We start from the raw sequence: 54,617 nt of genomic DNA, 5'->3' as shown, positions 1-54,617 counted from the left end.
TCAGCAGGCGATCGATCTCGTGTCGCGATGGTTGCCGGCTCCGACTCATGAAGCCCCCGCGACGCAGGTCGTCGAATCGGCCTTCTCGCCCGACGGCGGCGCCGAGGCGCTCGTGCTGAAAGCGATCGGCGCGGCGCGCAGTTCGATCCGGGTCGCCGCCTACTCGTTCACGTCGCCGCCCGTCACGCGTGCACTGCTTGCCGCCAAGCGCCGCGGCGTCAATGTCGCGGTGGTCGTCGACGACAAGGGCAACCGCGCAAAGAGCAGCAAGCAGGCACTGAACCTGCTCATCAACGCGGGCATCCCGACACGCACGATCGACACCTATGCGATCCATCACGACAAGTACCTCGTGATCGACGCCGAGCACGTCGAAACAGGCTCGTTCAACTACAGTGCGTCGGCGGCCAGCCGCAATTCCGAGAACGTCGTCGTGGTTTGGAACAATCCGCAACTCGCGTCGCGCTACCTCACGCACTGGCAAAGCCGCTTCGATCAGGGCACGCCGTACCGCTCCAGCTACTGACGCGCCGCACGCCCTTTCGCCCGGCGGCGCTCGTCCGCTCGCGTTCCCGCCACCGTGGTGCAGATGATCGGCGAGCGCGGCGCGATGTTCAATTCGGCCGAATGGCCAGTGCACCGCCGCGCGAAGTGCCCGTCACGCGCGATGCCGCCATGCTCAATGGATCTCCGGCGCCCGGCCGGTCGCGACGCCGGCATGCGCGCTCGACGCACAGCGATTCGCGTGCCCGTCCGCACCGCTTGCCGAATCCGCCGACAAGCCGTGGGCGCCCATCGGCAGCGCGCTGCGCACGCAACCGGTACTGAACGTCAGTGTGTTCTGAACCAGCGGGTAAAGGAAATACAGCGCGAACGCGAGATAGCCCGCGTACAGGATTCGAACCATGGTGCGATGGGATGAACGATTGGACTTGTCCTGTTTACGGCGCGGCGACGCGCGCCTTGAGGTTATCGCCTGTCCGATTCCGCATCGGGGCGAAACCCGGGCCGGTGACACGCGCCTTTCACGGCATCGACACCGAATCTCATGAACCCGGTCAGCGCCGTGGCGGAACATGCAGCGTGGCGATGCATCGACGAATGCGCGATACTGTTCCGCGTACGACCCATCACCGGCCCGACGGCCGGGACAAGAGGCAACGCTCATGCAAATCGCACCGAAATCGGCCGACGAGGCGGCCCGGCTCGATACGCTTCATTCGCTTTCGATCCTCGATACGCCGCCCGAAGAGCGTTTCGACCGCCTGACGCGCCTCGCGCGGCGGCTGTTCGACGTCCCGATCGCCCTCGTCAGCCTCGTCGACGAGAATCGCCAGTGGTTCAAAAGTCATCCGGGCCTCGACGCCGCGCAGACGCCGCGCGACGTGTCGTTCTGCGCACACGCACTGCTCGCGCCCGATACGATGGTGATCCAGGACGCACTGAACGACGACCGATTCCACGACAATCCGCTCGTCACCGGCGCGCCCGGCATCCGCTTCTACGCCGGCCGGCCGCTCGCCGCACCGGACGGCGCGCCCATCGGCACGTTGTGCCTGATCGACACGCGGCCCCGCTCGCTCGAACCCGACGAACTCGCGCTGCTGGGCGATCTCGCCCACATGACCGAGCGCGAGATCGCCGCGCTGCATTTCGCGACCACCGACGAACTCACGCAACTGACGAACCGGCGCGGCTTCGAGCTTCTCGCCCGCCACGTGCTGAGGCTGTGCGATCGCGTCGGCCGTCATGCCGTGCTGCTGTTCTTCGACCTGAACGATTTCAAGGCGATCAACGATCGCTTCGGCCATGCCGAAGGCGACCGCGCGCTCAAGGCGTTCGCCGAAACGTTGACGGGCGCGCTGCGCGACAGCGACGTCATCGCACGGCTCGGCGGCGACGAGTTCGTCGTGCTGTTGAGCGCCACCGATCCGGCCGACGTCGCCGAGCCCGTCGAGCGCGTCACGCAGGCGCTCGCGCAGCGCAACGCCGCCGACGCACGCGGCTACGCGATCCGGTTCAGCGTCGGGCACGTTGCCTACGATCCCGCACACCATCGCACCGTCGCCGACCTGCTGGCATCGGCCGATCGCCGGATGTACGAACACAAGCAGCACGGCAAGACGGCCGGCGCATGACCGCGAACGCGCCACGCGGGCCGCGGCGAGATCGCGCCGCCGCGCAGCGCGCTCGCCCACGGTCGTTCGACGCGGGCCGGTTCAACTGCCGCAAGGCGGCGCGCTGGCCATGGCATCCGCGATCTGCTCGGGTGTCAGATCGCGCTGATGCGTCGCCAGCGACCAGCGATGCCCGAACGGATCCTCGACCTGCCCGTAACGATCGCCCCAGAACATGTCCGCGGCCGGAATCGTGACCGTCGCGCCGGCTGCCACCGCCTTCGCGATCGCCGCATCGGTGTCCGGCACGTACAGATGCAGGCAGACGGGCGTGCCTTTCAGCGCCTTCGGCCCCAGCGCACCGTGCTCGGGCATTTCATCCACCAGCATCAGCGTCGAATCCCCGATCGCGAGGCACGCATGCGCGAGCCGGCCGTCGGGCATCGCGAGGCGGAATCGTTCGGTCGCGTCGAATGCGCGCTTGTAGAAATCGATGGCTGCGGTCGCGCCCGCACAGATCAGATGCGGGGTCAGCGTGCGCATCCCTTCCGGGATCGGCTTGACGGACGTGGGCATGGTGTCGCTCCTTCAGTCGGTTGTCGTATCGAAAATCGGGACGGACGCGCGTTGCGCACGCCTCCGATGCTACGACGGACGACTCCGGCGAAAATCGACATGGCGCCCGGGATTTTTTTGTTTGCTCGTGTGACAGGGGCGCGGGACAACGCGGCTTCGGGCGTCATCGGCCCGTTCGCTCGGCCTGCTCGTCCGGCAGGCCGAACTGACGACGGCAGGCTTCAAGCAACCCGGCCACCGCGCCGAGCGGAAAATCGGCAAACCGGGCGATCGGCAGCATCACGCCACCCGGCACCTTCGTGCGCGACGAATGCGCGGAGAACTGGTAGCCGATGTAATGATTCCCGGCGACGCTGACGATCCGGAATTCGGTGACGTCCCGCCACGGCGTGACGGGTTTTTCGCGCGCGGCGCCGATCAGCCGGAAGCCCGTCTCGTCGATCTGCAGCGCGAGCTTGCGCCGCGACGACACGAACAACGCCGCACTAGCCAGCCCAAGCAACGCGGCCAGCGCCGCCACCGGCCAGAGCGCCGGCGCGGCCACGTAACCGCACAGGCTCGCCGCGGCCAGCCCCGCACACACGATCGCCCTGCTTTTCAGGCTTCGGCTGTCGACTGCCAGCGTGACCGGCAACGCGCCGATGAACGTTTCCGCGTCGGGATCGACGCGCCGGCCGGAATCCGTTGGTTTCTGCTCGTCGATCATTGCACGCCCGCTCGTGCCGACGGCCGCCGGCCCATCGACGCGGCCGGCATGTGAGGATTCCGATACCGATGGCGCGGATCACGCGCCGCGGCGCCGACATCGGTCAATTGCATACGTTGACGGTACCGCTGGTCGTGCATTGACCGGTGGCCCGGTGAGTCTGCTCCGCCAACCGAGGCGCGAGGCCCATGCCGCGATCCGGCGCGGCCGCCGACGACGAGGCAGGATCGGTCGTCGACGCGGTCTCCGGCGACGGTTGCACGGGCGCCGGCCCGGACGCGGTCTGGCAGGCGGCAAGCGCCAGACACAGCGCGAATGCCGACGGGACGATGGAAAATCTGGACAGGGTCATGGACGCGCTCGCTCGATTCGTTTGGGGTAACGGCCCGCAGTCAGATCTGCGGCAGATCGCGCAACGTGCGCGACTCGCTCGTTGCATCGATGTCGAGCTCGATGCCTTCCGACGCATCGCGATACAGCACGCGTTTCAGCCTGGGCCCGATCGCGGTGGTATCCGATGCCGAGAAGATCGCGCGGACATCGTTACCGGACGCAAGCGCACGCGCCACGTCCGCCACCGGGGCTTCGCGCGGCGTCTCCGCCCACGAGCGATCGGCCGGGTTCACGGCCGCCCAGCGCACGTGCGTCACGCGCGCGCTGAGCGGATCGATCCGCACACCATTCACCGCAAACGTAGACATCGGCATCTCCTTTGAATTTTTGCGGCCTGCCGCCTGCACGCGGCAAGCGGCAAGCTGCTGACAACCGGATCTCGCGACCATGGCCCGCACGTGCCGGCGATCATGCGCGCTTGCCCGGCCAACGCGATTTTCGATGATACATTGGGACGCTTTGCAACCGTCAACAGACAATCGTGTACGGGAGAAACACATGAGCGACGCCTGGGGAACCTTCCCTGCCAGAATGGGCGACCATCAGGCTTTCATCAGCTTCAACCATGGCTTTGCGGAAATCGCCGAAGGCGATCCGCGCACGTCGCTGCTGAGCGTGCGCGTCCCGTTCGCGCGCCCGTCGCCCGAAGGCCTGCCGACCGGCGACGAATTCGCCGATCTCGCGAAGATCGAGGATCTGCTCGACGCGGCGATCATCGCAAAAGGCGGCGTGCAGGTCGGCCGCATCACCGTCGACGGCAACCGGGATTTTCTTTTCTACGTGCCGTTCGACGAGGAGGCAGCCGCGGAGATCGTCGATTCGCTGGCCGACCAGACGACCTATGCACTTCAGTACGCGCATCAGGACGACCCGGACAAGGCCACTTACTGGCAGACGCTCTACCCGACCGACGACGACTGGCAGATCATGCGCGACATGCGCACGCTGGATGCGCTGCGGCAGCAAGGCGATGTCCCCGACGTGAGCCGGCGCGTGATGCACTGGGCGTACTTCCCCGACCCGAGCGACGCGCACCAGTTCGCGGACTGGGCCGAAGCGAAAGGCTATCCGGTCGAATCGGTCGCGCCGACCGAAGACGGCAAGTCGGCCGTGCGGTTTTCGCACGAAGGCACGATGGCGCTCGCCGACATCACGCGCCATACGATCGCGCTCAATCGCGAGGTACGCGCGCTCGGCGGAAACTACGACGGATGGGAAACCAGCGTCGAACAGGCGGGGTGAGCGAAGCGCCATGCCCGTGGCGCGCGATGTGACGTCACGCCATCCGACGCAAAAAACATCCCGGCAGCGATGTTGCCCGCCGCCGGGATCAAGGCATCGCCGGCAAAAACCGGCGATGGGCCTGAGGGTTCGCTCAGGCACGAGGAAAGCGATTCGTACGGATCAGGCGAACGGATGTGGGGACGCGAACGAATGCCGTCGCGCAGCCCGCCGGACGCCTGTCCGGTTCCGCCGACGCAGCCTTCCGGCGTCGGGGGGCAAAAAGCCCCCGCTCCTGCGCGAGCGAGCGGGGAAACGGTTGACCGGGCCGGGGAAGAACGGTCAACCGGTCAAATTGTGATCGCGGGTCACGCGACGGTCTGTGCGGCAACTCACCCTTTGGTGACAATGTGACGATAACCGGCATGCTCGCGTGCCGACGAATACCTTCATGGTTCAAGCGCGACGCATTGCTTGTGGACTTCGCTGACGAAGAGCCGGCCGACAGCGTTCGCCTTCCCATCCAGCGGTTTATCCCGTCTTAATTCAATTCAATTTTTCAGCACCGAGCGCAGTTTCCGGTAAGTCGCCGGTATTGTCAAAGCAGGATTATTCTATTTTTTGACGCGAAGTGATTTTCGCTTCATTTTTTCGCGAGGAATTTCACGCACGCAATGATCTGCGTCACGAAAACCCGAGTTCGTCACTACAACGAGCCGCTGAAAAACCAGTCGGTAACCATATCGATCCAGTCGAGATTGCTGACGATCTCGACAGCGGCATCGCCGACGATCTCGATAGCGGCGTCGCCAACGATTTCGGCCGTCGACGAATCTGCCGCCACCGCGCCGGTCGCCACCGCGCTCGCCTTCGCAATCGCGGTCGATGCGACGGGCTTCGGATCGGCAAGTCGCTCCAGCCAGTCGATGATATTGGCGCGCGCGTCTTCCGCATCGGCGAAATCATTGCGCTCCAGAAAGCGATCGAACACGATCCACGCGAGCGTCCTGCTTCGCACCGCGGATTCGAGTTGCCTGTCGACAACGGCGGTACGGCCCGACGCCGTGATGTCGAGCGTTGCTGTGAAACAGTAATCGAGATATTCGATCTCGAGTTTCGACGACATGGCTTCTCCGCTCAATCCGCCCTCTCTATTTTTATGACGCCCGGCACCCGACGGGCTTCGCGGCACAATGTGAATCTTGCGTGAATTTAGCGCAGCGCTTCATTTTCACCGGCAGCATCACGATATTCTCGCAACCTGTCGATATCGACCGCAGCCATATGACCGCTCTCATTCCTTTTGCCCTTCCGATGGCACCGGAAGTTGCCCCGCCTTGCTATTTCCGTTGTCGACCTGCTCCGCGGCCGTCGTCGCGCTGCTAAACTCGGATCACAACGACCGCGCGCCACCAGAGGAAATAATGACGCTCGCTCACGCAAAACAAAGCGGCGTAGATGTCTGGATCGTCCAGCTTCCCGGACACGCCCCCTATACCTACACGCAGCTCAAGCGAGTATTCTCGTCCGACGACTCGCGGCATCGGGTCGTGACGGTCGACCTGAAGAAATTGCTGGCCTGCGCCGACCGCGACACCACCGACTACGTACTGCCGTCGGTTCAGTACTGGGCCCCTGGCAAAGCCGCCGGCATCCGCGAATTCCTCGATCCGAACCGCAGCAGGATCCCGGACATGCCGTTCATCACGTTTCGCGAGACGAGAACGCGAACGCTACTCGGTATTCCCGGCCTGTCGAAAATCGGCGTCGCGTCGTTCCGTAACGGCCAGCATCGCGCGCGCTATCTGGCCTATGCCGGTGCGACGACCTTGCCCGTCGAAATCCACGAGACCGAAGCCGATTTGCTTGTGCGGTATTGCGGCGAATGATAGCAATGTCCGTTCGGCTTTCCCCTCGCGCGATGCCATGGCGGCCGGGTGCCGCCGCCCGCGCCGAAGCCGCAAGCGTTCAAGCCTCGATCGCGTAAATCCGGTCAATGACTTCCGTTTGGCCGAGGCGACACGTTTCGACGCCGGCCAATCGCCAGCCGTTGTGTTCGTAGAACCCGATCGCGCGCACGTTGCCCTCCAGCACCTGCAGATGGACCTTGCCCACGCCGATCGACCTGGCCCACGCGCGAACGGCTTCGATGATGCGCTTGCCCGTGCCGCCGCCGTGATGCGAGGGATGAACGTGCAGGCAGTCGAGCAGCACGCCAAGCGCCGGATCGACGGGGCGCTCGGCGCTGACGAAGCCGACCGGCTCGCCGTGCGACTCGGCGATCAGCACGAAGCCCCACTCGCTCTCGTCGCGATCGAAATACTTGCGCCAGCGAACCGCGTGCTCAGTCGGCACCTCGTCGGTCAGATAGGCGGCCGGAAGGATATGGCTATAGGCGGTTTGCCAGCTCAGCGTGTGCAGGCGAGCAATGTGGTTCGCGTCGTGCGCCGTCGCGACGCGCAGTGTGGTCCGGGTGCCCGGCATCGGCGGCAACTCCTTGTGCTGGTTTTCGTGATCGGCATGCGTCATCGCAAAATATACCGTGCTTTGCGGGATGCATTTCATGCGGCGCGTTGTCGGGACCTCGGCGTGCGGGCAAAAAAAATCCCGACACCTTCATCGGTCATCGGGATCGAACGGCCCTGCAAAGCATGAGGGCACGAGGAAGGTCCTACATTACACGCATGCAAGACTGTTGCACTTTGTCGGTTTGCGCCAAGCCCCTGTTCGATTCCGCCAATCAGCCGGTTATGCGCAGCCGTAAACGAAAAAAGCCTGCTCGCGTTTGGCGCGAGCAGGCAAGAAAACGGATCAGCATTCGAGGCACGAGGGCTGTCCAGAGAAGATAACGGCACGGCGCGCGGGAACCTTAGGCGGGAAAGAAAAACGTCGTGGGCAAACGGGTACGAACGTTGTCAGCGCAACGACACGGAAGCGCGATACGAAACGGGCCCGGGGCCTCGTCGCCATCTCCGTCATCCCCGTCGGCGATGCGAGTCAAGCTGTGCTATCGGTCGATACCACGCACGATCACGCGCCCGATTTCAATACCTGCCCGTCTCGCCCACGATCTCATATTCGGCATCGAAGCCATATCGTCGGGGCGACTCGATTTACGCAACCGCACTTTCGAAGCGCACGAGCGCCGACATGGTATCGCGGTCGCTTCGTTGAATACGGGATGCCGTTTCGTTAAAGACGCCGCGGGCAAGACACGCCGAGGCTCTATCCGAACGCCGAAAAGCAAAAAGCCCGGTTCAACGAACCGGGCTTTTTGCTTGAATTTGTTGGGGTGGCTGATGGGACTCGAACCCACGACGACAGGAATCACAATCCTGGACTCTACCAACTGAGCTACAGCCACCACTGATACTGCTTGCTTCGTTTCGCTGTTTTGTTTCAGCAGCGAAGAACAAGATTATACGAAGTCTTTTGAATCTTGCAAAGCATTTTTTTCAAAAATTTCTTCGGCCGCGTTCAGATGCGCACGCGCCTCGTCGAACACGGCCAGATCGCCGCGTGCGAGCTTCTTGTTGTCGGACAGCACGCGACGCCAGCCGCGCGCGCCCGGCATGCCGCGATACAGCCCGAGCGCGTGCCGCACGATCGCGCCGAGGTAGGTGCCGCGCTTCAGCTCGGCCGCGCAATACGCGATCAATTGCGCCTCGGCCTCTTCGCGCGTCGGCACCGCCGAGGTCGCTCCGTAGAAGCGCGCATCGACCTCCGCCAGCACGTACGGGTTGTGATAGGCCTCGCGGCCGAGCATCACGCCATCGACGTGCTCGAGATGCCGCGCAACCTCATCGAGCGTCGTGATGCCGCCGTTGATCACGATCTCCAGCGACGGAAAATCGCGCTTCAACCGATACGCATAGTCGTACTTGAGCGGCGGGATCTCGCGATTCTCCTTCGGCGACAGCCCTTTCAGGATCGCGTTGCGCGCATGCACGACGAACGTTTCGCACCCGGCCTCGGCCACCGTGCCGACGAAGTCGCGCACGAACGCGTAGTCCTCGACCGCGTCGACGCCGATCCGGTGCTTGACCGTCACCGGCACCGACACTGCATCGCGCATCGCCTTCACGCAGTCGGCGACGAGCGGCGGCTCGTTCATCAGGCACGCACCGAACGCACCGCGCTGCACGCGCTCGGACGGGCACCCGCAGTTCAGGTTGATCTCGTCGTAGCCCCACTGCTCGCCGAGCTTCGCCGCGCGCGCGAGATCGTCCCGCTCGCTGCCGCCCAATTGCAGCGCGACCGGCGATTCGCTCGGCGTGAACGCAAGATGCCGCTGGGCGTCGCCGAACAGCAGCGCGCCCGTCGTGATCATCTCCGTATACAGCCACGTATTGCGCGTCAGCGTGCGGTGGAACGACCTGCAATGGCGGTCGGTCCAGTCGAGCATCGGCGCGACGGATACGCGGCGGGGAGGAAGCGAGGGTGGAACGGACATGGAATTCGGGTACAGGCCAGACGGCACGGAACAACCCGACATTTTACCGCAAGACCGGCCCTGCCCGCCCGACACGCGCACTACCGGCCGCCCAATTCAGCATCGACCGCGCGGCGCGCCTCGTCGAACACGCGCTCGATCACGCGCCGTTCGGTGAGCAGCATCCCGTCGATCTTGACCAGCCGCCAGTCGATCCGCACGGCATCGCCCTGCAGCACGCGATAGTGCGCCCGCTCGCCGTCCCAGACCTGCTCGGTCTTCACCTCGATCTCGAAGCCGCGGTACGGCTCGCTGAAATCGCCGAGGTCGCTCCCTCTCGGTTCCATCGCACGCTCCGTGGTGATGCCGCGCCAAGCCGCCCGCGCGGCCGGCGCCGCGCGCTCAATCGTATTCGTCGGACAAAAACGACCGGCCATCGGCCGTCAGATCGACCCGGTCGGCCGTCGCCTGATAGATCAGCCCGTCATTCAGCAACGCGTAGACGACGTCGTCGAACGCGGCGGGAACCGGCCGGCTGTCGCCGAACTGGTCGATCCATTTCAGCGCCTCGATGGCTTCGGGGGAAAGGATGGGGGTCATGCGTTGGCCTCCGGCATCGGTGTCGTTCCATCCTAGCACTTCGCCCGGAAGCCGAATACCGTGGCAAACGCGCCGCGCGAAATGCAATGCGGCGCCGGCGGGCACGCTGCCCGGCGGCGCCGCACCGAGGCGCGACCCGCGCGCTCAGAGACGCGCGATCGAGACTTCCGTCGACTTCACGAGCGCGACGACTTCGGCGCCGACCTTCAGTTCGAGTTCGTCCACCGAACGGGTGGTGATCACCGACGTGACGATGCCGAACGGCGTCTCGACGTCGACTTCGGAGACCACGGAACCGCGGATGATCTCCTTGACCTTGCCCTTGAACTGGTTACGTACGTTGATTGCAGTGATGCTCATCGGGATGATCGCTCCGAAGAAAAAAGTCTCAGAACGGGCGGCCGAAGCCGCCCGGAATTAAACGGCCCAGCGGATCTGCCCGACCGGTCGAACCTTGTCTGCTTCATGCGCCGCGTCGTGCTCGCCCGCGCCGGGGCCGCCGGCGAGCACGCGTTTCAGCACGCGGTCCTCCAGCGCCGCGAAGGCGGCCGACGCGCGGGCGCGCGGCCGGTCGAGCGGCACCGACTGGTCGAGCGCCACCCGCCCCTGCTCGATCAACAGGATGCGGTCGCCGAGCGCGACGGCCTCCTGCACGTCGTGCGTGACGAGCAGCGCGGTGAACCGGTGTTCGCGCCACAGGCGCTCGATCAGCGCATGCATCTCGATGCGGGTAAGCGCGTCCAGCGCGCCGAGCGGCTCGTCGAGCAGCAGCAGTTGTGGCCGGTGCACGAGAGCGCGTGCCAGTGCGACGCGCTGCCGCTGGCCGCCCGACAGTTGCGCGGGCCAGTCGTTCGCGCGTTCCAGCAGCCCGACTTCGTCGAGCACCGCGCGGGCCTGGTCGCGCGCGCCGCGGCCGAGCCCCAGCATCACGTTCTGCAGCACGGTCTTCCACGGCAGCAGGCGCGCATCCTGGTACATGATCCGCGTATCGAGCGCGCCGCCGCCCTCGCCGCGCGTCACGAGCGCGCCGCTGCTCGGTTGCTCGAGCCCCGCGACGAGACGCAGCAGCGTCGATTTCCCGCAGCCGCTGCGGCCGACGATCGCGACGAAGCTGCCGCGCGCAATGCCGAGCTCGACGTTGTCGAGCACCGTGCGGGCGCCGAAGCGCTTGCTGACGCCCGACAGCGTGACCGCGTCGTCGGGAGCCGGGCTGCCCGGGCGCCGCCGTGCCAGCGGCACGACCGATGCGCTGCCGTCGCGTTCGAGGATCGCCGCATCGCGCGCGTCGCCATCCGCGACGCGGGCCTGCGCGAGCTCGGCCTCGAGGTCTGCGCCGGCGAGCGGGCCGTAGGCGGCCGCCGAAGTCGTCGCATTCATGCCTTTGCTCCTGATTGATAGGCGGGGTGCCAGCGCAGCGTCACGCGCTCGATCGATTTCGCCAGCACATCGGCCAGCTTGCCGAGCACCGCGTACAGCAGGATGCCGACCACCACCACGTCGGTTTGCAGGAATTCACGCGCGTTCATCGTCATGTAGCCGATGCCCGACTGCGCGGAGATCGTTTCCGCGACGATCAGCATCACCCACATCAGCCCGAGCGCGAAACGCACGCCGACGAGGATCGACGGCAACGCGCCGGGCAGGATCACGTCGCGGTACAGCGCGAAGCCGCGCACGCCGTAGCTCTTCGCCATCTCGATCAGGTTCGCGTCGACCGAGCGGATCCCGTGATACGTATTGATGTAGACGGGGAAGAACACGCCGAGCGCGACGAGGAACAGTTTCGCCTTCTCGTCGATGCCGAACCACAGGATCACGAGCGGAATCATCGCGAGCGCCGGAATGTTGCGGATCATCTGGATCGTCGAGTCGAGCGCGACCTCGGCCGCTTTCGACAGCCCGGTCGCGAGCCCCAGCGCGAGGCCGACGCCGCCGCCGATCGCGAAGCCGAACAGCGCGCGCCACGTACTCACTTTCACGTTCGCCCACATTTCGCCCGACGTCACGAGCGACCACGCCGCGCGCACGACCGCCACCGGCTCGGGCAGCACGCGGGTCGACAGCCAGCCGGTGCGCGCACCGACTTCCCATACCACCAGCAACGCGAGCGGCACGAGCCACGGCGCGACGCCGCGCCACGCGCGGGCGGCCACGGCGACGCCCGTCGTCGAGGTTTTCGTTGTCATCGCAGGCCTCCGTCGCTCAGCTCTGGCTCGTCTTCGGCAGATAGTTGTTGCCGACGATCTCGCCGAACGGCCCCGACAGCGGGCCGGCCGCTCTCTCCACGCCCTTGCCCTTGATCAGCGGGAACACGAGCTCGGCGAAGCGATACGACTCCTCGAGGTGCGGATAGCCGGACAGGATGAACGTCTCGATGCCGAGCTCCGCGTATTCGCGCATGCGTTCCGCGACCTGCTCGGGATTGCCGACGAGCGCCGTGCCGGCGCCGCCGCGCACGAGCCCCACGCCGGCCCACAGGTTCGGATAGACCTCGAGCGCCTCGCGGCCGCCTCGCTTGCCGCCGTGCAGCGCGGCCATCCGGCGCTGGCCTTCCGAATCCATGTTCGCGAACGCCTTCTGCGCACGTGCGATCGTGTCGTCGTCGAGCCGGCTGATCAGCCGCTCGGCGTCACGCCATGCTTCGTCCTCGGTCTCGCGCACGATCACGTGCAGGCGGATGCCGAACTTGATCTTGCGGCCGCGCGCGTCGGCACGTGCACGGATGTCGGCGATCTTCTTCGCGACGGCCTCGGGCGGCTCGCCCCAGGTCAGGTAGGTATCGATGTGATCGGCGGCGATCGCGTGAGCGGCCGGCGACGAGCCGCCGAACCACAGCGGCGGATGCGGGCGCTGCACGGGCGGGTAAAGCGCCTTGCCGCCTTTCGACTGCAGGTGCTTGCCGATGTAGTCGAACCCGCCGTTGTCGTGCGACGCGGCAAGCAGCCCGCGCCAGATGTTCAGGAAATCGTCGGTAATCTCGTAGCGCGTGTCGTGATCGGCGAAGAGGCCATCGCCTTCCAGCTCGGCCGCATCGCCGCCCGTGACGACGTTGATCAGCAGGCGGCCGCCCGACAGGCGGTCGAACGTCGCGGCCATCCGCGCGGCGAGCCCCGGCGAAGCGATGCCGGGGCGCACGGCGACCAGGAACTTCAGGCGCTGCGTCGCGGGAATCAGGCTCGACGCGACGACCCACGCATCCTCGCAGGAGCGGCCGGTCGGCAGCAGCACGCCGTCGTAGCCGAGCGTGTCCGCCGCCACGGCGACCTGCTTGAAGTAATCGTAGTCCGCGGCGCGCGCGCCTTCGGCCGTGCCGAGATAGCGGCTGTCGCCATGCGTGGGGATAAACCAGAACACATTCATCTGCTGCTCCTGCTTGACTGTCACTGCCGAAATTTGAAAAAAACATCGCCCTGCTCGCGTCGCGGATGAGCGACGCATGCATGGTGTGCATTCGAATCGGGATGGCTCGCCGGTCACGCCGTGCAGCGGACGAGGACGCGATCGCACGGCTGTTTCTGGGAAATCAGTCTAGGGATCGGTACCAGGCTTTGGAACGATTTTTTTGAGCTTAGGTTTTCCGCTTTCGTGATTAGCACGACGCTGGAGCGAATATCGCCGCGGCCGGGCCCTATAATGGCGCACCTATCCGAATAACTCCGCGCGCCCGGCCCCGGCCGTGCGCGCCTGCGGTGCACTCATCGATGCAGAAAGTCATCCTGCCCTTCCTGTCCGGCTTCCTGGCCGCCCTGTTCTTCCGCGAGGCCACGCTCGCCCTTCTCCACACGGCCGACCTGATCGCCGCAACCGGTTTCTCGACACAACCGTTCGCGCCGCTCGGCATTCCTGAATTTGTCGCGAACGCACTGATCAGCGCGTGCTGCGCGATTCCGATGGCGTGGCTGTTGCGCGTCTCGCCCGAGCGCGAAGCATCGTGGATCGGCGCGCTGGTGTTCGGCGGTATCGTGCTGACGGCCGCCCGCGTGTTCGCGATCGATCCGCTGCGCGGCATCTGGCCGTCGGGCAACATGCTGCCCGTGCTCGCGGCCGGCTTCGCGGCGAATGCGGTGTGGGGCTTCGGCGCGCTCGTGTTCATGCGCGCGTTCATGTCGGACGACGCGGGCGACGAATAACGCCGGCGCGCGCGACGCGTCCTTCGCGACCAGCCGACTTCCATGAAAAAGGCCGCGTGCATCTGCACGCGGCCTTTGCGTTTCCGTGTCGCGCGCCGGTCGGCCGCGCGGGCCAGCCCGATCGGCGTCAGTCCTTCAGCTTGCGCAGCGGATGCGTGTCGGGCGTCCACGGACTGTCGAACATCGCGAGCACGTCGGCGCGCGCGACGTCGGCGGCCGACTTGAAGCGCCACACCGGCTGATGATCCTTGTCGACGATCAGCGCGCGCACGCCTTCGATCACGTCGCCGTGCGCGAAGGTCGAGCGCGTGAGGTCGAGATCGCGCCGCAGGCAATCGGCCATCGTCGCGCCGCGCGCGCGTTCGACGACTTGGAGCGACACGGCCATCGACAGCGGCGACAACTGCTCGCGCATCGCATGGGTCGCCTTCTCGACCCACCCGTCCACCGCCGCGCAATCGGGCTCGGCGTCGAGCGACGCGAGGATCGCGTCGAGGTCGGGTTGCGCGAAATGCCGGTCGATCCCGGCGCGCGCATCGGCAAGCGCCGACGTGTCGGGCGTCGGCACGACCTTGTGCGCGGCAGCCGCGTCGGTCACGCACGCGACGGCCTGCGCGCCGCTGTCGATGCGCGCGCCGCGCAGCGTGTCGAGCAGCGCCGGCAGCGCGGCATCGGGCAGATAGACGTCGGCGAGTTGCGCGTACAGCGCGCCGGCCGCGTCGAGCGTCGCGCCCGTCACCGCGAGATAGCGGCCGATCGCGCCGGGCGTACGCGCGAGAAACCAGCTCATCCCGACGTCCGGGAACAGGCCGATGCGCGTTTCGGGCATCGCCATCTTCGTCGAATCGGTCACGACGCGCAGGCCGCCCGTGTGCCGCGCCGCCTGCGAGATCCCCATGCCGCCGCCCATCACGACACCGTGCATCAGCGCGATGTACGGCTTCGGATACGTGAAGATCGCATGGTTCAGCGTGTATTCCTCGATGAAGAACGTGTCGACCGCGTCGCGGTCGCCGCGCTGCCACGCGTCGTGGAAGAAGCGCACGTCGCCGCCCGCGCAGAACGCGCGCGGATGCGGGCTGTGCACGACGACCGCGACGACGTCGGGATCGTCGCGCCACGCGTCGAGCGCCTGCTGCATCAGCCGGATCATGCCGACCGACAGCGCGTTCAGCGCCTTCGGCCGGTTCAGTTCGAGAAAGCCGATGCGGTTCGCGACATACGCGCGCACGTCGGGCTGGGCGGATTCGGCGGAAACGGCGGCGGAAGTGGAGTCGGTCATGAAGGTCGTCCGGCAAACGGCAGTCGCACGCTCAGTGCGCCTGCATCTTCGAGAACAGGTTCAGCACCACGACACCCGCGATGATCAGCCCGAGGCCGATCACCGCCGGCACGTCCGGCACCTGACGATAGAGCAGCATCGCGACGAGCGTGATCAGCACGATGCCGGCGCCCGACCAGACTGCATAGATGATGCCGACCGGCATCGTGCGCAACGTGAGCGACAGGCAGTAGAACGCAACGCCGTAACCGGCGACGACGAGCACCGACGGCCACAAGCGCGTGAAACCGTCCGCCGCGCGCAGCGCGGACGTGCCGATCACTTCCGCGACGATCGCGATCGCGAGCCATGCGTAGCCGGGCAATTGCATCGCTCAGCTCCTTGCGAGGGCCAGTACCGCGTAGTCGTGGCCGAGCTCGGCGCACAGCGCCTCGACGACGAACTCGTGATCCGCGCGCTGCGGCAGCCCGGACGCGGTGATCGAGCCGATCACGCCGGCGCCGGCGACGGTCAGCGGAAACGAGCCGCCGTGCGACGCATACTCGGCGACCGGCAATCCGTGCTTGTCCGCGAGCGTCGCGCCGGCCTGCTGCATGCGCAGGCCGATCGCGTACGAGCTGCGGCGAAAATGCGCGACGACGTTGCGCTTGCGGCGCACCCAGTCGGCGTTGTCAGGCGTGGCTCCGGCGAGCGCCGCGTAAAACAGCGGCTGGCCGAACGTGACGATGTCGATCGCGATCGCATGACCGCGCGACGTCGCGAGCGCATGCATCCGGTTGCCGAGCGCCCATGCGCGAGCCGGGTCGAAATGGGGAAACACGAGCGCCTGTTCCTGCGCGCCGATCGATTGCAGATCGTGAGCGATGTCCATGAATCCGTCGATGCAGTAAGGAGAGCCGCAACGGCGCCGATGCGATCGCGCCGGGCCGCTGCCGGGATGACGACACAAACCGCTCGATTCTAGCGCACGTGCCTGCCCGTACCGGCCCCACCAGCGCTCGCCATGCGATTGTCACAAAACACTTGCACGCATTCGGGATAGCCCCTATAATTCAATTCTTCGACGGACGCGGGGTGGAGCAGTCTGGCAGCTCGTCGGGCTCATAACCCGAAGGTCGTAGGTTCAAATCCTACCCCCGCAACCAACCGTCCAGAATTTCGCAGAAAGCCCGGCCTCGCGTCGGGCTTTTTGTTTTTGCGCGTCCGGGCGCCGCGCGCCCTTCGCTTGCGCACCCGCCGTTTCGCACGACACGCCGCCGCATGCGCAGGCGTTCAAGAATGCCGCGGCCCGGTGATACACTCGCATCACCTCGTCCCTTCCACTCGACATGAAATTCTGCTCCGTCTGCGGTCACGAAGTCCTCGCGCGCATTCCTCCGGGCGACAATCGTGAGCGCTTCGTCTGCGATCACTGCGGCACGATCCACTATCAGAATCCGCGCAACGTCGTCGGCACGGTGCCGGTCTGGGGCGACCAGATCCTGCTGTGCCGCCGCGCGATCGAACCGCGCTACGGATTCTGGACGCTGCCGGCCGGTTTCATGGAAATGGGCGAAACGACCGCGGAAGCCGCCGCGCGCGAAACCCTCGAGGAGGCCGGCGCGCGCGTCGAGGTGCAGAACCTGTTCACGCTGCTCAACGTGCCGCACGTGCACCAGGTCCACCTGTTCTACCTCGCACGACTCACCGACCCGGGCTTCGAAGCCGGCGAGGAAAGCCTCGAGGTGAAACTGTTCGACGAAGCGGACATCCCGTGGGACGAGATCGCGTTCCCGACCGTCAGCCAGACCCTGCGGTTCTTCTTCGCCGATCGCGCCGCCGGCGACTACGGCGTGCACACCGGCGATATCTTCCGCTCGCTGCGCAACGGCTGAGCCGCGCCCCATGGTTCCCTGGCTCGGCCCGGACGATCCGTTCCCGCCCATCGAGCGCGCGCTCGGCCCCGCGACGGGTGCGCCCGGGCTGCTCGCCGCGAGCGCCGACCTGCTGCCGTCGCGCCTCATCGACGCCTACCTGCGCGGCATCTTCCCGTGGTACTCGGACGGCCAGCCGGTGCTGTGGTGGAGCCCCGACCCGCGCATGATCCTCGTGCCGGCCGAATTCAAGGTGTCGCCTTCGCTGCGCAAGACGCTCAAGCGCGTGCTGCGCGAGCCTCAATGGGAAGTGCGCGTCGATCACGACTTTCCCGGCGTGATGCGCGCCTGCGCGCAGGCGCCGCGCCGCGGGCAGCGCGGCACCTGGATCACCGCCGAGATCATCGACGCCTATACGTCGCTCTACCGCTCCGGCAACGCGCACAGCATCGAGACGTGGCACGACGGGCGCCGCGTCGGCGGCCTGTACGGCGTGTCGTTCGGCCGGATGTTTTTCGGCGAGTCGATGTATGCGGACGTGACCGACGCGTCGAAAATCGCGCTGGCCGCGCTCGTCGCGCACCTTCGCGAGCACGGGCTGGAAATGATAGACTGCCAGCAGAATACGTCGCATCTAGCGTCGCTCGGCGGCCGCGAGATCGCACGCAAGGCCTTTGTCGCTCACGTGCGCCGCGCGGTAGCCGAACCGCCGATTCCGTGGCACTTCGACAAGCGCGTGCTCGCCGCGCTGACGAGCCCCGCCGAAACGGCGGCGCCCACCGGGACCGAGCGCTAGCGCGGCACTCCTTCCCTGCATCGAGAGCTGCCCATGACTCATCCGACTGAGCTGCCGCTTTCACCGCTTTCGGCGCTGCAATTCTATGCAACGGCGCCCTATCCGTGCAGTTATCTGGACGGCCGCATCGCGCGCTCGCAAGTCGCGACGCCGAGCCACCTGATCAATTCCGACATCTACACCGAGCTCGTGAAGGCCGGCTTCCGCCGCTCGGGCGTGTTCACGTACCGCCCGTACTGCGACGGCTGCCGCGCATGCGTGCCGGTGCGCGTGCCGGTCGCCGCGTTCGCGCCGACGCGCACGCAGCGCCGGATGTGGAAACGGCATCGCGCGCTGGTCGCGACGGTGTCGCCGCTGCACTACGACGAAGAACACTACGCGCTCTACATGCGCTACCAGTCCGCGCGCCATGCGGGCGGCGGCATGGACCGCGACAGCCGCGACCAGTACGAACAGTTCCTGCTGCAAAGCCGGATCAACTCGCGCCTCGTCGAATTCCGCGACCTCGACGCGCCGGGCGGCGAACCCGGCAAGCTGCGGATGGTCAGCATGATCGACATCCTCGGCGACGGCCTGTCGTCGGTCTATACGTTCTTCGAGCCCGACGACCGGCACACGAGCTACGGCACCTACAACATCCTGTGGCAGATCGAGCAGGCGAAGAGCCTCGGGCTGCCCTACGTGTACCTCGGCTACTGGATCCGCGAGAGCCCGAAGATGGCCTACAAGGCGAACTTCCATCCGCTCGAAGGGCTGATCGACGGCCGCTGGAAGACGCTCGATCCGGAACGGGTCGACCTGCCGCCCGTCGACGCGGCGCTCGCGCGCGCGCCGTTGCCGGGCGGGCATTCCGGGTCGAGCTGACGCGCGTCGCGGCGGCTACGAAGCGAAGCGCGCCCGTGCCGCGCAACTCCCGGTAAAATAGCGGGTTGTCATTCATTCCGGCCGTCCGCCCCATTCCCGTGTTCAGTTCCCTCTACCCGCTGGCCCGCGCATCCCTGTTCAAGATGGATGCGGAAGACGCTCACCACCTTACGCTGCGCGCGCTCGGCGCGGCCGGCCGTACGGGCCTCGCCTGCGCGCTGTCGGCGCGCGTGCCCGACGCGCCGCGTACCGTGATGGGGCTCACGTTCCGCAACCCGGTCGGCCTCGCGGCCGGCCTCGACAAGGACGGCGCGGCCATCGACGGCCTCGCGGCGCTCGGCTTCGGCTTCATCGAGGTCGGCACGGTCACGCCGCGCCCGCAGCCCGGCAATCCGCGCCCGCGGATGTTCCGGCTGCCGCAGGCGGAAGCGCTGATCAACCGGATGGGCTTCAACAACCACGGCGTCGACCAGTTCGTGAAGAACGTCCAGGCCGCCCGCTATCGCGGCGTCCTCGGCCTGAACATCGGCAAGAACGCCGACACGCCGATCGAGCGCGCGGCCGAGGATTACCTGTACTGCCTCGAGCGCGTGTATCCGTTCGCGAGCTACGTGACGATCAACATCTCGTCGCCGAACACGAAGAACCTGCGCCAGTTGCAGGGCGCGGGCGAGCTCGACGCGCTGCTCGCCGCGCTGAAGGACAAGCAGCAGCGCCTCGCCGACCTGCACGGCAAGCTCGTTCCGCTCGCACTGAAGATCGCGCCCGATCTCGACGACGAACAGGTCAAGGAAATCGGCGACACGCTGCTGCGCCACAAGATCGAAGCGGTCATCGCCACCAATACGACGCTGTCGCGCGCGGCCGTCCAGGGCCTGCCGCATGCGGACGAAGCCGGCGGCCTGTCGGGCCGCCCGGTGTTCGACGCATCGAACGAAGTGATCCGCAAGCTGCATGCGGAAGTCGGCAACGACGTGCCGATCATCGGCGTCGGCGGCATTTTCTCGGGCGAGGATGCCCGTGCGAAGCTGGCGGCCGGCGCGGCGCTCGTCCAGCTCTATACCGGCTTCATTTATCGCGGCCCGGCGCTCGTGTCGGAATGCGTGAAGGCGATCGCCAGCGAACGCGGCGCGTAATATAGCCATAAGCAAAGTATATTTAGCTATCGATAGCATTTTTGCTATCATCGCCGTATGACGAAAACCATTGACCCCACCAGGGCAAGGACACACACGATGAAATTTCCGCTGTTGAAGAAGCTGCTGGTTGCCGGCGCGATCGGCATGTCGTTCGCCGCGGCAACCGCGCATGCGGCCGACCTCCTCGACCAGGTCAAACAACGCGGCACGCTGCGCGTCGGCCTCGAAGGCACGTTCCCGCCGTTCAACTCGAAGAGCCCGCAAGGCGACCTCGTCGGCTTCGACGTCGACATCGCGAAGGCCGTCGCGGCGAAGCTCGGCTGAAGGCCGAATTCGTGACGACCGAATGGAGCGGCATCATCGCGGGCCTGCAGGCCGGCAAGTTCGACGTGATCGTCAACCAGGTCGGCATCACCGACAAGCGCAAGGAAACGCTCGACTTCTCGCCCGCATACACGTACTCGTCCGCGCAGCTGATCCAGCGCAAGGACGACACGCGCGCGTTCAAGTCGCTGGAAGACCTGAAGGGCAAGAAGCTCGGCGTCGCGCTCGGCACGAACTACATGGACATGGCGAAATCGGTGCCGGGCATCGACGTGAAGACGTACCCGGGCGCGCCCGAGTACCTGCGCGATCTCGCGGCCGGGCGCCTCGACGCGGCGCTCAACGACCGCCTGATGCTCGCGTACCTGACGAAGAATTCGCAGCTGCCGCTGCGCCCGGGCGCGAACGTCGGTTCGGCGAACCCGTCGGGCATCCCGTTCAAGAAGGGCAACCCGAAGTTCCAGAAGGCGATCGACGACGCGATGGCGCAACTCGAAGCCGACGGCACGTTCACGAAGATCTCCGACAAGTGGTTCGGCATCGACGTGACGAAACCGCTCAAGTAAGCACGCCTGCATTTCCCGCCTGACGGCGGGCCGGAAAGGGCGGCATCCGCAACGATGCCGCCCTTTGTTTTATCGGTCCGGTTTATGATTGCGCTTTCGCGCACGCATTCGCTTCGTATTCCATGTCGACAACGTCCCTGCTCGTCCAATCGCTGCCGGTGCTCGCCCAGGGTGCCGTGCTGACCGTCAAGTTCGCCGTGCTGTCGATGGTGTTCGGCCTGCTTGGCGCCGTCGTGCTCGCGATGATGGGCATCCGGCAGAGCGAAGCGCTCGACGGCTTCGAGCGCATCTGGGTCAACGCGCTCGCGTGGCTGGCGCGCGCGTACGTGAGCCTGATGCGCGGCACGCCGCTGCTCGTGCAGATCTTCGTCATCTATTACGGGTTGCCGAGCCTCGGCATCTCGCTCGATCCGACGCCGGCCGGCGTCATCGCGCTCTCCGCGAACGTCGCGGCCTACATGTCGGAAAGCATGCGCGGCGCGATCAACGGGATCGCGCGCGGCCAGTGGCTCGCCGCGTACAGCCTGGGGCTGTCGTGGGGGCAGACGCTGCGCTACGTGATCGGCCCGCAGGCGCTGCGCATCGCGGTGCCGAGCCTGTCGAACAGCCTGATCAGCCTGATCAAGGACACGTCGCTCGTGTCCGTGATCACCGTGACCGAACTGCTGCGCAGCGCGCAGGAAGTGATCGCCGCGACCTATCAGCCGCTGCCGCTCTATCTCGCCGCCGCGGCCGTGTACTGGATCCTGTGCCAGATCCTCGAATGGGTGCAGCGCTGGTACGAAAAGCGCCTGTCGCTGCCGTCGCGGCACTGAGCCACGCGGTTGCACCGGGCCGGCGCTCGCCGGCCCGACGCCCGCTTTCCCGTCTTCCCGTCTATTCGCCCGAATAGCGCACGCCGAGCACGGCGCGCGCCGCATCCGTCATCGCGATCATCCGCCGCGAATGGTCGTGCGTCATGATCGGGCTTTCGGTCTCGCCCGCACGCAGCAGATCGCAGAAGTGCTCGGTTTCGTAGTTCAGCCCGCCGCCGTCGACCGGCGCATCGAGCTCGACGGTGCGCCCGTCCGCGTAGCGGATCGTCGCACGCGCGGGGTTCCACCACTTCTCGTGTATCGTCACGTGGCCGCCCGCCGCGGCGATCAGCGCGTCGCCGCGCCCCATCACGTCGAGACCGCAAAAGAGCTGTGCGATCCCGCCGTTCTCATGCACGCTGTTCAGGCTCGCGAACAGGTCGACGCCCGTCGCGCCGACGCGTCCGAGCGTCTGCACGTCGCGCGCCGCGCCGAGCCAGTCGACGGCAAGGAACGCCTCGTAGATGCCGATGTCGAGCAGCGCGCCGCCCGCGCGATCGAGCCGATAGACGGAATGCGCCTCCGGCACCGACGACGATGCGCAGCCCGCCCGCACGAGCCGGATCTCGCCGATCGGATCGTCACGCAGGTGCGCACGCAACTGACGGTACAGCGGAAAGAATGGCGGCTTCATCGCCTCCATGAAGAGCCGCCCGGCAGCGCGCGCCGCGTGCAGCACCGTGTCGAGTTGCGCGGCGTTCAGCGCGGCGGGTTTCTCGCACAGCACCGCCTTGCCGGCAGCCAGTGCGGCCAGCGTGTACTGCGCATGACTGTCATGGAGCGTCGCGATGTAGACCGCGTCGATATCGCTCGCGAGGAGCGCGTCGAGGCTCGCGGCAGGCGTGCCGCCGCATGTCTCGCAGAAGGCGGCCGTTGCGTCGGCGCGGCGGGCCCAGGCGCCGGCGAGCGTGGCGCCCGGCACGTGCGCGAGGCTTTGCGCGAAGCGGCGCGCGATGCTGCCTGCGCCGACGATGCCGAAGCGCACCGGGCGATGGTCGTTGTCGTTCATCCTGATCTTCCGTGTCGGTCGTATGGCGGTTGCCGGCACGCTGCCGGCCGGCCGTCATGATAAACGGCCCCGCGGCACACGGATGGACGACACGCGCGCCGTCAGGCCCGCACCGGCACGTCGACCGAGAAATCGCGCGAAATCTCGTCCGCGCTGAAATCGATCAGCGCGAGGGACGCTGCTTCGGCTTCTCGCGGGTCGCGCCGCTCGATCGCGTCGACGACGCGCGCATGCGCCTTCACCGCGATGTCGTGCGCGCCTTCCTTCTGCACGACGCGCGGATTCACGAGACGCACCGCCCCGCGCACGATCGCCGCCATCTGCTGGAAGAACTGGTTGCCGCTTGCCTGGACGATCCGCGTATGCAGCAACTCGTCCGCCGTGTCGTAGCCGGAATCGCCCGGCTGCAGCACCTTGAACGCATCGAACGCTTCGCGAATGCCCGCGATGTCGGCGGCCGTCGCACGCACGGCCGCCTGCGCGGTCGCGCGTGGTTCGATCAGCATCCGGAATTCGATGACGTCGCGCATGAACTGCGGATCGGGCTTTGCCCGAAATCGCCAGCTCACGACGTCTTCGTCGATCATCCGCCAGTCGCGCATCGGCCGCACGCGCGTCCCGACTTTCGGACGCACGTCGAGCATGTCGCGCGCAAGCAACATCGACAACGCCTCCCGCATCACCGTGCGGCTCACGTCGAACTCTTTCGACAGCACGTCCTGCGGCGGCAAGATGCCGCCGTACTTGTCCTCGACGATACCCGCGACAAGCCCATCCATCACTTTGGCGACCAGTGACCGGTCTTTGCCCTGCTCCATGACACCTCCCCGTGCGTCGATTTGCGAACACCTGCTCCGCAGTTCCGCCGGCCCTGGTTACTACTCTGTTCTTATGATCTATAAGTTGATGAGTTCGACGATATTTCGCTATCTGGTAAACACCTGACAGGGTTATCCCTCTTTTGAACGAGGTGATTTATACGGCTAAAAAAAAAGCCCGGGAAGCGCGCCGCGCCTGCCGGACCCCGGTTTCCACAAGATTTAACTATGCAATCCGTGACGACCGATACCGCGCCGTTACGGACTGCTTCTCATTCAGTTTCAGCCAGCCGGATAAGCGATCGTTTCAACGCCGTTTTCCGTGCCGAGCAAGCACAGATTCGCGCCGCGCTCCGCGAACAGGCCGACCGTCACGACGCCCGGCCATGCGTTCACCTGTGCCTCGAAACCGCGCGGATCGGCGATCTGCAGGCCCTTCACGTCGATGATCTCGTTGCCGTTGTCGGTGATGTAGGGTGCGCCGTCCTTCGTCACGCGCAGCACGGGCACGCCGCCGAGCGCGGTCACGCGCCGGCCGATCGCCGTGCGCGCCATCGGTACGACCTCGATCGGCAGCGGGAACGCGCCGAGCACCGGCACGCGCTTGCTCGCGTCCGCAATGCAGACGAACGTGTCGGCCACCGACGCGACGATCTTCTCACGCGTCAGCGCGCCGCCGCCGCCCTTGATCATCGCGCCGCCGGCGTCGATCTCGTCGGCGCCGTCGACGTACACCTGCAGCGAGTCGATCTCGTTCAGGTCGAACACCTTGATGCCGTGCGATTTCAGGCGTTCGGTCGTGGCGACCGAGCTCGACACGGCGCCGCGATAGCGCGACTTGACGGCCGCGAGCGCGTCGATGAAGCAGTTGGCGGTCGAGCCGGTGCCGACACCGATCACGGCGCCTTCCGGCACGTTCTGGATCACGTAATCGGCGGCGGCCTGGCCGACGAGGCGTTTGAGTTCGTCTTGAGTCATGGCGTGGTAATGCTGCGGGATTGCTGAAAACCGCCAGTTTACCGGAGTCGGCGGACGCCCCCGCGTTTTTCGGCGTGCAATGCGCCGCGCATTCAGCGCGTGTCGGCCACCGGAGCGGGAACCGCCGTTTGCGCGCCGGGGAAGTACTTGTCGAGCAGCGCCTGCGCGATCGCGTCGCTTTCCGCGTCCGGGTCGCCCGCGTAGTCGGACGGCCGGAAATGCATCTGGAACGCCGCGAACACGCGCCGCGTGCGCGTGTCGAGCACGCCGTCGGTCGGCACGTCGTAGCCGTAGCGCGCGAGCTTGAGCTGCAGTTCGCGCACGTCGACCGGCGCGTGCGGGTCGCGGCCGCCGAGCCGCGCGGCAACGGTGGCGTCGTCCGGCCACGCGCCGATGCCTGCTTGCGCGAGCGCATGCCACGGGAACAGCGGCCCGGGATCGATCTTGCGTTGCGGCGCGATGTCGCTGTGCCCGACCACGCGCGTCGGCGCAATCCCGTAGCGCGCGACGATGTCCTTCGACAGGCGGATCAGCGCGTCGACCTGTTCGGGTGGATACGGCTGCCAGGTGCGCTGCTGCGGGTCGAGCGGGCCGCGGTTCACGTTCTCGATGCCGATCGACACCGCGTTCAGCTCGGTCGTGCCCTGCCACTCGCTGACGCCCGCGTGCCATGCACGCCGCGCTTCCGGAACGAGTTGGTGGACGACGGGCATCCCGCGCTCGGTGGGCGGCCGCGGCGGAACGACGTAGTGCACGCTGACCGAATCGCCGGTCAACGTGCGCAAGGATTTCGTCTCGTCGCTTTCGGTGTAGTGCATCACGAGAAAGCGAATCCGCGAATCGGCGCCGCGCGCGTGCAGGCTCGTGTCGGCGTAGTAGGTGCCGCGCTCGACGAGCGACGGCGACGTGCAGGCCGCCAGCAGGCCGAGCACGGCGCAGGAGATGCCGGCACGAAACAGGGTCATCGGTCGCGGGTTCCGGGTAGCCGCGTGCCGCCTTGCATCGGGGCACGCGTCGCTTGGGTGATTCGACGCCCGCGCATCGCGCGCGGGACGGGCGGACCCGGGGCTCAGCCCTTCACGCGCCGCTGGCGCACGGCTTCGTACAGGCACACGCCGCTCGCGACCGACACGTTCAGGCTTTCCACGCTGCCGGCCATCGGGATGCTCATCACTTCGTCGCAGGTGTCGCGCGTGAGCCGGCGCATGCCTTCGCCTTCCGCGCCCATCACGAGCGCGACCGGGCCGTCGAGCTTCGTTTCGTAGAGCGTCGCCGGCGCCTCGTCCGACGTCCCGATGATCCACACGCCGGCTTCCTTCAGCTCGCGCAGCGCACGGGCGAGGTTCGTCACGGTGATGTAGGGCACGGTATCGGCTGCACCGCTCGCCACCTTGGCGGCAGTCGCGTTCAGGCCGACCGCGCGATCGCGCGGCGCGATGACCGCGTGCGCGCCGGCCGAATCGGCGACCCGCAGGCAGGCGCCGAGATTGTGCGGATCGGTGACGCCGTCGAGCACGAGCAGCAGCGCAGGCCCGTTGATGCCGTCGAGCAGCTCGGACAGGTTCTGCGCGAGCGGCATGTCCTCGACGCGTGCGACGACGCCCTGGTGGCGCTCGGTATGCGCGAGACCCCACAGGCGCGTTTCGTCGGCTGCGATCAGCCGCACGCCCGCTTCCTTCGCGGCGTGCAGGAACTCCTGCATGCGGCGGTCGCGGCGCGTCTGGTCGTACAGCACCTCCGCCACCGTCGATGCATCGTGCCGCAAACGTGCGGTCACCGCATGAAAACCGTAAAGAACCTTCAGACGTGACATGACTGGAACAACCTTCGATCAAACAGGCGGCCGCGCGATTCGCGCAGCCGCGATCCATGGAAAAGGAAAGCGCCGCGTGGCCGGCCGATGGCCGATAACGCGGCGTCTTTCGATACTGCAGGGCGTGCGCACACGCCGCCCTGAACGCTCAGTACTTCTTGCGGGCGCGGGCCTTCTTCGCGGTCGGCTTCGCCGGCGCGCCGCCGCCACCGCCGCCCTTCTTCTTCGCGGCGCCACGTGCGGCGCGCGCTTCCTTCACCGCGACACTCGGCGCGCTCGCGGCCTTCTTGCCACGCGGCACGGTGTCCTCCACCGGCGGCAGCGCACGCACGCGCGGGCCGCTGCCGTTGCGATCGACGCCGGCAGCCGGTGCGGGCGACGGACGCGGCGCCTTCACCGGCGTATCGCGCACGAGGCGGAAATCGATCTTGCGCGCGTCGAGATCGACGCGGCTCACCTGCACGCGCACGCGGTCCGACAGGCGATAACGGATACCCGTGCGTTCGCCGCGCAGCTCGTTCTTGATCTCGTCGTACTGGAAGTAGTCGGAGCCGAGCTCCGTCACGTGCACGAGCCCTTCGATGAACAGCGTGTCGAGCTGCACGAAGATGCCGAACGACGTCACGCCGTTCACCATCCCGCCGTACTCCTCGCCGAGCTTGTCGCGCATGAAGTAGCACTTGAGCCACGCCTCGACGTCGCGCGACGCCTCGTCCGCACGGCGCTCGTTCGCCGAGCAGTGCAGGCCGAGCTCCTCCCAGATTGCCGTGTTCGAACGCGAGCGGCCGCGCGCCTCGTCGTCGGCCTGCTGCATCGCGCGGGCGCGCGGCGACAGCGCGGTGTTCAGCTCGAAGCCTTCCGGCGCCTTCGGCACGTACTTCTTGCCGGACAGGATCGCGTAGATCGCGCGATGCGTGAGCAGGTCCGGGTAGCGGCGGATCGGGCTCGTGAAGTGCGCGTACGCCTCGTATGCGAGACCGAAGTGGCCGATGTTGTCCGGGCTGTAGACGGCCTGCTGCATCGAGCGCAGCAGCATCGGCTGCAGCATCTGCGCGTCCGGCCGGTCGCGGATCTGCGCCATCAGCGCCGCGTAGTCGCTCGCGTGCGGCTTGTCGCCGCCGCCGAGCGACAGGCCCATGCCGCGCAGGAACGCACGCAGGTTCTCGAGCTTCTCCGGCGTCGGCCCCGCGTGCACGCGGTACAGGCCCGGATGCTTGTTGCGCTTCAGGAAATCGGCCGCGCAGACGTTCGCGGCCAGCATGCATTCCTCGATCAGCTTGTGCGCGTCGTTGCGCTGGCGCGGCACGATCTGCTCGATCTTGCCTTGCGAGTTGCAGACGATGTAGGTCTCGGTCGTGTCGAAATCGATCGCGCCGCGCTTTTGACGTGCGGCGAACAGCGACTTGTAGACGCCGTACAGATCCTGCAGGTGCGGCAGCAGATCCGCGCGGCGCGCGGCCTCCGGCCCCTTCGTGTTCGACAGCACGGCGGCGACTTCGGTGTACGTGAGGCGCGCCGCCGAATGGATCACGGCCGGATAGAACTGGTATGCCTTGATCTCGCCGCGCGCGGTGATCACCATGTCGCATGCGAGCACGCAGCGGTCGACCTGCGGGTTCAGCGAACAGAGCCCGTTCGACAGCTTCTCCGGCAGCATCGGGATCACGCGGCGCGGGAAGTAGACCGACGTGCTGCGCTCCAGCGCGTCGGCATCGAGGCCGCTGCCCGGCTGGACGTAGTGCGACACGTCGGCGATCGCGACGATCAGCCGGTAGCCGTCGCCGCGGCCGACCTTGACCGGCTCGCAGTAGACGGCATCGTCGAAGTCGCGCGCGTCCTCGCCGTCGATCGTCACGAGCGGCACGTCGCGCAGGTCGACGCGGAAACGCAGGTCGGCCGGCCGCACCTTGTCGGGCAGCGCGGCGGCTTCGTCGAGCGCCGGCTGACTGAATTCGTGCGGCACGCCGTACTTGCGCACCGCGATCTCGATTTCCATGCCCGGATCGTCGATATCGCCGAGCACCTCGACGACACGGCCGAGCGGCTGCGAATGGCGGCTCGGGAAATCGGTCAGCTCGACGACGACGACCTGCCCGACCTTCGCCTTCTTCACGTTCTGCGTGATCAGGATATCGTGGCCGATACGCTTGTCTTCCGGCGCGACGATCAGCGCACCGTTCTCGTTCAGCAGGCGGCCGATCACGCGCTTGTTCGCGCGCTCGGTGACTTCGACGACATGCCCTTCCGGGCGGCCGCGGCGATCGTAGCCGACGATCCGCGCGAGGACGCGATCGTTGTGCATCACCTTCTGCATTTCGCCGTTCGGGAGGAACAGGTCGTCCTGGCCGTCGTCGCGGATCACGAACCCGTAGCCGTCGCGATGCCCCTGCACACGCCCCGCGACGAAATTCGACGGATGGGTCAACTGATAGTGGCCGCGCTTGTCGAGGCGGATCTGGCCATCGCGCTCCATCGCGGCGACCCGTCGGAAGAACCCCTCGCGCTCCTGACGCTTGATCGACAGGGCTTCGGCGATGTCGTTGGCGGCTAGCGGCGCGTCGCTCGTACGCAGCACGCCGAGAATTTCTTCACGGCTCGGAATGGGGTACGGATATTTGCTCAAGGGTTTGTCGATGATTGTTCTCGTTGCGTTGACTGATGGTGCACGGCATCAACATAGAGGTGTCCGTCTGACAGTTCTATATTGACGGCGGCGGGTCATTCTATCACCCGCCCGTGTCGCCAAATGTCGGGAATGCCGCCCGCAGGCGCGGCGACGGCCGGTTTGCGATGCATCGCAAAAAAGTGTTGACAGGGATAATTGGGGCGCTATAATTTCGCTTCTTTGCAGCAAGCAGCTCCTGCAAAACGTGCCCAGGTGGCGGAATTGGTAGACGCACTAGGTTCAGGTCCTAGCGGTGGCAACATCGTGGAGGTTCGAGTCCTCTCCTGGGCACCATCGGTTTTTTAAAAGGTCGGCTTCTAGCCGGCCTTTTTTCATTTCCAGCCCAAGAAGCAAAGTGCTTCCGGCATTCAAAAAGGTCAGAGAAAGCCGACCTTTTTCGTTTGCCCGGCGGACGCCGCCGGCCGTACCGTACGCAGTCGCGCGCCAGCCCTCCCTTTCATCGGCTCAGGCGGCACGCGAGCAACCCGTTGCGTGTCGACACGAAACGCCAGACATCCGGCTGGTAATGAAGAGCAGCGAGCATCCGGCCACCATCGTGCACGGGATCACGACCGCGAAGATCCAGTGGAATGCACGGGAAAAGCGATCGTCGTTCTGGATCTTGAACTCGCCTTTGTTCGAGAGGGCCGCGGCCGGCAGCGACCTCCCCGCGACGCGAATCCCCTGCAGCGCGACATGCGACAGTTCGCGGTCCGAATTGCCGGTCCGAGCCATGGATCGCGTCGATACGGGGCCACGGGCACCGGAACCTCGCCGCGCAACGTTTTAGGAGGTGCGAGCGGGCGATCGAGCGCGACTGAATATTTTGGGAGCTCCGATGAAATTGTGTTGACAGCCACTCGGGACCAGCTATAATTGCGGTCTTTCGCATCGCAGCAAGCGAAACGTGCCCAGGTGGCGGAATTGGTAGACGCACTAGGTTCAGGTCCTAGCGGTGGCAACATCGTGGAGGTTCGAGTCCTCTCCTGGGCACCATCTGTTTTTTAAAAAGGTCGGCTTCTAGCCGGCCTTTTTTTCATTTCAAGCCCAGGAAGCAAAGCGCCTGCGCGCTTTGCGCGAGGGCTCGAAAGGCTGCGCTTGCAAGCGCAGCCGGGGTCGCGCTTGGGTGACCGAGTCCTCTCCTGGGCACCATATGTTTTTTAAAAAGGTCGGCTTCTAAGCCGGCCTTTTTCATTTCAAGCCCAGGAAGCAAAGCGCCTGTCTTCGGCCCTTATGTCGGCCGCTCCGATCGATAGCAGAATTTATCGGTTATCAATCACCCTCTCCCGTTGTTACGTTAGCCGCCTCGCTTTCAACGCATCCAACGAGGAGCCCCCTTCATGACGTCGATGAACCGCCGCGCGTTCGCACGCGCAATGCTGGCCGCAGGCCTCGCTGCCGCCGGCGTCCGCGCGCACGCCGAGAATGCGCCGGGCACATTGCGCATCGGCTACCAGAAGTCGTCGACGCTGATCACGCTGCTCAAGACGCGCGGCACGCTCGAGCAGGCGCTGACGCCGATCGGCCTGCGCGTGTCATGGCATGAATTCGCGAGCGGATTGCCGCTGACCGAAGCGCTCAATGTCGGCGCCGTCGACTTCAGTGCCGATGTGGCCGATACGGTCCCGGTCTTCGCACAGGCCGCGCATGCGCATTTCGTGTACGTCGCGCAGGAGGCGCCTTCGCCGAAAGCGCAGGCGATCGTCGTCAAGCAGGACAGCGCGCTGCGCACGCTCGCCGATCTCAAGGGCCGGCGTATCGCGGTCACCAAGGCGGCCGGCAGCCACTACCTGCTGCTTGCCGCGCTCGCACGCGCGAAGCTCGCGCCCGCCGAGGTGGCGATCCATTACCTGACGCCCGCGGACGGCCGCGCCGCGTTCGAGCGCGGCAGCGTGGACGCATGGATCACGTGGGACCCCTATGTCGCGTCGGTCGACCGGAATCCCGACGTACGGATCCTGGCCGACGGCAACGGACTCGCGTCGTACCAGCGCTATTACCTTGCATCGAGCAGCTTTGCCGCCGCGCGCCCCGACGTCGTCCAGATTCTGTTCGACCAACTGTCGCTGGCCGGCGCGTGGCTGCGCGACCATCCGCAGGAGGCCGCGAACACGCTCGCACCGATCTGGGGGCTCGATGCCGCGACGATCGCGCGGGCGAATGCGCGACGCAGTTACCTCGTCCGCGCGGTGACCACGCAAAACTTCGGCGAACAGCAGAAGATCGCCGATACGTTCCTGGCGGCTGGACTGCTACCCGCCCGCGTCGATACAAGCCAGGCGCAGCGCTGGAATTTCACCGCGAAGCGTGCGGAACCGGTCGGCGCGTGACGGCCTCGCGGCGCAATATTTTTATCGTCGCGAATGAAATTATGTTGACAGGCTCAATCAGCACGCTATAATTTCGGTCTTTCGCATCGCAGCAAGCGAAACGTGCCCAGGTGGCGGAATTGGTAGACGCACTAGGTTCAGGTCCTAGCGGTGGCAACATCGTGGAGGTTCGAGTCCTCTCCTGGGCACCATATGTTTTTAAAAAGGTCGGCTTCTAGCCGGCCTTTTTCATTTCAAGCCCAGGAAGCAAAGCGCCTGCGCGCTTTGCGCGAGGACTCAAAAGGCTGCGCTTGCAAGCCCGGCGCATGCAGGCCCGAGCGACAATCGCGACGCGCGGCCGGCCCCACTTTCACCAGACAAATCCGAAATTCCCGGCCGCGCGGCGAGCCGCGTGTGCCCTGCCCGGCGCGCCTTCCCGGCCGCAACCGGGATTTCCCTAGGCTGACAGGTCGCCGCTCACGCGGTTAAATAAATCAACGTGATTTATTTAATGCGCCGCCGAACGGCGCGCCATGGAAGGAGACGCCATGAGAAGCCCGCACTTCGGCCAGGGAAGCAATTCGGCCAACGTGCGCCGTTACAACGAGCGCCTGCTGCTGAAGACGCTGCGCCGCGCGGGCAGCGCATCGAAGGCCGATCTCGCCCGTCTCGCGAGCATGACGGGTACGGCGGTCGGCAGCATCATCGCATCGCTCGCCGACGCGAAGCTGATCCAGTTCGCCGGCCGCACCGAAGGCCAGCGCGGCCAACCCGCTTCGCTGATCCGTCTCGATCCGCGCGGCGCGTTCGGCATTGGCGTCCATCTCGACCGCATGCGCATCGAGACGGCGCTCGTCAACTTCGCCGGCGACGTGCTCGGCCGCCGCTCGCACGACACGCTGCTGCCCCCGCCCGCCGACGTGCTCGAAATCGTGCGTCGCGACATCGACGCGATGCAGGCCCTGCTCCCCGACCATGAACGCGCGCGCCTGACCGGCGTCGGCGTCGCGCAGCCGTACAACCTCGGCGCGTGGATGCGCGAGCTCGGTCTCGCGCCCGACACGTTTCACGCCTGGGAAGACGTCGATTTCGCGGCCGACCTCGGCCGCACGCTGTCTCTGCCCGTGTTCGGCGAAAACGACGGCAACGCGGCCGCGATCGCCGAACTGTTCTACGGGTACGGCCGGCAGTGCGACGACTTCGTCTACCTGTTCATCGGGCCGGCGATCGGCGGCGGCATCGCGATCGACGGCGACTGCCTGCGCGGCGTGACCGGCAATGCGGGCGACATCGCGGTGATTCCGGTGCCGCCGAGCCGGCTGGCCTCCGCGCCGCCGCCGCGCGGCCCGTGGGACATCCTGCTCGCACGCGCATCGCTGCATGCGCTCGTGCGCCACCTGCGCCATCACGGCGAGACGGTCGAGAACCGCGCCGATCTCGAAACATGCATCGCCCGCGGCCTGCCGGCCGTCGACGAATGGATCGACGACTGCGTCGACGCGCTCGCGCCGGCGTTGCGCGCGGTCCTGTGCGTGATCGACGCACCGGTGGTCGTGATCGATGCCGACACCGACGCGGGCCTGCTCGACGCGGTCACGACCCGCCTGCGCGCTGCGCTCGTGGCCACCGCGCCCGAGGCGCGCGGCACGCCGGTGCTCGTACGCGGCACGTTCGGCGCCGACGCCGGCGCGATCGGCGCCGCCACGCTGCCGATGTTTTTCAACTTCTCCCCGCGGGCCGGCATCCTCAAGGGCGCCCGCACCGATTCGCAGGAGGTCCACCATGTCGCGTTCTGAGTCGCCCCGTCCGCTGCTCGAAATGCGCGGGATCAGCAAGACGTTCCCGGCCGTACGCGCGCTCGACAACGTCAGCCTGACCGTCTATCCGGGCGAGATCCATTCGCTGATGGGCGAGAACGGCGCAGGCAAGTCGACGCTGATGAAGATCCTGTCGGGCGCATACCGCGCCGATGCCGGCGGCGAGATCCTGATCGACGGCGAACGCATCGACATCGACGGCCCGCTCGCCGCGCGCGATGCCGGCGTCGCGGTGATCTACCAGGAGCTGTGCCTGTCGCCGAACCTGACCGTCGCGGAAAACATCTACGTCGGCCGCGAACTGCGCCGCGGCAACCGGCGCTGGGGCACGATCGACCGCGCGGCGATGGCGCGCGGCTGCCAGGACGTGCTCGCGCGCCTGGGCGCCCCGTTCGGGCCCGACACGCTCGTCGACACGCTGTCGATCGCCGAACAGCAGCTCGTCGAAATCGCGCGCGCCGTGCACACCCGCGCCCGGATCCTCGTGATGGACGAGCCGACCACGCCGCTGTCGTCGCGCGAAACCGAACACCTGTTCCGACTGATCCGCCAGTTGCGCGAGGAAGGTCTCGCGATCATCTACATCAGCCACCGGATGGCGGAGATCTACGAGCTGTCCGATCGCGTGTCGGTGCTGCGCGACGGCACGTACGTCGGCACGCTGGAGCGCGAGGCGCTGTCGGCCGACCGGCTCGTCGGGATGATGGTCGGCCGCGACATCTCCGGTTTCTACAAGAAGGAACACGCGCCGTACGACCCCGGCCACCTGCTGCTGTCGGTCCGCGACATCGCCGACGGCGCGCGCGTGCGCGGCTGCAGCCTCGATCTGCACGCAGGCGAGGTGCTCGGCATCGCGGGGCTCGTCGGCGCGGGCCGCACCGAGCTCGCGCGGCTGATCTTCGGGGCCGAGCCGCGCGTGCGCGGCGACGTGAAGCTCGGCGAGCGCACGTTCGGCGCGCACTCGCCGCGCGACGCGATCGACGCGGGCCTCGTCTACCTGACGGAAGACCGCAAGCGCCAGGGCCTGTTCCTCGACATGAGCGTGCGCGACAACATCAACATCTCGGTGTGCAACCGCGATGCCCGGCTCGGCGCGCTCGACCTCGCGCGCGGCGCCGAACGTGCGCGCGACGCCATCGCATCGCTGTCGATCCGCGTCCCGCACGCGAACGTCAACGTCGGCGCGCTGTCGGGCGGCAACCAGCAGAAAGTGCTGCTGTCGCGCCTGCTCGAGACGAAGCCGCGCGTGCTGATCCTCGACGAACCGACACGCGGCGTGGACATCGGCGCGAAATCCGAGATCTACCGGATCATCAACGAACTGGCCCGCGCTGGCGTGGGCGTGATCGTGATCTCCAGCGAGCTGCCGGAAATCATCGGCGTCGCCGATCGCGTGCTCGTGATGCGCGAAGGCGAGATCGCGGGCGAACTCGGCGGACACACGCATACGCCGATTACGCAGGAAGCCATCATCGCGCTCGCCACCGGCTCGCAGGCCGAACTGGCCGACGCGCACTGAGCCGCCCTTTTCATTTCACTCTTACCTTCAGGCTACCGAAATGATCAACCCGACCAAGCAGCGGAACCTCGCTTCCGCGACCGCCCAACCGGTCGCCAACCGCACGCCCCTGATGCGCGGCGCCGATCATCGCGCCCGCATGCAATCGCTGATCCGCACGGCCGGCATGCTGCCGGTGCTGCTGGTCCTGTGCGTCGGCTTCGGCTTCCTGACCGACGGCTTCTTCACGTGGCAGAACCTGTCGATCGTCACGCAGCAGGCGTCGATCAACATCGTGCTCGCCGCCGGCATGACGTTCGTGATCCTGACGGGCGGCATCGACCTGTCGGTCGGCTCGGTGCTCGCCGCCGCGGCCGTCGCGGCGCTCATCGCGTCGACCATTCCCGGCTGGGGCTGGCTCGGCGTGCCGTTCGCGCTCGCCGTCGGCCTCGTGTTCGGCGCGATCAACGGCGGGCTGATCTCGTTCCTGCGCCTGCCGCCGTTCATCGTCACGCTCGGCGCGATGACGGCCGTACGCGGCGTCGCGCGCCTGATCGGCAACGACACGACCGTGTTCAATCCGCAACTGCCGTTCGCGTTCATCGGCAACGGCTCGATCCTAGGCGTGCCGTGGCTCGTCGTGATCGCGTGCGCGGTGATCGCGATCTCGTGGTTCATCCTGCGCCGCACGGTGCTCGGGATGCGCATCTATTCGGTCGGCGGCAACCCCGAAGCCGCGCGCCTGTCGGGCATCAACGTGCGGGCGATCCAGATGTTCGTGTATGCGGCGTCGGGCCTGCTCGCGGGCCTCGGCGCGGTGATGTCGGCCGCGCGCCTGTATGCGGCCAACGGCCTGCAGCTCGGCCAGTCGTACGAGCTCGATGCGATCGCCGCGGTGATCCTCGGCGGCACGAGCTTCGTCGGCGGCGTCGGTTCGATCGTCGGCACGCTGATCGGCGCGCTGATCATCGCGGTGCTGACCAACGGCCTTGTGCTGCTCGGCGTGTCCGACATCTGGCAGTACATCATCAAGGGGCTGGTGATCATCGGCGCGGTCGCGCTCGACCGCTATCGCCAGCGCGACTCGGCCCGTACCTGACACGCTTGCCTCACCGCGCATTCCTTACCGTTCCACCATCGCGGCGCAGGCAGGTCCTCCTGCGCCCGTTCGCCAACAGACCTCTCGGAGACACAACGACATGTTCAAGCACACCGCCGCCCTGACCGCCGTCGCCTGCGCACTCGCCTTCGGCGCCACCGCCGCCCAGGCAGCCGACAAGCCGCTGAAATCGATCGGCGTCACGGTCGGGTCGCTCGGCAATCCGTACTTCGTCACGATCGTGAAGGGCGCCGAAGCGCGCGCGAAGCAGCTCAACCCGAATGCGAAAGTCACGGCCGTATCGGCCGACTACGACCTGAACAAGCAGTTCACGCAGATCGACAACTTCATCTCCGCGCACGTCGACATGATCCTGCTCAACGCGACCGACCCGAAGGCGATCGAGCCGGCGGTGAAGAAGGCGCAGGCGGCCGGCATCACGGTCGTCGCGGTGGACGTCGCGGCGGCCGGCGCGAACGCGACCGTGCAGACCAACAACGTGAAGGCCGGCGAACTCGCGTGCGACTACCTCGCGAAGAAGCTGAACGGCAAGGGCAACGTGATCATCGAGAACGGCCCGCAGGTGTCGGCCGTGATCGACCGCGTGAACGGCTGCAAGACCGTGCTCGCGAAGAACCCGGGCATCAAGCTGCTGTCGAGCGACCAGGACGGCAAGGGCTCGCGCGAAGGCGGGATGAATGCGATGCAGGGCTACCTGACGCGCTTTCCGAAGCTCGACGGCGTGTTCACGATCAACGACCCGCAGGCGATCGGCACCGATCTCGCGGCGAAGCAGCTGAACCGCCCGAACATCGTGATCACGTCGGTCGACGGCGCGCCCGACATCGAGGTGGCGCTGAAGTCGAACACGCTCGTGCAGGCGTCGTCGAGCCAGGATCCGTGGGCGATGGCGCAGCAGGCGGTCAACGTCGGCTACGGGATCATGAACGGCCAGAAGCCGGCCAATCCGATGATCCTGATCGAGCCGACGCTCGTCACGCGCGACAACGTGAAGACCTACAAGGGCTGGAGCTCCCCGCGCTGATCGCGGCGACCGCGCCGCCCGCCCGCGAGGCCGGGCGGTGCCGGGCCGCGTCTGCGCGCGCGACGGCCGGCACTGCCCGCCTGTTCAGATCAACCGCTGTACGGCCGCGTGCGATGCCGCGGCACAAGGTTTCCCCATGACGACGACGTTTCCCCGCCTGATCGTGTTCGGCGAAGCGCTGACCGACTTCATCCGCGACGACGCGCAGCACTGGCGCAGCATCGCCGGCGGCTCGTGCTGGAACGTCGCGCGCGTCGGCGCGCGGCTCGGCGTGCCGACCGCCTTTGCCGGCACGGTCAGCCGCGATACCTTCGGCGACGAGCTGATGCGCAAGAGCGCCGACGCGGGGCTCGACATGCGCTTCATCCGGCAGGTCGACCGCGCACCGCTACTTGCGATGGTCGTGTCGAAGCAGCCGCCCCACTATTTCTTCATCGGCGAAAACAGCGCCGATCTCGCGTTCGATCCGGCCGACTTGCCGGCCGGCGCCTTCGACGCGGCCGACATCGTGCACGTCGGCTCGCTCGGCGTCGTGCGCGAGCCGCTCGCGTCGCGCCTGATCGAACTCGCGCAGGCCGCGCGGGCGGCCGGCAAGCGGATCTCGTTCGATCCGAACTTCCGCGCGCCGATGGCCACGCCGTCGTACCGCGACACGCTGCACCAGCTGAGCGCGCTCGCCGACTGGATCAAGGTATCCGACGAAGACCTGCGCGGGCTCTTTCCCGAACTCGACGAAGCGGCCGCGCTCGCGCAACTGCGTGCATGGGCACCCGACGCGACGATGCTCGTCACGCGCGGCGCAGCCGGCATGCAACTGCTGCATCGCGATACCGTGCTGTTCCAGCCCGCGTTCCCGACCGAGGTCGCCGACACGGTCGGCTGTGGCGACGCGAGCATCGGCGGCTGGCTCGCGAGCCAGCTCGCCCGGCCCGACGCGTCGGCCGCCGAGCATCTGCGCTACGCGGCCGCTTGCGCGGCCGTCGTCTGCGAGCATGCGGGCGCCTATGCGCCGACGGCCGCGGAAGTGGCCGGCATGATCGAGCGCACCGGCGCCGGCGCCGGCGCCGCGCTTTCGCAATAGACGGCGCCGACGCGCGGCGCGGGCGGTGCGTCAAGCGCCGCGAAATGATCGGGCTGCGGCGAGTCGGCGTCGGGGCGGATCGTCCTCGAGCCCCGTCAGCGCCTTACGCGTGATCGCGCGAACCGTTGATCCATCACGACCGCGATACGCATCCGGTTGACGATCTCCGACATCCGCCACGTGCGCGACGCCGCGCTACGCGCGCAAATCGTCGCGTTCGAGGCGATGACGAATGTAAGGAATGCCATCGTGCACGACGCTCACACGCCGCATGCCGAGCTTGCGCGCCACGTTCAGCGAGCCGCCGTTGGCCTCCGCGATATCGGCGATCACGCGCGGCAGGCGCAAGGTATCGAACGCGTGCCGCACGACGGCCGCCGCGGCTTCGCTCGCGATGCCGCGCCCCCACGTCGCCCGCACGAGCCGCCAGCCGATCTCGACGTCGCGCGAGCCGTCCTTGTAGTCGGGAATCAGCAGGATCCAGCCGACGAACACCTCGGGCGCGGCCTTCTCGAAGATCGACCAGTAACCGAGGCCCGGCGGATAATCGCGCGTGATCCGATGCGTGACGAAGCGGCGATGCTCGACGGGGTCGTGCCACGGGCCCGCGATATGCCGCGTGACCTCGGGATCGCGATCCATCTCGAGGCATGCATCGAGATCGGCCAGCACACGTGGACGCAGCCACAGCCTCGCGGTTTCGAGCGCGGGCAACGGGGCGGCGGAATGGTCGTTCATCCGGACTCCTGATTCGGTGACGATGCGCATCGAATGCATTACAGAACTGATACAAAAAGCCTTCCAGAATGATACAGGCACCTGTCGCGTGCCTCGCGCGGTGCCGTTTCCGTTTCCGAAACAGTGCATTTCGTAGGGATTATTCCCGATTCGGGCGTATCGCGCCCCACGTCGCGCGGTGCGCAAGCCTACACTCGATCAGTGCGCCCCGCATCGCGCGCGAGCGGGCCGGCATCCGCATGCCTGTCGCGAGCGCGCAAGCCAACGAGGAGACCCGGACATGAGCTGGACCCGCGAGCAACGCAACGTCACGATCGCCGCCTACCTGGGCTGGACGCTCGATGCGTTCGATTTTTTCCTGATGGTTTTCGTGCTGAAGGACATTGCCGCTGAATTCGCGTCGACGATCCCCGCCGTCGCGTTCGCGCTCACGCTCACGCTCGCGATGCGCCCGCTCGGCGCGCTGATCTTCGGCCGGCTCGCCGATCGCTTCGGTCGCCGCCCGACGCTGATGGTCAACATCGCGTGCTATTCGCTGCTCGAGCTTGCGTCGGGTTTCGCGCCGAGCCTGACCGCGCTGCTCGTGCTGCGCGCGCTGTTCGGCATCGCGATGGGCGGCGAATGGGGCGTCGGGTCCGCACTGACCATGGAAACCGTGCCGACCCACGCGCGCGGCGTCGTGTCCGGGCTGCTGCAGGCCGGCTATCCGAGCGGCTATCTGCTCGCGTCGGTCGTGTTCGGCCTGTTCTACCAATACATCGGCTGGCGCGGGATGTTCATGGTCGGCGTGCTGCCCGCGCTGCTCGTGCTGTACGTGCGCGCGCACGTGCCCGAATCGCCGGCGTGGAAACAGATGGAGAAGCGAGCGCGCCCGAGCCTCGGCGCCACGCTGAAGCAGAACTGGAAAGTCACGCTCTACGCGATCGTGCTGATGACCGCATTCAACTTCTTCTCGCATGGCACGCAGGATCTCTATCCGACCTTCCTGCGCGAACAGCATCACTTCGATCCGCATACCGTGTCATGGATCACGATCGTGCTGAACGTCGGCGCGATCGTCGGCGGCCTGGCGTTCGGCGCGATCTCGGAGCGGATCGGCCGGCGTCGCGCGATCTTCATCGCCGCGCTGATCGCGCTGCCCGTGCTGCCGCTGTGGGCGTTCTCGAGCGGCGCGATCGCGCTCGCCGCCGGCGCGTTCCTGATGCAGATCTCGGTACAGGGCGCGTGGGGCGTGATACCGGTTCACCTGAACGAGATCTCGCCCGACGAAATCCGCGCGACCTTCCCCGGCGTCGTCTACCAGCTCGGCAACCTGCTCGCGTCGGGCAACGCGACGATGCAGGCGTCGCTCGCCGTATCGAACGACAACAATTACGGCTTCGCGCTGGCGCTCGTGGCCGGCATCGTCGCCGTCGCGATCGCGGTGCTGATCCTGTTCAGCCGCGAACGGCGCGGCATCGACATGACGCAATCGGTCAATACGCGTAGCACGGTCGCGTGAACCCGCATGTTGCGGCACCGCATCATCGCTCGCGCCCCGCCCGGCCGCGAGCGGATGCCGCGCTTTCCGCACCTGCACATCGAACTAGAGGAATTGGTCCAGATTCCGCGCTTGCCCCCTCCACCCGCGTTTTTTTATCTTAATAAAAACGACTGTTTGAATCGAACAATCAAAATCACCTGTTCGCGGCCGGGAAACCGGCATGGGAGGCGGAACATGGCAGTAAGTCAGGAGGGGCGGCCATCTTCGGGACGGCCGTCCGGGGCCCGGTCATCCGGCACGCGGCAGACCGGCGGGACGAAGGCCCGCATTCTCGATGCGGCCGAGGATCTGTTCATCGAACATGGCTTCGAGGCGATGTCGATGCGGCAGATCACGTCGCGCGCGGCGGTCAATCTCGCCGCGGTCAACTACCACTTCGGCAGCAAGGAAGCGCTGATCCACGCGATGCTGTCGCGCCGGCTCGATCAGTTGAACCAGGAACGCCTCGGCATCCTCGACCGCTTCGACGCGCAGCTCGGTGCGCACATCACCTGCGAGCACGTGCTCGGCGCGATGTTCATTCCGGCGCTGAAGGCGTCGCGCAACCCCGAACGCGGCGGGCCCGGGTTCCTGCGGCTGATCGGCCGTGCATACACCGACCCTTCGCCGTTCGTGCGCAACTTCCTGACCGCGCACTACGCGAGCGTCGCGGGCCGCTTCTTCGACGCCTTCCAGCGCGCGCTGCCGCACCTGCCGCGCACCGAGCTCGGCTGGCGGCTGCACTTCGCGATCGGCGCGCTGTCCGGCGCGCTCGCGGGCGCCGAAACGGAAAGCCTGATCGACGAATTCTCGCAAGGCCGCACGATGAACGACGTGCAGATGATCGCGCGGCTGTCGTCGCTGATCGTCGCCGCGCTGAAGGCGCCGATGCCCGACAGCGCGCAACTGTCGATCTTCGCGGCCGTGCTCGACGACGCGGGCGCAAGCGAAGCGTTCGGGCTGCCGCAGTCGTGCGCGGCGACGACCGCCGAGACGGCCACGCTGCATTCCACGAACTGAGCGCGCGAGGCCAACGCGCGGCTGCCTGTTCACGATTTGATTGATACGCGCGGTCAGGCGCGGCGTCGAGACGCCCGCGCCGGCCAGCCGCGAAGCACGGGGCATGGGCACGCGCCGAAGCGCGGCCCTCGCCGAGAGCCAAGACCGGAGACACGTCATGTCATCTTCCGCAGCACCCACCTCGGCCCAGCTTCCGCCGAACACCGACGGCATCTGGTACGCGTCGTACCCGCCCGGCGTCCCGCACGAGATCGACGTCACGCAATACGCGTCGCTCGTGCAGTTCTTCGACGAATGCACGACCCGCTTCGCCGAGCGCGTCGCCTACGTGAGCGCCGGCGCGTCGATGACCTACCGCACGCTCGCGCGGAAGGTCGACGCGTTCGCGTCGTATCTGCAAAGCCTCGGCGTGAAGCCCGGCGACCGCGTCGCGATCATGCTGCCGAACACGTTCCAGTATCCGGTCGCGCTGTTCGGCGCGCTGAAGGCCGGCGCGATCGTCGTCAACGTGAATCCGCTCTATACCGTGCGCGAGCTCGCGCACCAGTTGAAGGACAGCGGCGCGCAGACGATCGTCGTGTTCGAGAACTTCGCGCGCACGCTGCAGGACGCGCTGCCCGAAACGCAGGTGAAGCACATCGTCGTCACCGCGCTCGGCGACCTGCTCGCCGACGGCTTCAACGCGAAAGGACGCCTGATCAATTTCGTGCTGAAGCACGTGAAGAAGCTCGTGCCGGCCTACCACCTGCCGCAGGCGATCCGGCTGCGCTCCGCCCTCGCGCTCGGCGCGCGCGGCAAGCCGCAGCCGGTGCCGACCACGCGCGACGATCTCGCGTTCCTGCAGTACACGGGCGGCACGACCGGCGTCGCGAAAGGCGCGATGCTCACGCACGGCAACCTGATCGCGAACCTGCTGCAGGCGAAGGCCTGGATCGCCGACCAGGTGTCGGGCGAGATCGAAACCGTGCTCACGCCGCTGCCGCTCTATCACATCTATTCGCTGACGGTGAACGCGTTCATCTTCATGGGGCTCGGCGGACGCAACATCCTGATCGCGAACCCGCGCGACATGAAGATGGTGATGAAGATCATCCGCCACGAGACGTTCACGGGAATCACCGGCATCAACACGCTGTACAACGCTTTCCTCGACAACGAGGAATTCCGCAAGCGCGACTTCTCGAAGCTCAAGCTCGCGATGGCGGGCGGGATGGCGATGCAGCGCGCGGTCGCGGAGCGCTTCCAGCAAGTGACGGGCCGGCCGGTGGTCGAAGGCTACGGCCTCACCGAATGCTCGCCGATCGTCACGATGAACCCCGTGGACCTGAACGACATGGCCGCGTTCAGCGGTTCCATCGGCCTGCCCGCGCCGTCGACCCTCGTGCGCTTTCGCCGCGAGGACGGCACCTGGGCCGCCATCGGCGAGCCCGGCGAGCTGTGCGTGCACGGCCCGCAGGTGATGCGCGGCTACTGGCAGCGCCCCGACGAGACGGCCAAGGTGCTGGATGCCGACGGCTGGCTCGCCACCGGCGACATCGGCGTGATGGACGAGCGCGGCTTCATCCGCCTCATCGACCGCAAGAAGGACATGATCCTCGTGTCGGGCTTCAACGTGTATCCGAACGAGATCGAGGAAGTGCTCGTGATGCATCCCGGCATCAGCGAGGCCGCGGCGATCGGCATTCCGGACGCGGTACAGGGCGAGCGGATCAAGGTGTTCGTCGTGCGCCGCGACCCGTCGCTCACGACCGAGGACGTGCTCGCCCACTGCCGCAAGAACCTGACCGGCTACAAGATGCCGAAATTCGTCGAGTTCCGCGACGCACTGCCGCAGACGAACGTCGGCAAGATCCTGCGCCGCGCGCTGCGCGACGAGGAACTCGCCAAACTCAATGCCGCGAAGCAGAGCTGAACGATCCATCGCTCCGGGAGACGCTGTCGATGAACGAAGGAATGAAACGCCGCGCGCGGCATGCCGCGGCGGCAGCCATCGCGGGCGTGCTGTCGCTCGCACAGGCAGGACTGCACGCACAGGAGACGGCAGGCGCCGCGAGCGCGGCACAGGAAGTCGCGCTGCCGGCAGACCTCGCGAAGGTCACGCACGAGCCGCTCGCGCAACAGGCGCGCTGGCTGCGCACGGCAGCGCAGCGCGGCACGCTCGCGCAACTCGACGACGCGACGCTCACGGCGCTCTTCAAGGCGCTGGACCCGCTCGCCGTGCCGCTTTACATCCGCAACGGCCCGAACGGCTATCCGTCCTACCAGTTCACGATGGTGCGCCAGGAGCGCATCGGCGGAAAATGGTCCGACACGCCCGACCGCATGCTCGTGAAGACGACCCGCGAACCGCTGCGCGTGTATGCGAAATGGCTGCCGGGCGGCGCGCATGCCGGACAGGAGACGATCTACGACACGACCCAGCGCAAGGACGAGATGTATGGCCACCTCGGCGGCCTGCTCGGCAAGATTCCGCTATGGACGGCGATCGACGGCGCGCTGGCGCGCGCCCAGTCGAATCATCAGGTGAAGGACCTCGGCACCGAATTCATCGCGAACCTGTACCTGGCCGAAGGGAAGAAATACCTGGAAGCCGGCGTGCAGCGCCCGACGGATGTCGAAGCCAAGACGATCGGCGGCGTGCGCGTCGTCGCGCTCACCTACGAAACGCCGACCGGGCGGCCGCAGTTCTATGCGAAAAAGGAAGTGCTCGGGCTCGATCTGCACGCACCCTATTTCCGGACCGTCGAGTCCTATGACAACGACGGCAGGATCTTCGAGCGGATCGTCATCGAGAAAATCGCGCCGACGCCGCTCGACGACACCGCATTCGACCCGAAAAACCCCGACTACGCGTTCTGACGCGCGCTGGCCGGCCGGTTTCGGGCTCAGTCGTCATCGTCGTCGTGGTGCCGATGCCGGTGCTTGTAGTAGTGCTTGCGCCACTTGCGGTAGCGATCGTCGTCGTCATCGCCGTAATAGCCGTACCCATAGCCCGGATAGGCGACGACGGCGGGTTGCGGCGCCACATAGACCGGCGCCGGCTCGACATAGACCGGCGCGACCGGTACGCCGATGCCGACCGACAGGTCCACATGGCCCGCCATTGCACTGCCCGAAACGAGCAACGCCATGCTCCCGATCATCCCTGCCACTTGCCTCTTGTTCATGCTCCGCATCCCTGATAAGCCGGCCCGCCCGGCTCGCGCGACCAATGTAAGCGCGGTGTGCGCGCCAAGGTGATACGGGGCGGCGAGAGTCGTAACGCGACGTAACCGAACGGCTTTCGCCGTTCGGCCGAATCGCGAAAATGCGCGGGAACGTCTATAGTGGGTTACGGTTCGACACAATCACGACTGCGCGCTTCGCTATCGAACAAGGTAGAATTCCGCCAAACACCATGTGGACGAACACGCCACACACACGCACAACATATTCTCTGACGCAGGCTCCTGCCGCACCTCAATGGCCAATCCCGCAGAATCCCATCCGCAAAACGACTTCATCAATTCGGCGCGCAAGGAACGTAAGCGTGTTGAAATCTATCTCGTCAACGGCATTCGTCTGACGGGGTGTATCGAGTCGTTCGACCAGTATCTGGTGATGCTGCGCACCCCCGTGGGTCTGCAAGGCATCTACAAGCGTGCGATTTCCACGATCCAGCTCGACACGGGCGGCTCGCGCCCGGGCGGCGGCCCCCGCGGCCCGCGCACCGGTGGTCGCCCCGGCGGCCGTGAAGGCGGCGGTCACAGCCCGTACGGCTCGCACGGCGGCCCGCGCGAATCGCGCGGCGACGGCGGCTACGGCTCCCGCGAGCCGCGTGAAGGCTACGGTTCGCGCGAACCGCGCGAGGGTTACGGCTCGCGTGAGCCGCGCGAAGGCTATGGCGCGCCGCGTGAGCCGCGCGAAAGCTACGGCGCGCCGCGCGATACCGGCGACGCATCCGGCAACGCCGCACCGTCGGATTCCCGCGGCGGCAACGGGCCGGTCATCGTGACGCGCCGCCGGCGAATCGTGCCGGACGGCCAGTAAAACAAAAAGGGCAAGCCAACCGGCTTGCCCTTTTCACTTGTACGACCGGCGCGGCACGTCGCCGCACCGCCGCTACCGCGTTCAGCGTGCCGTCGTCGGCAGGCCCGCGTTGGCCTCGCGCTGCAGCGAACGCACCTGCTGCTGCAACGCCCGCAGTTGCGACTGGAGCTGGGCCTGTTGCGCCTGCAGCGCCGCCGTTTCGCTCCGCACGCTCTTCTGGCGATCCGCCACCGCCGCCTGCTGCTGCCGGGCAATCGAGATGTCCGCCTGCAGGCGCCGCGCGCGGTTCTGCGCGACTTCGATCTGCTTGTCCATCTGCGCCTTCTGCGATTCCAGCTTCGCCGCCCGCAGTTCGTCGACGGCCAGCCGCTCGGCCTGGCGCGAGAAATCGCGATAGATCGCTTCCGCCCGCGTTTCGTCGTAAGTCTTGATCACGCGCCAGAACGCCTTCTGCTGGAACAGCGCGACGAAGTACGCACCGTCCTTGACGTTGAACAGCAGGCTCGCGCCATAGCTGCCGTTGTAGCTCGTGCGCATTTCCGTCAGCGAATGCGCCTGGATCTGCCGCTGCAAGTCGTCGACCGTGCTCGGCCCAGTCGTCTCGCCGGCCTGCGGCTGCACCGACGTCTGAGCCTGCGAGTCGATCACCGGAATCGCGGCCACCGGCGCCGACGCCGGCTGCACCGCCGACGAATCGCTGCCTGCCAGCCCTTGCGCGAACGCGCCGTGCATGCCTCCCACCATCGCGAGCACCATGCTCACCCGCCCCAACCCCGTCATATGGCTCATGAAGTTTTATTCCCGCCCGAGTCGTTGTAATTCACCGCGATTTTATCTCATTAATTACTCGCTTTCGCGGGTCTCGGGCTCTTCGTCGAAGATCTGGTATTTGCGCATTTTTTCCCACAACACCTTGCGGCTGATGCCGAGCTGCTGGGCCGTGTCCTGACGCCGCCAACCGTTTGCGTCGAGCGCCGCGATCACGCGATTGCGCTCGTTCATGTCCCACTTGCTGCGATCGACGAACACCTCGGCCGCGCTCTCCGCCGGCACCGGCTGGGCCGAACTGCGTGCGTGCGCGATCAGCCGCTGCAGCCGCGCGGCATCCCAGCCGCCCGTCTGCCGCACCGTCACGCCGACGCGCTCGGCGAGGTTGCGCAGTTCGCGCACGTTGCCGGGGAAGTAGCTGTCCGCGACCGAATCCGTGAGCCAGTACGGCAGATCGGACAATTCGGCGAGCCGCTCCGCGCCCACGACCTGCGCGACGAACGACTTGAACAGCGCGATCTTGTCCACTGCACCACGCTCCTCCAGCGACGGAATGCTCAGCTCGATCACCGCGAGCCGGTAGTACAGATCGGCGCGGAACAGACCGTCCTTCACGAGCTGCGGCAGTTTCTTGTTGCTCGCCGCGACCAGACGGAAATCGACCTTGACCGGCGCCGTCGCGCCGACCCGCAGCACGGCGCCGTCCTCGAGCACGCGCAGCAGCTTGACCTGCTGGTACAGCGGCAGATCGCCGACTTCGTCGAGGAACAGCGTGCCGCCGGCCGCCTGCTCGAAATAGCCTTTATGCGCAACAACCGCGCCCGTGAACGACCCTTTCGCATGGCCGAAGAACAGCGATTCGAACAGGCCGTCGGGAATCGCGCCGCAGTTCACCGGCACGAATTCGCCGTGCCGGTAGCGTGAATGCTTTTCGTGCAGCAGTTGCGCGATGCGCTCCTTGCCGACGCCGGTTTCGCCGTGCAGCAGCACGTTGGTGTCGCAGTCGGCGAACGTATCGACTTCGTGCAGCAGCGCCTGCATCGATTCGGAGTGCGCGACGAGTTCCGACGGCTGCAACGTTTCGGCCGCGTGCGCGCGCAGTTGCGTGACGAGCTTGCCGATCATGCCGCGCAGTTCGGCGCACGTGAAGTCGAGCGGCAGGATGTGCGAATACTCGGGCGGATACTGCGACGCGTCGTGGTCGCGCGCGGCGCCGACCCAGACCACCGGCATGCCGATGTTGGCCTGCCAGTCGCGCAGGAATGCCGCGCCGCCTTCGATCATCGTCACGCTGATGATCGCCAGCGACCGCCGCAACGCGGCGCGCTCGGGCGAGACCGTCGCGTTGTCGGCACGGATCACTTCGACGTCGAAGCTCGCCATGCATCGGGCGACACGGTCGACGATGTCCGCCTTGCCTTCCCAGACGTACAGGTCGAGCTCTTCGATTGCGGGCGTGGTTCTCATGTTTCGGGTGCGGCTTCAGTAATTGACGGGTTGCGTGGCGTGGCGGACCAGTAGCCGGATGCAGGCGGCCATACCGCCTGCTTCGGTAACGGCACGTTCAGGTGTTCATTGAACCAGCATGGGATCGCCGCATTTGATCGAATCCGGTGTGTTGGTGACATAGGCATTCCCCAGGCTCAGGCCAAGGAGCCCCGTGACGGAAGTCAGGAGCGAATCGATCGGTTGCAGGAGCAGCGGAACGAGTGTGTTCCCGAGCGCGCTCAGAAGCGGACCTAGCAGCTTACTCAACACCTGACTCAGTACTCCGCTCAGATCGATGCCAACTGCCTTCAACGCCGCAAGCAGTCCACTGTCACCCAGCGTCAACGACACGGTCAGACCATTATTCGTGATGCCTGTCACTGCGGGCGACAGAAACTGGTCCGTTCCGACGCCCAATGTGTACGGCGCCGGCGGATTCGGCGCAGCGGACGACTGCGGCCCGGGATACGAGAACAGCAACTGCGTCGGACTTTGGTTAGCGACGGGCACTGTCGTCATTTGCCCGGGCCGCAGGCCGATGTTGACCGAAATTGCGTTCAGGTCGACGATGCCGAGCGTCAGGGTCTTGACCAAGACCGCCAGCGTGGACGATAACCCGCCAAGGTTCAGCAGATTGAGCAGGCTGCTTAGATTGACGGACACCAGTTGAATCGGAGCCGCGCTGCTGTCGGGCGAATAACCCGACGGCGCAGAGAGATTGATCTTCGTACTTGAAGAACCACCGACATAGACGGCGACGACGCCGGTCTGTACGTTCACTGTCGCGCTTTTCGTACCGTTCGCAGAACAACTGACAGACGCCAAGCCGGCCGTGGCGGGCGCCACGTATGCCGTAATCGGCAATTGAACGGCGGCAAGCGGCGTCGCGCTACCCGACGGGCAACTGCCACCTGGAAAGACCAACCCGCCAGTAGGGCAGCTCGACAGCAGCGAGATCGACGTATTGAGGAACACGTTGCCCTGTGCGGTCGACGTGTTCGTTGTGCAATCGGATGTTCCGCAATTCGATGGCCCGGGCTGACCGCTCGCAGTGGACGGCGGATTGGCCCCCAACTTGACTGAACCCGAGACGGTCACGTTCAGCAGCGGTGACAGCACCGTAGGCGTCTGAACCGTGACGCTCGGAATGTCGACGGAATTCGTGCCGTTCGCGATCTGCAACGCCGTCGACAGCAAGCCGAGCGCATTGACGCTGGCGTTGACGGCGGAGCTTCCCGTCGCGGTCGCGGCGGAAACGAGTTGACCGAGCGCGATCTGCGGGCCGCCGCAGGCTCCGCCCGGACAAAGGGCGATGACCAGTGCGTTCAGCACCTTCAGGTTCGCCGCGGCCACGCCTTGCTGCGTCGCTGCCTGCACCGCGGCATTGGCCAGTTGACCGAGCGTCACGGTGCCGTTCAGCACGCCCGTACTGGTGCCGACCGGGAGATTGGCCAGAATGCCGGCCAGCTTCAAGTTGACTTGTGCGAGCCCCTGATAGTCGACCAGTTGAAGATTCAGCGCATTGTCGTTCGATCGGGTCAGCGCCTTGAGCAATTGGTTGGCCAATCCACCGTTCAACGCTGCAAGCGACGTGGTCAGCGTAAAAGTGTCGGTGGGTACGCTCTTGGCAATGGCAGATCCGCCAATCGTGACGCCACCGCGAAAAACCCCGTCGACCGGCTCGGTCACCGTGACGCAAACGGCGTTGATCGACTGGCCATTGACCGCTCCGGCCGATAGACCCGCGCACTGGTTTCCGCTGATCGAGTCACCCGACACCGGTGTGAACTGCGCGCTGCCACTGCCCTGGGGCGCGGTCCAGATGCCGCACGACACGGAAACTTTCGAACCCGCCGGCAATGCATTCGTCGCCGGGTTCGCGATTTGACTGGCTGCGGTCCTCGCCGCCTGACAAGTCGAGTCGGTCGTGACCTGAGAGACCGCCGACAACGCGGCCAGATCGGCCGCCGCTTGCATCCGGCGTCTTTCGGCATAGAAATGACCGACGTCGATCGCCCCCAGGATAATGATCGCGGCCAGCGCCCAGATCGTCGCCACGATCGCGACGCCACCGCGCTGGCGACTTCCGCCGGGACTGCCGGCGCTCCTCCGCCGCCCCGCGTGCGATTGATCTGCGCGCATGGTCATCCCGCTTATTGCGCGCCCTGCCCGCCGCCCGACATGCCACCCACTGCGCCGAGCTGCGAACTCATCGAATCCGGAATCTTGTTCTTGAACGAATCCAGATAGCGCTGGTACGCGAGCGACGCGACGTCGCCGAACACAGGTTGCGTCGGAGCCGCCGCGCGGTTGTCGCGTTGCATCGCGAGCCAGTCTTTGGTCGAGCGGCCGACCTCGGACGCACCCAGTGTCACGGCGTCTTGACCGTATGCGGCAGCAGAACCCGTTACGATGCAGACGATAGCGGCCAGCGCCGCCATCCGCCCCGCGCGTGCGCTTCGATTGTGTGTGTTGTCGTTCATATCGTTCCCCGATAGCTGTTCATTGCGCAAACCGTTGCAGCAGCGGCACAGTCTGGTCGTAACCGAAGTTGTTCGCCATCGGCGTGATCGCCGTCGTCGCGCCGGGCCGCGACACCACCGGCGGCGTCGCGATCGCGCGCTGCTGCGCACGCACTGCCGCGGCAATCTTCGCGGCATCACCATTGATGTCCTTGCGAATTTCCGGCGGCAGATGCTGCTGGTTCATCAGCCGTTGCGCATCCTGCGCACGTCCTGCCGCAAACAGATACAGCACAAGGTTGCTGACGATTTTTGGATTGCGCTGATCGAGTTCGGCAGCTTTCATCAGCGGCACTCGCGCGCCGACGACGTCGCCGCTGCGCAACTTCGCATAAGCAAGGTCGGACAGTAGCGACGGATCCGTCGGCGCGAGCTCCGACGCTTGCGTCAGCGCTTGCACCGCACGGTTGAAATCGCCTGCGGCGCCCGCAAGCAACCCCAGCCCGCGATAGCCGCGTGCCGCGAGCGGCGTCTTCAGCAATTGTCCATACACAGCGGCACTTGCGGCCGGCTGGTCGGTCATCCGCAGCGCGTCCGCACGCAACAGGATCGATTCCGGCATGACACCGTATGTCTTGTCATATGCATCGATGTGCGCGAGCGACGCGTAATAGAGTCCCTGCGCTTGCATGCGCTGAATCAGACCGAGATACATCCCCGGCGTATCGGGCACGGACTGCTTCTGATCTGCTGCTTGCATCAGTGCCGCACGCTCGGTCTGCGCGCCGACGCCATACCCGCTTTCCTTGGTCGCGCATGCACCGAGCAGCAGCGCCGCCGCCAGCATGCCCGCCCGGGTTACCGCTTCGCCGATTCGCTTCATCGTCTGTCCTTCCATCCTTCAATGCTGCGACGACAACGCGCGCATCACCGCCAGCATGCCCGGTCCCGCCGTCACGATCAGCAAGGCCGGCAACAGCGTCAGCACCATCACGCCCGTCATCTTTACCGTCAATCTGCCGATCCGTTCGCGCAGCATCGCACGACGCGTCTCGCGCAAACGATCGCCGAACTGCTTGAGCGGTTCCTGCACCGCACCGCCATGCTTGTCGACCTGAATCATCAATCGCACGATCGCGCGCAAATCCTCGTTGTCGAATCCACTGGACAGCCGCTGCAGCGACTGCTCGCGCGTACGGCCCGCGGCGAACTGACGCTGCGCGATTCCCACCTCCGACGACAAGACCGGCAGCATCCCCCGAAATTCGTTCGTCACGACCTGCAGGCTTTGATCGAGCGACAGGCCGACGCCTTGCAGCAAGCGCAACATGTCGACGAGTAGCGGCAATTCGTCGACGACGCGCTGTCGCCGCGACGCGGCGCGGCGCTGCACGTAGAGTTTCGGCAGCATGAAGCCGAGCCCGAAGGCAGCGCACATGCCGACCATCCAGATACTGCCTTTCATGCGCCCGCTCGCGAAAATCGCGAACAGCAGCGGCAACCCGATCCCGCATGCCACCCGCGCGCTCAGAAATAGCCCACGCGTGCGTGCATCGACATACCCGCACTGCTCCAGCAGGCGACGATCCTCTTCCGCGACGGCATATTTGCCGAATCCGGTGTCCAGCCAGCGCATGCCTGCCGCCGACAGGCGATCCAGCCAACGTTCGACGCGCCGCCCGCGACGCGCGTTGGCTTTCGCCTGCGCATCGCCATCCTGCGCGGGCCGCGCTTTCGCCGCCTCCAGTGCAGCCATTCGCCGATCCAGCGCATCGACCAATGCTCGTTCCGCCCGCGCCGCGGCATTCGCACGTAACGTCACGGCCATCCCGAGGAGCAGCACCCCGAGCGCGCCCACGGCCAACGCAATCGCCCCGATCTGAGTTGCTGTCATAGCGTCACCTGAGCCGAGCCATTCGATACAACCATATGCTGCCGACCACTTGAGCCAGGAACGCGATCATGAGCAGCGACCGCCCGCTCGGATCGCCCCACATCCCGTACAGATACTTCGGATTGGTCATCACGACAAAGCTCCCGATTGCGATCGGCAGCATGACGAGGACGAACGCGGACAGCCGCGTCTCCGACGACATCGCGGTCAATTCACGCTCGGCCTGCTCGAGATCGCGCATGAATACGGCCATCCGCTCGAGCATCACATCCGCACGACCGCCATATTTGACCGACAAACGCAACACCGACCCGACGAGCTCAAACTCTTCGGTCCGGTAGATCTTCGCGATGTGCATCATGGCGCGGTCGATCTCGATACCGCCGCGCAGCATCCGCGACACGACGTCGAGACAGCCGCGCAGCGGCTCCTCGGTCGTCAACAGTGACGACTGGAAAGCAGCCGGTACGCTGTTGCCCAGTGTCACGAGACGCACGATCCCGTCGAGGAACGACGGGATCTGCCGGACGATCTTCAGCCGTCGCCGCTGGATCCGCGACGCGAGCCAGACACCGAGTATCGCGCTACCGCAAATGATCGCCGCGCAACACGCCAGCATGCCGCCGTGACTGCCGGCGATGACCGCAGCCGCAACGAGCGCGGCAAGCGCGACGACCGCCTTGCCGCGCGCATCGTCTATCCCCGCACGGCTTGCGAGGTTGGACAGATATTCGGATGCGGTCGCATACCAGTGCACCCAAAAGGCATCCGACGATACCTGCCGTGCCGCTCCCGGCTGCTGTACGGCACGCACTGCACCAGCCGCCGGCGCACGCTTCGCCGGTGCGTCGACACGTGCGCCAGGCTCGAGCCGGCTGTCGATGAAACGCTTCGCGTCGGTCCGTACGCGCCGGGTCTGCGCGTGATGCCACAGCATCATCGCAGCCGCGACACACAGCATCGCGAGCGCCAGCGCCCACACCATCCCGCTATACATTGAAGCCCCCGCCGCCGCGGCCGAACCCGCCACCGCCAAAGCCGCCGCCACCGAATCCGGCATCGCCGAACCCACCGCTCGTCAGCGTCTGACGGAAGCGCGCAAGCTTCGGTGAATGCGGATGAATGCCCAGGGTTTCCCAGTGATCGACTTCCTCGCCCTCCGGCGTCACACGCGCTTCATAGCGGTAAAGCTCCTGGGTCGCGATGATGTTGTCGGACAGCCCGGTCACTTCGGTGATCGACAGAATCCGTCTCCGCCCGTTCGACAGGCGTCCTATCTGCACGATGAAGTCGATGGCGTTCGCGATCTGCCGACGCAGGCTCGACTCGGTGCCCTGGAAACCTGCAAAACCGGCAAGCATCTCGAGACGGTACAGACACTCGCGTGGAGAACTCGCGTGCACCGTGCCCATCGAGCCGTCGTGGCCTGTGTTCATGGCCTGCAGCATTTCAAGCACCTCGCCGCCGCGTACTTCGCCGACGATGATCCGGTCCGGACGCATCCGCAACGTATTGCGCAGCAAGTCGCGAATCGACACGATACCGGTGCCGTCGAACCCGCCCGGACGGCTCTCGAGCCGCACGACGTGCGGGTGGTTCAGCGACAACTCGGCCGTATCCTCGATCGTCACGACACGCTCGATTTCCGGAATATGGAACGCGAGCGCGTTGAGCAGCGAGGTTTTACCGGAACTCGTACCGCCCGACACGAGAATGTTGCAGCGCGCCTCGACCGCCGCCTGAAGCAACGTGTTGATCTCTTCGTTGAATGTCCCGTTACCAAGCAGGTCGGACGGCTTCAGCGGATCCTTGCGGAATTTTCGGATCGACACGACCGGACCATCGATCGACAGCGGCTCGATCACGACGTTCACGCGGCCGCCGTCGGGCAGCCGTGCATCGACCATCGGATTCGACTCGTCGAGCCGGCGACCGATCGGCGCGAGTATCCGCCGCACGATGCGCAACAGGTGCGCGTTATCGGTGAAACGCACCGGCAGCTTGGCAAGAATCCCGTGACGCGACACATACACGTCGTTGTAGCCGTTGATCAGGATGTCCTCGACCGCCGGGTCCGCCAGCAAATCCTCGATCGGGCCGAAACCCGCGAGTTCCTTCGTCAGCGCCTCCGCGATCGTCCGTACCTCGTTTTCATTGAGCGGAATGCGGCGCAGGCGCACGAAGCTGTCGATCTCGAGATCGACGAACTGGTTGATCGCCTGGCGGGACCATCTGCCGAACTCGGCGCCCAATTCTTCGATGCGCGTCAGCAAGTGTTCGTGCGCGGCATTCTTGATGTCGTGGAACTGCTGAGTCTGGGAGAACGGCGCTGCGCCGTCGGCAAATTGAATGTCGTGTGCCATCGCTTACGACCGCTTGGACAAGGGTTGAATGAAACGCTTCAGCGCGGACAATCCAGACGCCGGACCGGGTGCAGCCGGACGAATCGACACGCCCGGCAGCCGCGCGGCGAGCGACTCGAGCGCGCGCACGTACGGATCGCGCTCCGCCATATCGACGATGAGTCGCCCCTGGTTGGCCGCATGACCGATCGCGACGCGGCGCGACGGCAACGTGCCGGCCAGCGACAGCCCTAGCCGCTCCGCGATCTGCCCGGGCGTCAGATCGAGCGCGGGGTCGTACTGGTTGACGACGAGCCGCATGCGATCGGTCTCGACACCCGCATCGCGCAGCCCGGTGAGCAAATCGGC

The 54,617-nt window shown here is 66.3% G+C and carries 55 protein-coding genes, 5 tRNA genes and 1 pseudogene (2 of these 61 cut by a window edge); 26 read left to right on the top strand and 35 right to left on the bottom strand.

The features are described 5' to 3' along the window. Positions 1-526: the 3' portion of a phospholipase D family protein gene (locus CFB35_RS07825; protein ID WP_059638683.1), read on the top strand. It extends 98 nt beyond the left edge of the window; only the last 526 of its 624 coding nucleotides appear in the window; its start codon lies beyond the left edge, outside the window; the stop codon is at positions 524-526. A gap of 153 nt (positions 527-679) precedes the next feature. Here the strand turns inward: CFB35_RS07825 and CFB35_RS07820 are convergent, their stop codons facing one another. After that, positions 680-907, bottom strand: coding sequence for a hypothetical protein (locus CFB35_RS07820; protein WP_089464723.1), 228 nt, complete (start codon positions 905-907; stop codon positions 680-682). 259 nt (positions 908-1,166) lie between these two features. Here CFB35_RS07820 and CFB35_RS07815 point away from each other — a divergent pair, with 259 nt between their 5' ends. Continuing rightward, positions 1,167-2,138, top strand: coding sequence for a diguanylate cyclase (locus tag CFB35_RS07815; protein WP_059584166.1), 972 nt, complete (start codon positions 1,167-1,169; stop codon positions 2,136-2,138). An 81-nt stretch (positions 2,139-2,219) separates the two neighbouring features. On the opposite strand, the gene CFB35_RS07810 is transcribed toward CFB35_RS07815, so the two are convergent. From CFB35_RS07810 to CFB35_RS07795, 3 genes are all read right to left on the bottom strand, one after another. Next, positions 2,220-2,693: a VOC family protein gene (locus CFB35_RS07810; RefSeq protein ID WP_059584167.1), complete on the bottom strand. Its 474-nt coding sequence runs from the start codon at positions 2,691-2,693 to the stop codon at positions 2,220-2,222. Positions 2,694-2,856: 163 nt separating this feature from the next. Then, complete coding sequence (locus tag CFB35_RS07805; protein ID WP_059584169.1) at positions 2,857-3,399, bottom strand: hypothetical protein; 543 nt, start codon at positions 3,397-3,399, stop codon at positions 2,857-2,859. 392 nt (positions 3,400-3,791) lie between these two features. Further along, positions 3,792-4,100: a hypothetical protein gene (locus CFB35_RS07795; RefSeq protein ID WP_059584348.1), complete on the bottom strand. Its 309-nt coding sequence runs from the start codon at positions 4,098-4,100 to the stop codon at positions 3,792-3,794. Between the two features lie 190 nt (positions 4,101-4,290). Here CFB35_RS07795 and CFB35_RS07790 point away from each other — a divergent pair, with 190 nt between their 5' ends. Further along, positions 4,291-5,034: a DUF695 domain-containing protein gene (locus tag CFB35_RS07790; RefSeq protein ID WP_059584173.1), complete on the top strand. Its 744-nt coding sequence runs from the start codon at positions 4,291-4,293 to the stop codon at positions 5,032-5,034. Positions 5,035-5,719: 685 nt separating this feature from the next. Here CFB35_RS07790 and CFB35_RS07785 read toward each other — a convergent pair. Further along, positions 5,720-6,139, bottom strand: a complete 420-nt coding sequence (locus CFB35_RS07785; RefSeq protein WP_059584175.1) for a hypothetical protein — start codon at positions 6,137-6,139, stop codon at positions 5,720-5,722. Positions 6,140-6,437: 298 nt separating this feature from the next. Between CFB35_RS07785 and CFB35_RS07780 the strand changes: the two genes are divergently transcribed. Beyond that, on the top strand, positions 6,438-6,902 hold the full coding sequence (locus CFB35_RS07780; protein WP_059584177.1) for a hypothetical protein: 465 nt from the start codon (positions 6,438-6,440) through the stop codon (positions 6,900-6,902). Positions 6,903-6,981: 79 nt separating this feature from the next. Here the strand turns inward: CFB35_RS07780 and CFB35_RS07775 are convergent, their stop codons facing one another. From CFB35_RS07775 to ssuD, 9 genes are all read right to left on the bottom strand, one after another. Then, complete coding sequence (locus CFB35_RS07775; RefSeq protein WP_059584351.1) at positions 6,982-7,497, bottom strand: GNAT family N-acetyltransferase; 516 nt, start codon at positions 7,495-7,497, stop codon at positions 6,982-6,984. 804 nt (positions 7,498-8,301) lie between these two features. Next, positions 8,302-8,377: transfer RNA gene (locus CFB35_RS07770), tRNA-His, on the bottom strand. A 54-nt stretch (positions 8,378-8,431) separates the two neighbouring features. Next, positions 8,432-9,418 carry a tRNA dihydrouridine(20/20a) synthase DusA gene (gene dusA / locus CFB35_RS07765; RefSeq protein WP_059584302.1) on the bottom strand — a complete coding sequence of 329 codons (987 nt, stop codon included), beginning with the start codon at positions 9,416-9,418 and terminating at the stop codon, positions 8,432-8,434. 128 nt (positions 9,419-9,546) lie between these two features. Further along, positions 9,547-9,792, bottom strand: coding sequence for a hypothetical protein (locus tag CFB35_RS07760; RefSeq protein ID WP_059584304.1), 246 nt, complete (start codon positions 9,790-9,792; stop codon positions 9,547-9,549). Positions 9,793-9,847: 55 nt separating this feature from the next. Then, on the bottom strand, positions 9,848-10,045 hold the full coding sequence (locus CFB35_RS07755; protein ID WP_006484168.1) for a hypothetical protein: 198 nt from the start codon (positions 10,043-10,045) through the stop codon (positions 9,848-9,850). 144 nt (positions 10,046-10,189) lie between these two features. Next, complete coding sequence (locus CFB35_RS07750; RefSeq protein ID WP_006476104.1) at positions 10,190-10,405, bottom strand: molybdopterin-binding protein; 216 nt, start codon at positions 10,403-10,405, stop codon at positions 10,190-10,192. 57 nt (positions 10,406-10,462) lie between these two features. Continuing rightward, entirely contained in the window at positions 10,463-11,422 is a 960-nt protein-coding gene (locus CFB35_RS07745; RefSeq protein WP_059584305.1) for an ATP-binding cassette domain-containing protein, read from the bottom strand. Continuing rightward, complete coding sequence (gene ssuC, locus CFB35_RS07740) at positions 11,419-12,231, bottom strand: aliphatic sulfonate ABC transporter permease SsuC (RefSeq protein WP_059584307.1); 813 nt, start codon at positions 12,229-12,231, stop codon at positions 11,419-11,421. Before ssuC ends, CFB35_RS07745 begins: the two co-directional genes overlap by 4 nt. Positions 12,232-12,247: 16 nt before the next feature. Beyond that, entirely contained in the window at positions 12,248-13,405 is a 1,158-nt protein-coding gene (ssuD, locus tag CFB35_RS07735; protein WP_059584309.1) for an FMNH2-dependent alkanesulfonate monooxygenase, read from the bottom strand. A 341-nt stretch (positions 13,406-13,746) separates the two neighbouring features. On the opposite strand from ssuD, the gene CFB35_RS07730 reads away from it, so the two are divergent. Next, the gene (locus CFB35_RS07730; protein ID WP_059584310.1) at positions 13,747-14,175 is read left to right on the top strand and encodes a hypothetical protein; all 429 of its coding nucleotides are present in this window, start codon (positions 13,747-13,749) and stop codon (positions 14,173-14,175) included. Between the two features lie 127 nt (positions 14,176-14,302). Here the strand turns inward: CFB35_RS07730 and CFB35_RS07725 are convergent, their stop codons facing one another. Genes CFB35_RS07725 through CFB35_RS07715 form a run of 3 tightly spaced genes read right to left on the bottom strand, consistent with a single transcriptional unit; the run spans position 14,303 to position 16,328 of the window. After that, positions 14,303-15,457 (bottom strand): enoyl-CoA hydratase/isomerase family protein, encoded by a 1,155-nt coding sequence (locus tag CFB35_RS07725; protein WP_059584312.1) that lies wholly within the window; start codon positions 15,455-15,457, stop codon positions 14,303-14,305. Between the two features lie 31 nt (positions 15,458-15,488). Next, a complete protein-coding gene (locus CFB35_RS07720) occupies positions 15,489-15,821 on the bottom strand; it encodes a multidrug efflux SMR transporter (protein ID WP_371090929.1) in 333 nt (110 codons plus the stop codon). 9 nt (positions 15,822-15,830) lie between these two features. Continuing rightward, positions 15,831-16,328, bottom strand: a complete 498-nt coding sequence (locus CFB35_RS07715; RefSeq protein WP_006476110.1) for a heme-degrading domain-containing protein — start codon at positions 16,326-16,328, stop codon at positions 15,831-15,833. Positions 16,329-16,525: 197 nt separating this feature from the next. Between CFB35_RS07715 and CFB35_RS07710 the strand changes: the two genes are divergently transcribed. From CFB35_RS07710 to CFB35_RS07680, 7 genes and pseudogenes are all read left to right on the top strand, one after another. Next, a tRNA-Met gene (locus CFB35_RS07710) sits at positions 16,526-16,602 on the top strand. A gap of 183 nt (positions 16,603-16,785) precedes the next feature. After that, positions 16,786-17,331 carry an NUDIX hydrolase gene (locus tag CFB35_RS07705; protein WP_006476111.1) on the top strand — a complete coding sequence of 182 codons (546 nt, stop codon included), beginning with the start codon at positions 16,786-16,788 and terminating at the stop codon, positions 17,329-17,331. Between the two features lie 10 nt (positions 17,332-17,341). Continuing rightward, positions 17,342-18,106 (top strand): leucyl/phenylalanyl-tRNA--protein transferase, encoded by a 765-nt coding sequence (gene aat, locus CFB35_RS07700; protein ID WP_059584314.1) that lies wholly within the window; start codon positions 17,342-17,344, stop codon positions 18,104-18,106. Positions 18,107-18,139: 33 nt separating this feature from the next. Further along, positions 18,140-18,970 (top strand): arginyltransferase, encoded by an 831-nt coding sequence (locus CFB35_RS07695; protein WP_059584315.1) that lies wholly within the window; start codon positions 18,140-18,142, stop codon positions 18,968-18,970. A gap of 98 nt (positions 18,971-19,068) precedes the next feature. Beyond that, positions 19,069-20,106 (top strand): quinone-dependent dihydroorotate dehydrogenase, encoded by a 1,038-nt coding sequence (locus CFB35_RS07690; protein WP_063892440.1) that lies wholly within the window; start codon positions 19,069-19,071, stop codon positions 20,104-20,106. A gap of 99 nt (positions 20,107-20,205) precedes the next feature. Beyond that, positions 20,206-20,999 (top strand): annotated as a pseudogene (locus CFB35_RS07685) (cystine ABC transporter substrate-binding protein). 122 nt (positions 21,000-21,121) lie between these two features. Then, on the top strand, positions 21,122-21,814 hold the full coding sequence (locus CFB35_RS07680) for an amino acid ABC transporter permease (RefSeq protein WP_006484207.1): 693 nt from the start codon (positions 21,122-21,124) through the stop codon (positions 21,812-21,814). A gap of 61 nt (positions 21,815-21,875) precedes the next feature. Here the strand turns inward: CFB35_RS07680 and CFB35_RS07675 are convergent, their stop codons facing one another. The 6 genes from CFB35_RS07675 to rnr form a co-directional block, all read right to left on the bottom strand. Continuing rightward, the gene (locus tag CFB35_RS07675) at positions 21,876-22,862 is read right to left on the bottom strand and encodes a Gfo/Idh/MocA family protein (RefSeq protein ID WP_059584320.1); all 987 of its coding nucleotides are present in this window, start codon (positions 22,860-22,862) and stop codon (positions 21,876-21,878) included. Between the two features lie 101 nt (positions 22,863-22,963). Beyond that, entirely contained in the window at positions 22,964-23,680 is a 717-nt protein-coding gene (locus CFB35_RS07670; RefSeq protein WP_059584322.1) for a FadR/GntR family transcriptional regulator, read from the bottom strand. A gap of 282 nt (positions 23,681-23,962) precedes the next feature. Further along, the gene (rpiA, locus tag CFB35_RS07665; protein ID WP_059584323.1) at positions 23,963-24,658 is read right to left on the bottom strand and encodes a ribose-5-phosphate isomerase RpiA; all 696 of its coding nucleotides are present in this window, start codon (positions 24,656-24,658) and stop codon (positions 23,963-23,965) included. Between the two features lie 92 nt (positions 24,659-24,750). Beyond that, a complete protein-coding gene (locus CFB35_RS07660) occupies positions 24,751-25,623 on the bottom strand; it encodes an N-acetylmuramoyl-L-alanine amidase (RefSeq protein ID WP_059584325.1) in 873 nt (290 codons plus the stop codon). A gap of 104 nt (positions 25,624-25,727) precedes the next feature. Continuing rightward, a complete protein-coding gene (gene rlmB / locus CFB35_RS07655) occupies positions 25,728-26,471 on the bottom strand; it encodes a 23S rRNA (guanosine(2251)-2'-O)-methyltransferase RlmB (RefSeq protein WP_006484150.1) in 744 nt (247 codons plus the stop codon). A gap of 148 nt (positions 26,472-26,619) precedes the next feature. Next, positions 26,620-29,094, bottom strand: a complete 2,475-nt coding sequence (gene rnr, locus CFB35_RS07650) for a ribonuclease R (RefSeq protein WP_059584327.1) — start codon at positions 29,092-29,094, stop codon at positions 26,620-26,622. A 249-nt stretch (positions 29,095-29,343) separates the two neighbouring features. Here rnr and CFB35_RS07645 point away from each other — a divergent pair. Further along, positions 29,344-29,430 (top strand) — tRNA-Leu (locus CFB35_RS07645). A 171-nt stretch (positions 29,431-29,601) separates the two neighbouring features. Here the strand turns inward: CFB35_RS07645 and CFB35_RS07640 are convergent. Beyond that, the gene (locus CFB35_RS07640; protein WP_059575694.1) at positions 29,602-29,871 is read right to left on the bottom strand and encodes a hypothetical protein; all 270 of its coding nucleotides are present in this window, start codon (positions 29,869-29,871) and stop codon (positions 29,602-29,604) included. A 174-nt stretch (positions 29,872-30,045) separates the two neighbouring features. Between CFB35_RS07640 and CFB35_RS07635 the strand changes: the two genes are divergently transcribed. From CFB35_RS07635 to CFB35_RS07600, 8 genes are all read left to right on the top strand, one after another. After that, positions 30,046-30,132, top strand: a tRNA-Leu gene (locus tag CFB35_RS07635). Positions 30,133-30,476: 344 nt separating this feature from the next. Continuing rightward, positions 30,477-31,466 carry an aliphatic sulfonate ABC transporter substrate-binding protein gene (locus CFB35_RS07630; RefSeq protein WP_059575696.1) on the top strand — a complete coding sequence of 330 codons (990 nt, stop codon included), beginning with the start codon at positions 30,477-30,479 and terminating at the stop codon, positions 31,464-31,466. A gap of 104 nt (positions 31,467-31,570) precedes the next feature. Further along, positions 31,571-31,657, top strand: a tRNA-Leu gene (locus CFB35_RS07625). Between the two features lie 336 nt (positions 31,658-31,993). Further along, positions 31,994-33,241: an ROK family protein gene (locus CFB35_RS07620; RefSeq protein WP_059575960.1), complete on the top strand. Its 1,248-nt coding sequence runs from the start codon at positions 31,994-31,996 to the stop codon at positions 33,239-33,241. Continuing rightward, entirely contained in the window at positions 33,228-34,781 is a 1,554-nt protein-coding gene (locus CFB35_RS07615) for a sugar ABC transporter ATP-binding protein (protein WP_059575699.1), read from the top strand. Before CFB35_RS07620 ends, CFB35_RS07615 begins: the two co-directional genes overlap by 14 nt. A 40-nt stretch (positions 34,782-34,821) precedes the next feature. Next, positions 34,822-35,859 carry a ribose ABC transporter permease gene (locus CFB35_RS07610; RefSeq protein ID WP_059575701.1) on the top strand — a complete coding sequence of 346 codons (1,038 nt, stop codon included), beginning with the start codon at positions 34,822-34,824 and terminating at the stop codon, positions 35,857-35,859. 100 nt (positions 35,860-35,959) lie between these two features. Beyond that, a complete protein-coding gene (locus tag CFB35_RS07605; protein ID WP_059575703.1) occupies positions 35,960-36,904 on the top strand; it encodes an ABC transporter substrate-binding protein in 945 nt (314 codons plus the stop codon). A 136-nt stretch (positions 36,905-37,040) separates the two neighbouring features. Then, complete coding sequence (locus CFB35_RS07600) at positions 37,041-37,985, top strand: carbohydrate kinase (RefSeq protein ID WP_089464722.1); 945 nt, start codon at positions 37,041-37,043, stop codon at positions 37,983-37,985. A 195-nt stretch (positions 37,986-38,180) separates the two neighbouring features. On the opposite strand, the gene CFB35_RS07595 is transcribed toward CFB35_RS07600, so the two are convergent. Beyond that, entirely contained in the window at positions 38,181-38,723 is a 543-nt protein-coding gene (locus tag CFB35_RS07595; protein ID WP_060010065.1) for a GNAT family N-acetyltransferase, read from the bottom strand. Positions 38,724-39,003: 280 nt separating this feature from the next. Between CFB35_RS07595 and CFB35_RS07590 the strand changes: the two genes are divergently transcribed. From CFB35_RS07590 to CFB35_RS07575, 4 genes are all read left to right on the top strand, one after another. Continuing rightward, positions 39,004-40,224 carry an MFS transporter gene (locus tag CFB35_RS07590; protein WP_089464721.1) on the top strand — a complete coding sequence of 407 codons (1,221 nt, stop codon included), beginning with the start codon at positions 39,004-39,006 and terminating at the stop codon, positions 40,222-40,224. A 216-nt stretch (positions 40,225-40,440) separates the two neighbouring features. After that, positions 40,441-41,265 carry a TetR/AcrR family transcriptional regulator gene (locus CFB35_RS07585; RefSeq protein WP_059575710.1) on the top strand — a complete coding sequence of 275 codons (825 nt, stop codon included), beginning with the start codon at positions 40,441-40,443 and terminating at the stop codon, positions 41,263-41,265. A gap of 157 nt (positions 41,266-41,422) precedes the next feature. Then, on the top strand, positions 41,423-43,177 hold the full coding sequence (locus CFB35_RS07580; RefSeq protein WP_059638784.1) for an AMP-binding protein: 1,755 nt from the start codon (positions 41,423-41,425) through the stop codon (positions 43,175-43,177). A gap of 29 nt (positions 43,178-43,206) precedes the next feature. Further along, entirely contained in the window at positions 43,207-44,124 is a 918-nt protein-coding gene (locus CFB35_RS07575; RefSeq protein WP_089464720.1) for a DUF1571 domain-containing protein, read from the top strand. Between the two features lie 26 nt (positions 44,125-44,150). Here CFB35_RS07575 and CFB35_RS07570 read toward each other — a convergent pair whose 3' ends face one another. Next, entirely contained in the window at positions 44,151-44,432 is a 282-nt protein-coding gene (locus CFB35_RS07570) for a hypothetical protein (RefSeq protein ID WP_059638786.1), read from the bottom strand. Positions 44,433-44,727: 295 nt separating this feature from the next. On the opposite strand from CFB35_RS07570, the gene hfq reads away from it, so the two are divergent. Then, the gene (hfq, locus tag CFB35_RS07565; RefSeq protein WP_012492570.1) at positions 44,728-45,294 is read left to right on the top strand and encodes an RNA chaperone Hfq; all 567 of its coding nucleotides are present in this window, start codon (positions 44,728-44,730) and stop codon (positions 45,292-45,294) included. A gap of 81 nt (positions 45,295-45,375) precedes the next feature. Here hfq and CFB35_RS07560 read toward each other — a convergent pair whose 3' ends face one another. From CFB35_RS07560 to CFB35_RS07520, 9 genes are all read right to left on the bottom strand, one after another. Continuing rightward, positions 45,376-46,083 (bottom strand): DUF2968 domain-containing protein, encoded by a 708-nt coding sequence (locus CFB35_RS07560; RefSeq protein ID WP_059575718.1) that lies wholly within the window; start codon positions 46,081-46,083, stop codon positions 45,376-45,378. 54 nt (positions 46,084-46,137) lie between these two features. Continuing rightward, the gene (locus CFB35_RS07555) at positions 46,138-47,529 is read right to left on the bottom strand and encodes a sigma 54-interacting transcriptional regulator (protein ID WP_059575720.1); all 1,392 of its coding nucleotides are present in this window, start codon (positions 47,527-47,529) and stop codon (positions 46,138-46,140) included. Between the two features lie 105 nt (positions 47,530-47,634). Next, on the bottom strand, positions 47,635-49,692 hold the full coding sequence (locus CFB35_RS07550) for a pilus assembly protein TadG-related protein (RefSeq protein WP_179231730.1): 2,058 nt from the start codon (positions 49,690-49,692) through the stop codon (positions 47,635-47,637). An 11-nt stretch (positions 49,693-49,703) separates the two neighbouring features. After that, entirely contained in the window at positions 49,704-50,033 is a 330-nt protein-coding gene (locus CFB35_RS07545) for a DUF3613 domain-containing protein (protein ID WP_059575722.1), read from the bottom strand. A gap of 19 nt (positions 50,034-50,052) precedes the next feature. Next, entirely contained in the window at positions 50,053-50,895 is an 843-nt protein-coding gene (locus CFB35_RS07540) for a tetratricopeptide repeat protein (protein ID WP_059575964.1), read from the bottom strand. A gap of 18 nt (positions 50,896-50,913) precedes the next feature. Continuing rightward, positions 50,914-51,906, bottom strand: coding sequence for a type II secretion system F family protein (locus CFB35_RS07535; protein WP_089464719.1), 993 nt, complete (start codon positions 51,904-51,906; stop codon positions 50,914-50,916). Between the two features lie 4 nt (positions 51,907-51,910). Then, positions 51,911-52,903, bottom strand: a complete 993-nt coding sequence (locus CFB35_RS07530) for a type II secretion system F family protein (RefSeq protein ID WP_059575726.1) — start codon at positions 52,901-52,903, stop codon at positions 51,911-51,913. Then, on the bottom strand, positions 52,896-54,269 hold the full coding sequence (locus CFB35_RS07525; protein ID WP_059575728.1) for a CpaF family protein: 1,374 nt from the start codon (positions 54,267-54,269) through the stop codon (positions 52,896-52,898). Before CFB35_RS07525 ends, CFB35_RS07530 begins: the two co-directional genes overlap by 8 nt. A gap of 3 nt (positions 54,270-54,272) precedes the next feature. Further along, positions 54,273-54,617 carry the 3' portion of a fimbrial protein gene (locus tag CFB35_RS07520; protein WP_059575730.1) on the bottom strand. The gene runs 930 nt beyond the window's last position, so only the last 345 of its 1,275 coding nucleotides appear in the window; its start codon lies beyond the right edge, outside the window — the gene reads right to left on this strand; it ends in the stop codon at positions 54,273-54,275.

Source organism: Burkholderia sp. AU16482, assembly GCF_002223285.1.
Taxonomy (GTDB): Bacteria; Pseudomonadota; Gammaproteobacteria; order Burkholderiales; family Burkholderiaceae; genus Burkholderia; species Burkholderia semiarida.
Note: the sequence above shows the minus strand (reverse complement) of the source record. Positions and strands in the feature narration are given on the sequence as shown.

What these genes read in the sequence shown, in the direction of transcription:
- CFB35_RS07820 (WP_089464723.1), bottom strand. Translation starts at nt 907, where the DNA reads ATGGTTCGAATCCTGTACGCGGGCTATCTCGCGTTCGCGCTGTATTTC.
- CFB35_RS07815 (WP_059584166.1), top strand. Translation starts at nt 1,167, where the DNA reads ATGCAAATCGCACCGAAATCGGCCGACGAGGCGGCCCGGCTCGATACG.
- CFB35_RS07810 (WP_059584167.1), bottom strand. Translation starts at nt 2,693, where the DNA reads ATGCCCACGTCCGTCAAGCCGATCCCGGAAGGGATGCGCACGCTGACC.
- CFB35_RS07805 (WP_059584169.1), bottom strand. Translation starts at nt 3,399, where the DNA reads ATGATCGACGAGCAGAAACCAACGGATTCCGGCCGGCGCGTCGATCCC.
- CFB35_RS07795 (WP_059584348.1), bottom strand. Translation starts at nt 4,100, where the DNA reads ATGTCTACGTTTGCGGTGAATGGTGTGCGGATCGATCCGCTCAGCGCG.
- CFB35_RS07790 (WP_059584173.1), top strand. Translation starts at nt 4,291, where the DNA reads ATGAGCGACGCCTGGGGAACCTTCCCTGCCAGAATGGGCGACCATCAG.
- CFB35_RS07785 (WP_059584175.1), bottom strand. Translation starts at nt 6,139, where the DNA reads ATGTCGTCGAAACTCGAGATCGAATATCTCGATTACTGTTTCACAGCA.
- CFB35_RS07780 (WP_059584177.1), top strand. Translation starts at nt 6,438, where the DNA reads ATGACGCTCGCTCACGCAAAACAAAGCGGCGTAGATGTCTGGATCGTC.
- CFB35_RS07775 (WP_059584351.1), bottom strand. Translation starts at nt 7,497, where the DNA reads ATGCCGGGCACCCGGACCACACTGCGCGTCGCGACGGCGCACGACGCG.
- dusA (WP_059584302.1), bottom strand. Translation starts at nt 9,418, where the DNA reads ATGCTCGACTGGACCGACCGCCATTGCAGGTCGTTCCACCGCACGCTG.
- CFB35_RS07760 (WP_059584304.1), bottom strand. Translation starts at nt 9,792, where the DNA reads ATGGAACCGAGAGGGAGCGACCTCGGCGATTTCAGCGAGCCGTACCGC.
- CFB35_RS07755 (WP_006484168.1), bottom strand. Translation starts at nt 10,045, where the DNA reads ATGACCCCCATCCTTTCCCCCGAAGCCATCGAGGCGCTGAAATGGATC.
- CFB35_RS07750 (WP_006476104.1), bottom strand. Translation starts at nt 10,405, where the DNA reads ATGAGCATCACTGCAATCAACGTACGTAACCAGTTCAAGGGCAAGGTC.
- CFB35_RS07745 (WP_059584305.1), bottom strand. Translation starts at nt 11,422, where the DNA reads ATGAATGCGACGACTTCGGCGGCCGCCTACGGCCCGCTCGCCGGCGCA.
- ssuC (WP_059584307.1), bottom strand. Translation starts at nt 12,231, where the DNA reads ATGACAACGAAAACCTCGACGACGGGCGTCGCCGTGGCCGCCCGCGCG.
- ssuD (WP_059584309.1), bottom strand. Translation starts at nt 13,405, where the DNA reads ATGAATGTGTTCTGGTTTATCCCCACGCATGGCGACAGCCGCTATCTC.
- CFB35_RS07730 (WP_059584310.1), top strand. Translation starts at nt 13,747, where the DNA reads ATGCAGAAAGTCATCCTGCCCTTCCTGTCCGGCTTCCTGGCCGCCCTG.
- CFB35_RS07725 (WP_059584312.1), bottom strand. Translation starts at nt 15,457, where the DNA reads ATGACCGACTCCACTTCCGCCGCCGTTTCCGCCGAATCCGCCCAGCCC.
- CFB35_RS07715 (WP_006476110.1), bottom strand. Translation starts at nt 16,328, where the DNA reads ATGGACATCGCTCACGATCTGCAATCGATCGGCGCGCAGGAACAGGCG.
- CFB35_RS07705 (WP_006476111.1), top strand. Translation starts at nt 16,786, where the DNA reads ATGAAATTCTGCTCCGTCTGCGGTCACGAAGTCCTCGCGCGCATTCCT.
- aat (WP_059584314.1), top strand. Translation starts at nt 17,342, where the DNA reads ATGGTTCCCTGGCTCGGCCCGGACGATCCGTTCCCGCCCATCGAGCGC.
- CFB35_RS07695 (WP_059584315.1), top strand. Translation starts at nt 18,140, where the DNA reads ATGACTCATCCGACTGAGCTGCCGCTTTCACCGCTTTCGGCGCTGCAA.
- CFB35_RS07680 (WP_006484207.1), top strand. Translation starts at nt 21,122, where the DNA reads ATGTCGACAACGTCCCTGCTCGTCCAATCGCTGCCGGTGCTCGCCCAG.
- CFB35_RS07675 (WP_059584320.1), bottom strand. Translation starts at nt 22,862, where the DNA reads ATGAACGACAACGACCATCGCCCGGTGCGCTTCGGCATCGTCGGCGCA.
- CFB35_RS07670 (WP_059584322.1), bottom strand. Translation starts at nt 23,680, where the DNA reads ATGGAGCAGGGCAAAGACCGGTCACTGGTCGCCAAAGTGATGGATGGG.
- rpiA (WP_059584323.1), bottom strand. Translation starts at nt 24,658, where the DNA reads ATGACTCAAGACGAACTCAAACGCCTCGTCGGCCAGGCCGCCGCCGAT.
- CFB35_RS07660 (WP_059584325.1), bottom strand. Translation starts at nt 25,623, where the DNA reads ATGACCCTGTTTCGTGCCGGCATCTCCTGCGCCGTGCTCGGCCTGCTG.
- rlmB (WP_006484150.1), bottom strand. Translation starts at nt 26,471, where the DNA reads ATGTCACGTCTGAAGGTTCTTTACGGTTTTCATGCGGTGACCGCACGT.
- CFB35_RS07640 (WP_059575694.1), bottom strand. Translation starts at nt 29,871, where the DNA reads ATGGCTCGGACCGGCAATTCGGACCGCGAACTGTCGCATGTCGCGCTG.
- CFB35_RS07630 (WP_059575696.1), top strand. Translation starts at nt 30,477, where the DNA reads ATGACGTCGATGAACCGCCGCGCGTTCGCACGCGCAATGCTGGCCGCA.
- CFB35_RS07620 (WP_059575960.1), top strand. Translation starts at nt 31,994, where the DNA reads ATGAGAAGCCCGCACTTCGGCCAGGGAAGCAATTCGGCCAACGTGCGC.
- CFB35_RS07615 (WP_059575699.1), top strand. Translation starts at nt 33,228, where the DNA reads ATGTCGCGTTCTGAGTCGCCCCGTCCGCTGCTCGAAATGCGCGGGATC.
- CFB35_RS07610 (WP_059575701.1), top strand. Translation starts at nt 34,822, where the DNA reads ATGATCAACCCGACCAAGCAGCGGAACCTCGCTTCCGCGACCGCCCAA.
- CFB35_RS07605 (WP_059575703.1), top strand. Translation starts at nt 35,960, where the DNA reads ATGTTCAAGCACACCGCCGCCCTGACCGCCGTCGCCTGCGCACTCGCC.
- CFB35_RS07600 (WP_089464722.1), top strand. Translation starts at nt 37,041, where the DNA reads ATGACGACGACGTTTCCCCGCCTGATCGTGTTCGGCGAAGCGCTGACC.
- CFB35_RS07595 (WP_060010065.1), bottom strand. Translation starts at nt 38,723, where the DNA reads ATGAACGACCATTCCGCCGCCCCGTTGCCCGCGCTCGAAACCGCGAGG.
- CFB35_RS07590 (WP_089464721.1), top strand. Translation starts at nt 39,004, where the DNA reads ATGAGCTGGACCCGCGAGCAACGCAACGTCACGATCGCCGCCTACCTG.
- CFB35_RS07585 (WP_059575710.1), top strand. Translation starts at nt 40,441, where the DNA reads ATGGCAGTAAGTCAGGAGGGGCGGCCATCTTCGGGACGGCCGTCCGGG.
- CFB35_RS07580 (WP_059638784.1), top strand. Translation starts at nt 41,423, where the DNA reads ATGTCATCTTCCGCAGCACCCACCTCGGCCCAGCTTCCGCCGAACACC.
- CFB35_RS07575 (WP_089464720.1), top strand. Translation starts at nt 43,207, where the DNA reads ATGAACGAAGGAATGAAACGCCGCGCGCGGCATGCCGCGGCGGCAGCC.
- CFB35_RS07570 (WP_059638786.1), bottom strand. Translation starts at nt 44,432, where the DNA reads ATGAACAAGAGGCAAGTGGCAGGGATGATCGGGAGCATGGCGTTGCTC.
- hfq (WP_012492570.1), top strand. Translation starts at nt 44,728, where the DNA reads ATGGCCAATCCCGCAGAATCCCATCCGCAAAACGACTTCATCAATTCG.
- CFB35_RS07560 (WP_059575718.1), bottom strand. Translation starts at nt 46,083, where the DNA reads ATGAGCCATATGACGGGGTTGGGGCGGGTGAGCATGGTGCTCGCGATG.
- CFB35_RS07555 (WP_059575720.1), bottom strand. Translation starts at nt 47,529, where the DNA reads ATGAGAACCACGCCCGCAATCGAAGAGCTCGACCTGTACGTCTGGGAA.
- CFB35_RS07550 (WP_179231730.1), bottom strand. Translation starts at nt 49,692, where the DNA reads ATGCGCGCAGATCAATCGCACGCGGGGCGGCGGAGGAGCGCCGGCAGT.
- CFB35_RS07545 (WP_059575722.1), bottom strand. Translation starts at nt 50,033, where the DNA reads ATGAACGACAACACACACAATCGAAGCGCACGCGCGGGGCGGATGGCG.
- CFB35_RS07540 (WP_059575964.1), bottom strand. Translation starts at nt 50,895, where the DNA reads ATGAAGCGAATCGGCGAAGCGGTAACCCGGGCGGGCATGCTGGCGGCG.
- CFB35_RS07535 (WP_089464719.1), bottom strand. Translation starts at nt 51,906, where the DNA reads ATGACAGCAACTCAGATCGGGGCGATTGCGTTGGCCGTGGGCGCGCTC.
- CFB35_RS07530 (WP_059575726.1), bottom strand. Translation starts at nt 52,903, where the DNA reads ATGTATAGCGGGATGGTGTGGGCGCTGGCGCTCGCGATGCTGTGTGTC.
- CFB35_RS07525 (WP_059575728.1), bottom strand. Translation starts at nt 54,269, where the DNA reads ATGGCACACGACATTCAATTTGCCGACGGCGCAGCGCCGTTCTCCCAG.